Source organism: Enterobacter quasihormaechei (genome assembly GCF_004331385.1).
Taxonomy (GTDB): domain Bacteria; phylum Pseudomonadota; class Gammaproteobacteria; order Enterobacterales; family Enterobacteriaceae; genus Enterobacter; species Enterobacter quasihormaechei.
Map to the genome: position 1 here is coordinate 115,344 of NZ_SJON01000002.1, position 57,671 is coordinate 173,014.

Annotated in this window: 42 protein-coding genes and 3 tRNA genes (2 of these 45 cut by a window edge); 16 read left to right on the plus strand and 29 right to left on the minus strand. The window is 56.8% G+C overall.

Going from position 1 to position 57,671, the window contains the following annotated elements; translation table 11 throughout:
• Positions 1-1,768, minus strand: partial view of an NADPH-dependent assimilatory sulfite reductase flavoprotein subunit gene (gene cysJ, locus E0L16_RS03175; RefSeq protein WP_131636310.1) — the 5' portion only. It extends 38 nt beyond the left edge of the window; the window shows 1,768 of its 1,806 coding nt (coding positions 1-1,768); it begins with the start codon at positions 1,766-1,768; its stop codon lies off the left edge, out of view.
• Positions 1,769-2,071: 303 nt separating this feature from the next.
• Here cysJ and queD point away from each other — a divergent pair, with 303 nt between their 5' ends.
• Positions 2,072-2,437 (plus strand): 6-carboxytetrahydropterin synthase QueD, encoded by a 366-nt coding sequence (queD, locus tag E0L16_RS03180; RefSeq protein ID WP_006811776.1) that lies wholly within the window; start codon positions 2,072-2,074, stop codon positions 2,435-2,437.
• Here the strand turns inward: queD and E0L16_RS03185 are convergent.
• On the minus strand, positions 2,422-4,776 hold the full coding sequence (locus tag E0L16_RS03185; RefSeq protein ID WP_131636311.1) for a helix-turn-helix domain-containing protein: 2,355 nt from the start codon (positions 4,774-4,776) through the stop codon (positions 2,422-2,424). The genes queD and E0L16_RS03185 overlap by 16 nt on opposite strands.
• 171 nt (positions 4,777-4,947) lie before the next feature.
• Here E0L16_RS03185 and E0L16_RS03190 point away from each other — a divergent pair, with 171 nt between their 5' ends.
• Both E0L16_RS03190 and E0L16_RS03195 read left to right on the plus strand, forming a co-directional pair.
• Entirely contained in the window at positions 4,948-6,117 is a 1,170-nt protein-coding gene (locus E0L16_RS03190; protein WP_131636312.1) for a M20 aminoacylase family protein, read from the plus strand.
• Between the two features lie 26 nt (positions 6,118-6,143).
• Positions 6,144-7,541, plus strand: coding sequence for an MFS transporter (locus tag E0L16_RS03195; protein WP_131636313.1), 1,398 nt, complete (start codon positions 6,144-6,146; stop codon positions 7,539-7,541).
• Positions 7,542-7,558: 17 nt separating this feature from the next.
• On the opposite strand, the gene queE is transcribed toward E0L16_RS03195, so the two are convergent.
• From queE to E0L16_RS03210, 3 genes are read right to left on the minus strand one after another with little or no spacing between them, the layout of a single operon-like run.
• On the minus strand, positions 7,559-8,230 hold the full coding sequence (gene queE / locus E0L16_RS03200) for a 7-carboxy-7-deazaguanine synthase QueE (protein WP_006811780.1): 672 nt from the start codon (positions 8,228-8,230) through the stop codon (positions 7,559-7,561).
• A gap of 54 nt (positions 8,231-8,284) precedes the next feature.
• Positions 8,285-8,992, minus strand: coding sequence for an N-acetylmannosamine-6-phosphate 2-epimerase (locus tag E0L16_RS03205; protein WP_063869342.1), 708 nt, complete (start codon positions 8,990-8,992; stop codon positions 8,285-8,287).
• Entirely contained in the window at positions 8,992-10,551 is a 1,560-nt protein-coding gene (locus tag E0L16_RS03210) for a maltose/glucose-specific PTS transporter subunit IIC (RefSeq protein WP_131636314.1), read from the minus strand. The genes E0L16_RS03205 and E0L16_RS03210 overlap by 1 nt, the downstream gene beginning before the upstream one ends.
• 168 nt (positions 10,552-10,719) lie before the next feature.
• Here E0L16_RS03210 and E0L16_RS03215 point away from each other — a divergent pair, with 168 nt between their 5' ends.
• Entirely contained in the window at positions 10,720-11,544 is an 825-nt protein-coding gene (locus tag E0L16_RS03215; RefSeq protein ID WP_112792733.1) for a MurR/RpiR family transcriptional regulator, read from the plus strand.
• A gap of 52 nt (positions 11,545-11,596) precedes the next feature.
• Here E0L16_RS03215 and eno read toward each other — a convergent pair whose 3' ends face one another.
• The 5 genes from eno to rlmD form a co-directional block, all read right to left on the minus strand.
• Entirely contained in the window at positions 11,597-12,895 is a 1,299-nt protein-coding gene (gene eno, locus E0L16_RS03220) for a phosphopyruvate hydratase (RefSeq protein ID WP_013098515.1), read from the minus strand.
• An 82-nt stretch (positions 12,896-12,977) separates the two neighbouring features.
• Positions 12,978-14,615: a glutamine hydrolyzing CTP synthase gene (gene pyrG / locus E0L16_RS03225; protein ID WP_063451903.1), complete on the minus strand. Its 1,638-nt coding sequence runs from the start codon at positions 14,613-14,615 to the stop codon at positions 12,978-12,980.
• A gap of 223 nt (positions 14,616-14,838) precedes the next feature.
• Positions 14,839-15,630 (minus strand): nucleoside triphosphate pyrophosphohydrolase, encoded by a 792-nt coding sequence (gene mazG, locus E0L16_RS03230; protein ID WP_063869337.1) that lies wholly within the window; start codon positions 15,628-15,630, stop codon positions 14,839-14,841.
• Between the two features lie 66 nt (positions 15,631-15,696).
• Positions 15,697-17,928, minus strand: coding sequence for a GTP diphosphokinase (gene relA, locus E0L16_RS03235; protein WP_063451905.1), 2,232 nt, complete (start codon positions 17,926-17,928; stop codon positions 15,697-15,699).
• 51 nt (positions 17,929-17,979) lie between these two features.
• Positions 17,980-19,278, minus strand: coding sequence for a 23S rRNA (uracil(1939)-C(5))-methyltransferase RlmD (gene rlmD / locus E0L16_RS03240; RefSeq protein WP_131636315.1), 1,299 nt, complete (start codon positions 19,276-19,278; stop codon positions 17,980-17,982).
• A gap of 57 nt (positions 19,279-19,335) precedes the next feature.
• On the opposite strand from rlmD, the gene barA reads away from it, so the two are divergent.
• Positions 19,336-22,095, plus strand: coding sequence for a two-component sensor histidine kinase BarA (gene barA / locus E0L16_RS03245; protein ID WP_131636316.1), 2,760 nt, complete (start codon positions 19,336-19,338; stop codon positions 22,093-22,095).
• Positions 22,096-22,145: 50 nt separating this feature from the next.
• On the opposite strand, the gene E0L16_RS03250 is transcribed toward barA, so the two are convergent.
• From E0L16_RS03250 to syd, 8 genes are all read right to left on the minus strand, one after another.
• Entirely contained in the window at positions 22,146-23,291 is a 1,146-nt protein-coding gene (locus E0L16_RS03250) for a glycerate kinase (protein ID WP_063869331.1), read from the minus strand.
• A gap of 77 nt (positions 23,292-23,368) precedes the next feature.
• Positions 23,369-24,706 carry a glucarate dehydratase gene (gene gudD / locus E0L16_RS03255; protein WP_063869329.1) on the minus strand — a complete coding sequence of 446 codons (1,338 nt, stop codon included), beginning with the start codon at positions 24,704-24,706 and terminating at the stop codon, positions 23,369-23,371.
• A 15-nt stretch (positions 24,707-24,721) separates the two neighbouring features.
• Positions 24,722-26,062, minus strand: a complete 1,341-nt coding sequence (locus E0L16_RS03260) for an enolase C-terminal domain-like protein (RefSeq protein ID WP_131636453.1) — start codon at positions 26,060-26,062, stop codon at positions 24,722-24,724.
• A complete protein-coding gene (gene gudP, locus E0L16_RS03265; protein WP_063451910.1) occupies positions 26,062-27,417 on the minus strand; it encodes a galactarate/glucarate/glycerate transporter GudP in 1,356 nt (451 codons plus the stop codon). Before gudP ends, E0L16_RS03260 begins: the two co-directional genes overlap by 1 nt.
• A gap of 294 nt (positions 27,418-27,711) precedes the next feature.
• A complete protein-coding gene (locus E0L16_RS03275) occupies positions 27,712-28,161 on the minus strand; it encodes a flavodoxin (protein WP_063869327.1) in 450 nt (149 codons plus the stop codon).
• A gap of 15 nt (positions 28,162-28,176) precedes the next feature.
• Positions 28,177-28,962, minus strand: coding sequence for a tRNA pseudouridine(65) synthase TruC (truC, locus tag E0L16_RS03280; protein ID WP_107533630.1), 786 nt, complete (start codon positions 28,960-28,962; stop codon positions 28,177-28,179).
• The gene (locus E0L16_RS03285; protein WP_063869323.1) at positions 28,959-29,288 is read right to left on the minus strand and encodes a YqcC family protein; all 330 of its coding nucleotides are present in this window, start codon (positions 29,286-29,288) and stop codon (positions 28,959-28,961) included. Before E0L16_RS03285 ends, truC begins: the two co-directional genes overlap by 4 nt.
• A gap of 632 nt (positions 29,289-29,920) precedes the next feature.
• Entirely contained in the window at positions 29,921-30,466 is a 546-nt protein-coding gene (syd, locus tag E0L16_RS03290) for a SecY-interacting protein (RefSeq protein WP_131636317.1), read from the minus strand.
• 69 nt (positions 30,467-30,535) lie between these two features.
• On the opposite strand from syd, the gene queF reads away from it, so the two are divergent.
• From queF to xni, 5 genes are all read left to right on the plus strand, one after another.
• Positions 30,536-31,378, plus strand: coding sequence for an NADPH-dependent 7-cyano-7-deazaguanine reductase QueF (gene queF, locus E0L16_RS03295; protein WP_107533633.1), 843 nt, complete (start codon positions 30,536-30,538; stop codon positions 31,376-31,378).
• A 116-nt stretch (positions 31,379-31,494) separates the two neighbouring features.
• Entirely contained in the window at positions 31,495-32,859 is a 1,365-nt protein-coding gene (gene ppnN / locus E0L16_RS03300) for a nucleotide 5'-monophosphate nucleosidase PpnN (RefSeq protein WP_131636318.1), read from the plus strand.
• A gap of 504 nt (positions 32,860-33,363) precedes the next feature.
• Positions 33,364-34,653, plus strand: coding sequence for an HAAAP family serine/threonine permease SdaC (sdaC, locus tag E0L16_RS03305; protein ID WP_063869315.1), 1,290 nt, complete (start codon positions 33,364-33,366; stop codon positions 34,651-34,653).
• Between the two features lie 62 nt (positions 34,654-34,715).
• The gene (locus tag E0L16_RS03310) at positions 34,716-36,083 is read left to right on the plus strand and encodes an L-serine ammonia-lyase (RefSeq protein WP_131636319.1); all 1,368 of its coding nucleotides are present in this window, start codon (positions 34,716-34,718) and stop codon (positions 36,081-36,083) included.
• A 112-nt stretch (positions 36,084-36,195) separates the two neighbouring features.
• A complete protein-coding gene (gene xni / locus E0L16_RS03315) occupies positions 36,196-36,951 on the plus strand; it encodes a flap endonuclease Xni (protein ID WP_107533636.1) in 756 nt (251 codons plus the stop codon).
• A 56-nt stretch (positions 36,952-37,007) separates the two neighbouring features.
• On the opposite strand, the gene rlmM is transcribed toward xni, so the two are convergent.
• The 4 genes from rlmM to E0L16_RS03335 all read right to left on the minus strand — a co-directional run bounded on the left by rlmM (position 37,008) and on the right by E0L16_RS03335 (position 40,030).
• Positions 37,008-38,108 carry a 23S rRNA (cytidine(2498)-2'-O)-methyltransferase RlmM gene (gene rlmM, locus E0L16_RS03320; RefSeq protein WP_063451919.1) on the minus strand — a complete coding sequence of 367 codons (1,101 nt, stop codon included), beginning with the start codon at positions 38,106-38,108 and terminating at the stop codon, positions 37,008-37,010.
• Complete coding sequence (locus tag E0L16_RS03325; protein ID WP_003862756.1) at positions 38,101-38,496, minus strand: DUF423 domain-containing protein; 396 nt, start codon at positions 38,494-38,496, stop codon at positions 38,101-38,103. Before E0L16_RS03325 ends, rlmM begins: the two co-directional genes overlap by 8 nt.
• Before the next feature lie 39 nt (positions 38,497-38,535).
• Complete coding sequence (gcvA, locus tag E0L16_RS03330; RefSeq protein WP_063869307.1) at positions 38,536-39,453, minus strand: glycine cleavage system transcriptional regulator GcvA; 918 nt, start codon at positions 39,451-39,453, stop codon at positions 38,536-38,538.
• 349 nt (positions 39,454-39,802) lie between these two features.
• Positions 39,803-40,030, minus strand: coding sequence for a YgdI/YgdR family lipoprotein (locus E0L16_RS03335; protein WP_015571738.1), 228 nt, complete (start codon positions 40,028-40,030; stop codon positions 39,803-39,805).
• Positions 40,031-40,221: 191 nt separating this feature from the next.
• Here E0L16_RS03335 and csdA point away from each other — a divergent pair, with 191 nt between their 5' ends.
• Positions 40,222-41,427, plus strand: coding sequence for a cysteine desulfurase CsdA (csdA, locus tag E0L16_RS03340; RefSeq protein ID WP_131636320.1), 1,206 nt, complete (start codon positions 40,222-40,224; stop codon positions 41,425-41,427).
• The gene (csdE, locus tag E0L16_RS03345; RefSeq protein WP_131636321.1) at positions 41,427-41,873 is read left to right on the plus strand and encodes a cysteine desulfurase sulfur acceptor subunit CsdE; all 447 of its coding nucleotides are present in this window, start codon (positions 41,427-41,429) and stop codon (positions 41,871-41,873) included. Before csdA ends, csdE begins: the two co-directional genes overlap by 1 nt.
• On the opposite strand, the gene tcdA is transcribed toward csdE, so the two are convergent.
• Both tcdA and mltA read right to left on the minus strand, forming a co-directional pair.
• Entirely contained in the window at positions 41,864-42,670 is an 807-nt protein-coding gene (tcdA, locus tag E0L16_RS03350) for a tRNA cyclic N6-threonylcarbamoyladenosine(37) synthase TcdA (RefSeq protein WP_006811804.1), read from the minus strand. The two genes, csdE and tcdA, sit on opposite strands and share 10 nt — an antisense overlap.
• Positions 42,671-42,745: 75 nt before the next feature.
• A complete protein-coding gene (gene mltA, locus E0L16_RS03355; protein WP_063451923.1) occupies positions 42,746-43,843 on the minus strand; it encodes a murein transglycosylase A in 1,098 nt (365 codons plus the stop codon).
• Positions 43,844-44,051: 208 nt separating this feature from the next.
• On the opposite strand from mltA, the gene E0L16_RS03360 reads away from it, so the two are divergent.
• The 3 genes from E0L16_RS03360 (at position 44,052) to E0L16_RS03370 (ending at position 44,497) form a co-directional block, all read left to right on the plus strand.
• A tRNA-Met gene (locus tag E0L16_RS03360) sits at positions 44,052-44,128 on the plus strand.
• Positions 44,129-44,299: 171 nt separating this feature from the next.
• Positions 44,300-44,376: transfer RNA gene (locus tag E0L16_RS03365), tRNA-Met, on the plus strand.
• 44 nt (positions 44,377-44,420) lie between these two features.
• Positions 44,421-44,497: transfer RNA gene (locus tag E0L16_RS03370), tRNA-Met, on the plus strand.
• An 88-nt stretch (positions 44,498-44,585) separates the two neighbouring features.
• Here E0L16_RS03370 and amiC read toward each other — a convergent pair.
• Positions 44,586-45,839, minus strand: a complete 1,254-nt coding sequence (gene amiC, locus E0L16_RS03375) for an N-acetylmuramoyl-L-alanine amidase AmiC (RefSeq protein ID WP_064909848.1) — start codon at positions 45,837-45,839, stop codon at positions 44,586-44,588.
• Between the two features lie 227 nt (positions 45,840-46,066).
• Here amiC and argA point away from each other — a divergent pair, with 227 nt between their 5' ends.
• Positions 46,067-47,398: an amino-acid N-acetyltransferase gene (gene argA, locus E0L16_RS03380; protein ID WP_006811807.1), complete on the plus strand. Its 1,332-nt coding sequence runs from the start codon at positions 46,067-46,069 to the stop codon at positions 47,396-47,398.
• Between the two features lie 34 nt (positions 47,399-47,432).
• Here the strand turns inward: argA and recD are convergent, their stop codons facing one another.
• From recD to recC, 4 genes are all read right to left on the minus strand, one after another.
• Complete coding sequence (gene recD, locus E0L16_RS03385; RefSeq protein WP_131636322.1) at positions 47,433-49,253, minus strand: exodeoxyribonuclease V subunit alpha; 1,821 nt, start codon at positions 49,251-49,253, stop codon at positions 47,433-47,435.
• Positions 49,250-52,792 carry an exodeoxyribonuclease V subunit beta gene (gene recB / locus E0L16_RS03390; protein WP_131636323.1) on the minus strand — a complete coding sequence of 1,181 codons (3,543 nt, stop codon included), beginning with the start codon at positions 52,790-52,792 and terminating at the stop codon, positions 49,250-49,252. The genes recD and recB overlap by 4 nt, the downstream gene beginning before the upstream one ends.
• On the minus strand, positions 52,789-55,671 hold the full coding sequence (gene ptrA / locus E0L16_RS03395) for a pitrilysin (RefSeq protein WP_131636324.1): 2,883 nt from the start codon (positions 55,669-55,671) through the stop codon (positions 52,789-52,791). Before ptrA ends, recB begins: the two co-directional genes overlap by 4 nt.
• A 139-nt stretch (positions 55,672-55,810) precedes the next feature.
• On the minus strand, positions 55,811-57,671 hold the 3' portion of the coding sequence (recC, locus tag E0L16_RS03400; RefSeq protein ID WP_131636325.1) for an exodeoxyribonuclease V subunit gamma. 1,514 nt of this gene lie beyond the right edge of the window; only the last 1,861 of its 3,375 coding nucleotides appear in the window; its start codon lies beyond the right edge, outside the window — the gene reads right to left on this strand; the stop codon is at positions 55,811-55,813.

Below are 57,671 nucleotides of genomic sequence, written 5' to 3' on the forward strand. Positions count from 1 at the left end.
GCTCACTTAAAAATTCATCCGCCGTTTCGGCATCCATACCGCCGAATTCGGCAATCACTTCCAGCAGTGCCTGCTCAACGTCCTTCGCCATGCGATTGGCGTCGCCGCAGACATAAATGTGTGCACCGTCATTGATCCAGCGCCACAGCTCTGCGCCCTGTTCGCGCAGTTTGTCTTGTACGTAGACTTTTTCTTTCTGATCGCGGGACCAGGCCAGATCGATGCGGGTCAGCACGCCGTCTTTGACGTAGCGCTGCCACTCCACCTGGTAGAGGAAATCTTCGGTAAAGTGCGGGTTGCCGAAGAACAGCCAGTTTTTACCCGGCGCGCCGTCTGCCGCACGCTGCTGCATGAAGGCGCGGAACGGCGCAATGCCGGTGCCCGGACCAATCATGATCACCGGCGTTTCCGGGTTCGCCGGCAGGCGGAAGTTGTCGTTGTGCTCGATAAAGACGCGCACCTCGCCCTCTTCTTCAACGCGGTCGGCAAGGAAGCTCGACGCCCCGCCCGCCCGCGCACGACCTTCGATATCGTAACGCACCACGCCGACGGTGATGTGGACTTCGCTTTCCACTTCAGCCTGAGAGGAGGCGATGGAGTAAAGGCGCGGCGTCAGCGGACGCAGCAGGCCAATCAGCGCGTCGGCATCCAGCTGTGCCGGGGAGAAACGCACCATATCGACAATCGGGGTTGTCGCGGCGTAATGCTGTAACTTCGCCTTATCCCCCACCAGCGGCAGGAGGGACTCGCTGCGCGTTAAGGTGGCGTAGTTTTCCACGATGTTAGCGGTATTAACCGTCAGTTCGAAATGCCACTGGAGCGCCTCGGAAAGCGGTAGCGTTTTGCCTTCAACGGAGACCGGCTCGGTGCCTTTCAGCCACAGCAGCTCGACGAGCTCTTGCACCAGCGCCGGATCGTTCTGATACCAGACGCCCAGCGCGTCGCCGGGCTGATAGCGCACGCCGGCATCGCCAAGCTCGATCTCAATATGGCGCACGTCTTTTTCCGAATCGCGGCCGGTGATTTTCTGGTTCACCGACAGGCTCGCCGTCAGCGGACTCTCTTTGGTGTAAGGGCTGGTGTGGATCTCGTTGACGGTGCCCGCTGCGGTAACGGCAGCCTGCGCCGGCGTCTCTTTCGGGACGCAGGCTTTCAGCACCTCAACGATGCGCGCGCGCCATTCGGCGGCGGCGGCCTGGTATTCCACATCCGCGTCTACGCGATCCAGCAGGCGCTCGGCGCCCAGCTCCGCCAGCTTGCTGTCGAAGTCTTTACCGGACTGGCAGAAGAATTCATAGGACGTATCGCCGAGGCCGAACACGGCAAAAGCCGTGCCCTCCAGCTTTGGCGCTTTTTTCGAGAACAGGAACTTGTGCAGCGCGACGGCTTCTTCCGCAGGCTCACCTTCCCCCTGCGTTGAGGCGACAACCACCAGCAGCTTTTCTGACGCGATTTGTTTGAATTTATAATCCCCGGCGTTCACCAGGTTTACGTTCAGCTTCGCGGCGAGCAGGTCATCACGCAGCGCTTCGGCCACGCGACGGGCATTGCCCGTTTGCGAGGCAGAGATCAGCGTGATGGCAGGAATTTCAACGGCAGTTGGCGGTACGCCAGCCACGGCACCCGGCTGCTGGTTCAGCATTCCCCAGAAATAGCCGGAAACCCAGGCGAGCTGGGTGGGTGAAAAATCGGAAGTCGCGGCCTGTAGGCGCGCCAGTTGCTCCGGGTTGAGGGGAAGCAAATTTGAAGGTGGGGCCTGTGTTGTCATGCGTCGTTATGTTCCAGTAGCAAAGCGGACTTTAAGCGAATAAATCCAAACTGAAGATAAGGTTAACGGCGGGGATAATAACAATTAAAGAAGGGATGGAAATAATAAATAACCAAATGGACTAACCTGTTTTAGTTATCGTTCTTAACGATAAAAGCGATTAAATAAATAATTGAAATAAAAGAACTAAAGCCGATAAACGCCGGGAATACAAGGCGGTGACCGCTCAGAGCCGTTTTAGTTAATGATAAAAATTGTGCTTTCCGGTACTATGCGGCGGTTTTTTCCGCATTCCTGAGAGCTATGATGTCCACCACACTGTTTAAAGATTTCACCTTCGAAGCCGCACACCACCTTCCACACGTTCCTGCCGGGCACAAATGTGGCCGCCTGCACGGACATTCGTTTATGGTGCGTCTTGAAATCACCGGTGAAGTCGATCCCCATACGGGCTGGATCATGGACTTCGCCGAACTGAAAGCTGCGTTTAAGCCGACCTACGATCGTCTTGATCACTACTATCTGAATGATATTCCGGGCCTTGAAAACCCAACCAGCGAAGTGCTGGCGAAATGGATTTGGGATCAGATGAAGCCGCTGGTGCCACTGCTGAGCGCGGTCATGATCAAAGAGACCTGTACCGCAGGCTGCGTCTATCGCGGGGAGTGAATCTCTTCCGTTTCGCCCTCAAGAGGCACGAGTGGCGTAAACTCGTAGAGCACCAGCGCATTACTCTCCAGTGATTCCGTCATTTGCCAGCCGTCAAAAAGGCGTTCATCGCGTACAGAAAGCGTTGGACGCGCTTTATGGGCTATCCAGCGCCACATCTCTTCGTCAGGGCCGCTTTCGCTGCCGATACCTTCAAGCAACGGATAGAGCGCGCCGTTGTGCCGATCAAAAAGATGGCACTTGATTCGCCATTTCCCGCGCATTCCCTTCAGGTGTAAATGATACTGCTGGCGAAAGCGCTGGATGAAGGCTTCTTCACTGGAAAGGAGCGGATTAAAAACCACCACATTGCGCAGCAGCAGCTGGTAACCATTGTGATGGCGCGTGAGCAGAACACGCCCGTCGTTTACCAGCACCTCGCCCCGCAGGCGTTGCCAGAGCCAGAGTACCCAATAAACAGGACGCGGCAGACCATGGTTATACTGTAGCGCAAGGCTTGATGTATCAATGGTGTCGTTCGCGCGGGCTTCGCCCTGAAGACCCGAATCTAGCCAGAATCCCGCCAGCCATACCTGTTCCGAAAGTCCGATCAGGTTCTGCATCAGCAGCGCCCCCCGAAAAAACCAGCCGTTTGTCGCCCGCGTACTGCCGGTGAGGGTATTCCAGGAGAGAAGCCAGACCGGAAGCGAACATTTGCGCAGGCGAAGGGCGGCGAGGATCTGGCGGATCTTCAGTATCGGGTAATTTTCCGTGGAGGAGAGATCGGTTGGCTCCCCCTGCGCCGGATCGAGAAGTTCATTGGCATCGGCCGAACAGGCAAGAAAATCGGCCTGCCTCAGAATGGCTGAGCTGAACAGGGTATCGTCGCCCACGCCCGCGTTAACGGGTGAAAATCGGTGCCATAAACCAAACTTTGCCTGCGGAAGCCAGGTTCGTATTACCTTTTGCTGCGCCAGCCAGACCTGTTCCCGGGCCTCCTCACTCGCCTGGGCTGACCAGTGCATCACAAAGTGCCAGCCCGCGGTGACCTCTGGCGAAAAATGATTAACTGACCGGTGTAAAAAGCGGGTAAGAAGATCGCGACGGGTCGTTACGCCGGTGTGGAGCAGTACCGTCCACTGTTTTTTTGCCAGCCAGGTGAAGATCTGATGCAGATTGTACCAGCAGGCGTAGCCCGCCCGCTGCGCGTCATCCCACCCGGCGGCAAACAGACGGCTGCTCAGAAAAGGCTCGGCGATATCAATGCCCTCAATGGTCAGGGTCTCACCGATGGCCTCCAGATTATGACGAACGTCCTCACGCAGCAAATCGTCGAGCTCGCGCAGGGTAATAACCACCCGCATACGGCGCAGCGAGGCGGAGAGAGGGTTAAGCAGCTCCAGATCCAGACTCTGCTCCTGCTGCGGGTGAACGATGAGCGGCGAGGATACCCAGCCGCGCGCCTCCGGTTCATTGAGCAGGCTGAACAGCTTGTCCACGGGGACCGGATGGTGCTGCTCACGCCTGTCCGTACGAACGCGTGCGGCCTCCGGGTGCTGGCGTCGGGCCTTACGAAACTCACCCGGGGACATATTGTAAGCATGCCGAAACCGATCGCTCATCATGCGCGTGCTGGCGAACCCCTGCTCAAGCGCAATCTGGTGCAGCGGCCGATTGGTCAGGCGCAGAGCATCAGCCGCCTTTTCCAGCCGCAGGGCAGTGATGTACTGCATGAAACTGCTCCCCACCTCCTTTCGAAAGAGACGAGAAAGCCAGGCTTCAGAGACATATTCACTCGCGGCGATTTCCGCAAGCGTAATGCGGCGGGTATAACTGGCATTGATTCGCTCTATCACCCGGGCGATGCGTTTACTGTGCACAGAGGAAAGTTCACGGGGCAGCATACGGGCGGGCTGCTGAAACCGGCTGGTCAGCAACAGTAATATCTCGCTCAGCCAGCGGTACGCCTCCAGCCGGTAGCGGTGCGGATCGTTGATGAGCGTGACCACCAAGAGCTGGCGCAACAGATCGCGAAGCGCATCGCACTGCGGCCAGACGCCTCCGGCTTCTGCCGGTACGGCATAATCATGGGCAAAAAAATCCTTGCAGAGCTGGACGACCCAGCGCCCGGCAAGGGTTACGCGCAGGGTGACGTTGGCCGTTTCACTCGCGAACTGCCAGCGCCGATGACGGTTGATGATGGCAAGGCTATTGGCCTCCAGGATCTCACGCCCCACATCGGTGCTCAGCTCTGCCCGCCCTTCCAGCACCCAAAGCAACGTCAGCGTATCGCCTTCATCCTCCACACACTGGCGAATGTCCTGAATCTCTACCCGGAATTCATCTCCCCGCTGCTCCATCCTTTTCCTCACCAAAGACAAATAATGACCTGCTCTTTTTTGTCATAACTGAATTGTATGAAAAACAATCAAAACAAAACCGTCGATTTACAACAAAAAAGGGCATTTTCAGGCGGTACGATCGTCATAGACTCGAAATTATCACCGTTTGGCATAAAAGGGATAACAAAAATGACACATCCAATCATCGAAGCCCTACGCGGCAATGAAGCTCAGTTCACTGAACTACGCCGCTATTTTCATCAGCATCCTGAAATTGGTTTTGAAGAGCACAACACCAGCGATCGCGTGGCGGCGCTGCTCCAGGAATGGGGTTATGAGGTTCATCGCGGTCTGGCCAAAACCGGGGTGGTCGGCACGCTGAAGGTGGGTAACGGGCATAAACGCCTGGGCCTGCGCGCCGATATGGACGCACTGCCAATGCAGGAAAACAGCGGCAAGGCGTGGAGCAGCACCGTTGAAGGTAAGTTCCACGGCTGCGGTCATGACGGCCACACCACTACGCTCCTGTATGCAGCGGAGTACCTGGCGCGCACCCGCAATTTTAACGGCACGCTGCACCTTATTTTTCAGCCGGCGGAAGAGCTTCTGTATGGCGGACGCGTCATGCTGGAGGACGGCTTGTTTGACCTGTTCCCCTGCGACCATATTTTTGGCCTGCACAATATGCCGTCACAGCCCGTCGGAAAAATCGGTCTGCGCGATGGCGCCATGATGGCCTCTTCCGACACCCTTCATATTGAGGTTAACGGCGTGGGTGGTCACGGCGCGGTGCCAGAACATACCGTTGATGCCACTCTGGTTGCCTGCCATATCACTGTCGCTTTGCAGTCGATTGTTTCGCGCAACATCACCCCCTTCCAGCCTGCCGTCGTTACCGTTGGCAGCATTCAGGCCGGGCACGCGCCCAACATTATCAACGACAAGGTATTGATGAAACTGACCGTGCGCACGCTGGATGAACGCGTGCGGCAAACCGTGCTACAGCGCATCCATGATATTGCCGTTGCGCAGGCAGAAAGCTTCAATGCTACGGCCACCATCCGTCACATTAACGGCAGCCCGGTGCTGAAAAACAATCCGCAAGCCAACGAGATGGTGCGTAGCGTCGCCACCGATCTGTTCGGTCAGGATTCCGTCGCGGAGGTGAATGCGTTTATGGGCAGCGAGGACTTTGCATTCATGCTCGAGAAAAATCCCAATGGGTGCTATTTCACGCTTGGCGCCGGGGATGAGCCTGACCGCTGCATGGTGCATAACCCGGGCTACGACTTTAACGACAACATTCTCCTCACCGGCGCGGCGCTGTGGGCCGCACTGACCGAACACTATCTGCGCTGATTCGCACCTTCCCGGGAGGGCACATTATGAGTACCGTTTCCCTGACAGGCACCTCCGCCTACGCCGGTAACGATCGGCTGCTGGCGGGTATCGTCATGAGCGTTCTGACATTCTGGCTCTTTGCCCAGTCGGTTATCAACGTTGTTCCGGCCATTCAGAATAGCCTCGATATTGCCCTCGAAACCCTCACGCTCGCCGTCAGCCTGAGCGCGTTGTTCAGCGGCTGCTTCGTCGTTGCCTGCGGTGGGTTTGCCGATAAGTTTGGGCGCGTGCGCCTGACCATGATGGGCCTGTTCCTGAGCATTATCGGGAGCGGTCTGCTGTTCATTTCATGGGAGCCCGTCCTGTTTCTGTTGGGAAGGGCGATACAGGGGCTGTCAGCGGCCTGCATCATGCCCGCCACGCTGGCGCTGATTAAGACCTGGTATGACGGTAAAGCACGCCAGCGCGCCATCAGCTTTTGGGTTATCGGCTCCTGGGGCGGCAGTGGCCTGAGCTCGTTTGTGGGGGGTGCCATCGCCACCACGCTGGGCTGGCGCTGGATTTTTATTTTCTCCATGGTGGTGGCTCTGGCCGCGCTATTGCTTATCCGCGCCACCCCGGAAAGCCGCAGCCCTGATGCGTGTCGACACAAGCTGGATATCAGCGGCCTGGTGAGTTTTGTCCTTATGCTGGTGCTCTTTAATCTGTTTATCAGCAAAGGACACGGCTGGGGCTGGAGCAGCGGTGTATCGCTTATGGTGCTGTCTGGCGCAGTGATTGCACTGATGTGCTTTGTTATTACCGGGCGACGGAAAGGCGATGCGGCGCTGATTGACTTTGCCCTGTTTAAAAACCGGGCCTACACCGCCTCGGTATGCTCAAACTTCCTGCTCAACGGCTGCATTGGCACCATGATGATCGCCAGCATCTGGTTACAGCAAGGGCATCATCTGTCACCGCTACAGACCGGCATGATGACGCTGGGGTATCTGGTCACCGTACTGGCGATGATCCGGGTGGGTGAAAAACTGCTTCAGCGCTACGGCGCGAGGCTGCCGATGATGACCGGACCGCTGCTGACCGCAACGGGTATCACGTTAATTTCATGCACCTTTTTAAGCAAAGAGGTCTACATCGTCACCGTGTTTCTGAGCAACATTTTATTCGGGCTGGGGCTAGGATGTTACGCCACACCCTCAACGGACACGGCGGTGATGAATGCGCCTGAAAATAAGGTGGGCGTGGCTTCAGGGATCTATAAGATGGGCAGTTCCCTGGGCGGTGCTATGGGTATTGCGGTCACCGCTTCGCTGTACGCCCTATGGCTGCCGATGGGAGCGGCCAGCGCCGCGCAGTATGCCTTACTTTTCAACAGTGCGATTTGCCTTGGGTCGGCCGTCGTGACCTGGGCATTACTGCCAACGTCAAAAGCCCCGCGTTAAGCGGGGCCACGGAAACATCAGGCAATGTTCAAATATTTGTGCGTCTGCATCGACAGCCGCCAGTTGCGGGCGATACAGGTTTCAATGCACAGACGGGTCGCATCGTCTTTCTGGCTGATGGGCTGAAGCGCAATCACGCGCTGCTTTTCGTCCGTCAGCGTTGCCAGCAGTTCATCCAGCGCCTCGATGTCGCGCACGCGCCCTACCGGGTGCTTAATTTCATCCGCGCGCTCAAGCGCCTGCGACAGCACGTCGTAACCGCCGCGCATATTCACCTTTGGTGAAACCGTTACCCACGTTGAGTGGGAGCAGCGCACTTCATGGGTGCCGCTGGTTTCGATCTGGCAGCTATAGCCGTTCTTTTCGAGCAGCTCGGTGAGCGGCATCAGATCGTGAATGCAGGGTTCCCCGCCGGTGATGACGACGTGGCGCGCCGTCCAGCCCTGACGACCAATAATGGCCAGCAGATCTTCCGCACTGCCCGCCCCCCATTTATCGCTCTCTTTGGTTTTCGCCAGAATGCTGAACAGCGACACTTCCCGATCTGCGAGCTTATCCCACGTATGTTTGGTATCACACCAGGCGCAGCCAACCGGGCATCCCTGTAAACGAATAAAAATAGCGGGAACGCCGGTAAAGTAACCCTCGCCTTGCAGGGTCTGGAACATCTCGTTAATCGGGTACTGCATAATCTTCTCAGTTAAGGGGATAAACGATAAGTATCGCAGATCCCCGCCGGATGATCATGCTCCATCGGTGCTTTGCGCGCCTATCGCTGCCATAAAACGCCCGGTGATTTGCTGTGGCCGGGTGATTGCGCCCCCGACAACCACCGTATGCGCCCCCAGCGCCAGGCATTTTGCCGCACGCTCGGGGGTGTCCACGTTGCCTTCCGCAATCACCGGAACCGTAACGGCCGCCAGCACCGCTTTCAGAAACGCGCAGTCATTCTCCGGAAGCGAATGGCCCGCCGTTTCCGCCGTGTAGCCGTAGAGCGTGGTTCCGATGCAGTCAAAACCAAGCGCCTGCGCGGTCACGGCCTCCTGCACGGTGGAAATATCAGCCATCAGCAGCAGCGAGGGGTAACGGGCGCGGATCTGCCCGATCAGCGTCTCCAGAGTCTCCCCGCCGGGACGCTTACGGGCGGTCGCGTCCAGCGCGATGATGTCCGGCGCGACCGCCATCAGCTCATCCACCTCTTTCATCGTCGCGGTGATAAACACCTCGCTATCGGGATAGTCCCGCTTGATGATGCCGATAACCGGCAGCGAAACCAGCCCTTTGATCGCCTCAATGTCCACCACGCTGTTGGCGCGGATCGCAGCGGCCCCGCCCTGCGCCGCCGCCAGCGCCATTCGCGACATAATAAACGGGCTGTGTAAGGGTTCGTTTTCCAGCGCCTGACAGGAGACAACCAGCTTCCCCTTCAGGGTATTCAGTACAGTTTTCATTACGATAACATCTCTTCCACTTCGTTCCTGATGATGGTGACGTGCGGGCCATAGATGACCTGAACGCCGTTACCTCGTACGATGACGCCGCGCGCGCCAGTCGCTTTCAGGGCCGCTTCATTCACCCTGCTGCCCTCTTTTACCGTGACGCGAAGGCGCGTGGCGCAGCAGTCAACGTCTTCGAGATTGTCTTTGCCGCCCAGCCCGGCGATCACCGCTGCGGCGCGCTCGCTTTGCGGTAAGGCTTCGGCGTCGGCCACCGCTTCCCTTTCACGGCCCGGCGTGGCGAAATCAAAGCGGTTAATCAGATAGCGGAAGGTAACGTAGTAGAGGAAGAACCACGGCACACCCACCAGCGGGACGAACATCCAGTTGGTTTTCGCCTCCCCCTGCAAAATGCCAAACAGCACAAAGTCAATAAAGCCGCCGGAGAAGGTTTGCCCGATGGTGATATGCAGCATGTGCGCGAGCATAAACGCCAGCCCGTCAAACAGCGCATGAATGACGTACAGCACCGGCGCAATAAACAGGAATGAGAACTCGATGGGCTCGGTAATGCCCGTCAGGAAAGAGGTTAACGCCGCTGACAGCAGCAGCCCGGCTACGCGCTTTTTGTTCTCGGGTTTAGCCGTGTGGTACATCGCCAGGCAGGCGCCGAGCAGGCCAAACATCATCGTGATAAAGCGCCCGGACATGAAGCGCGACGTGCCCTCATAGAAGTGCTGGGTGTTCGGGTCGGCGAGCTGAGCGAAGAAGATCCGCTGCGTCCCCTCAACCAGGTGTCCGTTAACGATTTCACTTCCGCCGAGCGCGGTGGTCCAGAACGGCAGATAAAAGATGTGGTGCAGACCAAACGGGCCAAGCATGCGCAGGATAAAACCGTACAGCAGGGTGCCCAGATAGCCGGTGGCGTCCACCAGACCGCCGAGGCCAAAGATCAGCTTCTGGAAGTGCGGCCAGACAACGGTCATGAGCGCCCCGACGAGTATCGCCGCCAGCGAGCTGATAATCGGAACAAAGCGCGAGCCGCCAAAGAAGCCCAGGAACTGCGGAAGCGCGATTTTGTTAAACCGATGGTGCAGCGCGCAAGTCACCAGACCAATAACCACGCCGCCAAACACGCCGGTTTCCAGCGTCTGAATGCCCAGCGTCATACCCTGCCCTGCGGCACCCGGATTTTCAAGGGCCAGCTTTCCGGTCAGGATCAGCAGGGCGTTGATGGTGGCGTTCATCACCAGATACGCGAGCAGGGCCGCCAGCCCCGCCGTGCCTTTATCGTTTTTCGCTAACCCAACGGCAACCCCAACGGCGAACAGCACGGACAGGTTCGCAAACACAATCGAACCCGCACTGCTCATGATGGTGAAGATGGCCTGTAGCCAGCCCACGTTTAAAAATGGGTAGGCCGTAAGGGTATTGGGGTTCGACAGCGCACCACCGATCCCCAGTAATAGCCCCGCCGCCGGCAAAACGGCGATGGGCAGCATAAACGATTTGCCGAAGCGCTGCGCTTTTTCAAACCATCCGCCGGAAGAAGCGCCGCTGAACATGTGCATCATTTTTTTCATCCCCTGGTGTAATGATGAAAATTTTTATCACAATAAAAATTAAAAGTGAAAATAATCATCACAAATCCAGGAGGCGGATCATACTTTTTCGAAATCGCTGGCATCTCTCCCCCGCTTTCCGCCACACTAGTCGACAGAGAAACGCATTAAGGATCTAGCATGTCAGACCATGAAAACCTGCTGCTGAAGTTACGCCAGGAGGCTTCCGGGTACAGCCCGACGCAACAAAAGCTGGGGGAGTTTGTTCTCAACGATCCTGCGCGGGTGCTGTACCTGACGATCACCGAGCTGGCGCGCGAAAGTCACACCAGCGAAGCCAGCGTGACGCGCCTGTGCCGGACGCTGGGCTGTAAGGGATATAACGAATTCAAAATGGCGCTGGCGCTGGATATTCAGCAGGGCCAGCCCGCACGTCAGGCCGGGGATGAAATCGATAACGTCGTGGATGAATCCGTGCAGGCCCTACAGGATACCGCCAGGCTCCTCGACAGAGCGCTGCTGGAAAAGGCCGCGCAGGCGCTGCATCAGGCGCGGTCGGTGCAGATTTACGGGGTGGCCGCCAGCGCGATCCTCGGGGAATATCTGCATTACAAGCTCCTGCGGCTGGGCAAACCCGCGCAGCTGTTTAGCGATATGCATCGCGCGGCCATGAATGCGGCAACGCTGTCTGACGAGACGCTGGTGGTCGCTATCTCAAGTTCGGGATCGACCCGCGATTTACTCCACGTCGTGAAGCTAGCCCGCAAGCGCGGCGTGCAGGTGCTGGCGCTCAGCAATACGCCACGCAGCCCGCTGGCGTCCCTCAGCGATATGCAGCTGGTTGCGGCAAAGCCCGAGGGGCCGCTGAGCGCGGGTGCGCTGAATGCCAAAGTTGGCGTCATGCTGCTTATCGAGCTGCTTACCACTTCCCTTATCGCCATCGATGGCCGTTACGGCGAGGTGAGTCAGCAAACGGCCAGCGCAACGCTGCCGCTTCTGTTATAGAAAACAAAAAACCCGCCGAAGCGGGTTTTTTTATTGAAATGAAAGCTCGGGCTTATGCCTGACCTTTGATCTCTTTACGGCCGTTGTATGGTGCTTTTTCGCCCAGCGCTTCTTCGATACGAATCAGCTGGTTGTATTTAGCAACACGGTCAGAACGGCTCATAGAACCGGTTTTGATCTGGCCAGCAGCGGTACCCACAGCCAGGTCGGCAATGGTCGCGTCTTCAGTTTCGCCAGAACGGTGAGAGATAACAGCGGTGTAGCCAGCGTCTTTCGCCATTTTGATCGCTGCCAGCGTTTCGGTCAGAGAACCGATCTGGTTGAATTTGATCAGGATGGAGTTAACGATGCCTTTCTCGATGCCTTCTTTCAGGATCTTGGTGTTGGTTACGAACAGATCGTCACCAACCAGCTGGATTTTGTCGCCCAGTACTTTGGTCTGGTATGCGAAACCATCCCAGTCAGACTCGTCCAGACCGTCTTCGATAGACACGATTGGGTACTGTTTGGTCAGGTCTTCCAGGAAGTGAGTGAACTCTTCGGAGGTGAACGCTTTGTTGCCTTCGCCAGCCAGAACGTATTTACCGTCTTTGTAGAATTCAGATGCTGCACAGTCCATCGCCAGGGTGATGTCTTTGCCCAGCTCGTAGCCTGCTGCTTTAACCGCTTCAGCGATAACAGCCAGCGCTTCTGCGTTAGAACCCAGGTTTGGCGCGTAGCCGCCTTCGTCACCAACAGCAGTGTTCATACCTTTAGCTTTCAGAACTTTAGCCAGGTTGTGGAACACTTCAGAACCCATACGAACCGCTTCTTTCAGGGTTTTCGCGCCAACTGGCTGAATCATGAATTCCTGAATATCAACGTTGTTGTCTGCGTGCTCACCACCGTTGATGATGTTCATCATTGGTACAGGCATGGAGTATTTGCCTGGGGTGCCGTTCAGTTCAGCGATGTGCTCGAACAGTGGCATACCTTTAGCAGCCGCGGCTGCTTTGGCGTTCGCCAGGGAAACCGCCAGGATTGCGTTCGCACCGAAGTTAGATTTGTTTTCAGTACCGTCCAGATCGATCATGATCTTGTCGATGCCAGCCTGATCTTTGGCATCTTTGCCAATGATAGCCTGAGCAATAGGACCGTTAACAGCGCCAACCGCTTTCAGTACGCCTTTGCCCATGAAACGGGATTTGTCGCCATCACGCAGTTCCAGCGCTTCGCGGGAACCTGTAGAAGCACCTGATGGAGCAGCTGCCATACCGACGAAACCACCTTCCAGATGAACTTCGGCTTCAACGGTCGGGTTACCACGGGAGTCGATGATTTCACGACCGATGACTTTAACGATTTTGGACATTAGATTTTCCTCAGTACAAGTTAAACTAAAACTCCAGACAAACAACGCGTACCAGGGGTACGCGTTGCCGTTCTAACTTTTTTTACTTCGCCTGACGCTTCTGGTACTCGCTGGCGGCTTTCACGAAGCCGGCAAACAGCGGATGTCCGTCACGCGGCGTTGAAGTAAATTCCGGGTGGAACTGGCAAGCAACGAACCACGGATGGTTAGGCACTTCGATGATCTCGACTAACTGATCGTCCCCGGAGCGGCCCGCAACACGCAGGCCCGCAGCTTCAATTTGTTTCAACAACATGTTGTTGACTTCATAGCGGTGACGATGGCGCTCGGTGATGACCGGCTCGCCGTACAGCTGGCGAACTACGCTATCGTCGGACAGCTGGCAGGCCTGTGCGCCAAGACGCATGGTGCCACCCAGATCGCTCTTCTCGGTACGGACTTCGACGTTACCGTCTTCGTCGCGCCATTCCGTAATCAGCGCCACGACAGGGTACTTACAGTCTGGCACAAATTCCGTAGAGTTCGCGTTTTCCATTCCCGCTACGTTGCGCGCAAATTCGATCAGCGCAACCTGCATACCCAGGCAGATGCCGAGGTATGGAATATTGTTTTCACGCGCATAGCGTGCAGTGGCGATCTTGCCTTCAACACCGCGGTAGCCGAAGCCGCCAGGGATGAGGATAGCGTCCAGATCTTTCAGAATTTCGACGCCGCGCGTTTCAACATCCTGCGAATCAATCAGCTTGATGTTCACGGAGACGCGATTCTTCAGACCACCGTGCTTCAGCGCTTCGATAACTGACTTATAGGCGTCCGGCAGTTCAATGTACTTACCGACCATACCGATAGTCACTTCACCGCCCGGATTGGCTTCTTCGTAAATCACCTGCTCCCATTCAGACAGGTTAGCTTCCGGACAGTTCAAGCTGAATCGTTTACAAATATAATCGTCCAGACCCTGAGATTTCAACAGGCCCGGGATTTTATAAATGGAATCGACGTCTTTCATTGAAATAACGGCTTTTTCAGGCACGTTACAGAACAATGCAATTTTCGCACGTTCGTTCGCCGGAATCGCGCGATCGGAGCGGCAAACCAGGATGTCTGGCTGAATACCGATAGAGAGCAGCTCTTTAACGGAGTGCTGAGTCGGTTTGGTTTTCACTTCACCCGCGGCTGCCATGTATGGCACCAGCGTCAAGTGCATGAACAGCGCGTGTTCGCGCCCAATATCTACCGCCAGCTGACGAATCGCTTCGAGGAACGGCAGGGATTCGATATCCCCTACGGTACCGCCGATTTCAACCAGCACAACGTCGTGCCCTTCGCCACCGGCGAGGACGCGTTCTTTGATAGCGTTAGTGATGTGTGGGATAACCTGCACGGTTGCGCCCAGGTAGTCGCCACGGCGCTCTTTACGCAGCACGTCAGAGTAGATACGGCCAGTCGTAAAGTTGTTACGACGGGTCATTTTGGTACGGATGAAACGCTCGTAGTGACCAAGATCCAGATCGGTTTCAGCGCCGTCTTCAGTAACGAACACTTCCCCGTGTTGGGTTGGGCTCATGGTGCCAGGATCGACGTTGATGTACGGATCCAGTTTCATCATGGTCACATTGAGGCCACGGGCTTCAAGAATGGCTGCGAGGGAGGCTGCGGCAATGCCTTTACCCAGAGAGGATACGACCCCGCCGGTCACAAAAATATAGTTCGTTGTCATGCTGAACCTGAGAAGTTAGGGTGAAACGATGGAATAACCAGGACGGGAAAGTAGTATACCCGAACACGACGAGCGCCACAAACTTTCATTCTCCGTCTCCTTCCCAGGCCATGACAAACATAAGGAGTGAGAAAATAGCCCCTTTTGGGTAAATGTTTTTGACGCAAATCAAGCGCTTGTCATTTAAAAAATCACACAAATTGCGCTTGATCGCAAAATTTCGTTAGAGATCATGTTCCTGGCGTTTTACTTCCTGCCAGACTTCTTCCATCGCCTCGAGGTCAATGCCGCTCATTTCCAGGCCGCGCGAGGCCACAATCCTCTCCACTTCGCGAAAGCGTCGTTCGAATTTAATGTTCGCTTTTTGCAGCGCCGTTTCCGCTTTTACGCCGAGGTGGCGCGAAAGGTTGACGGTCGCAAACAGCAGATCGCCCATCTCCTCTTCCAGCTTTGCTTCATCCACAACGGCCTGCTGCGCTTCGTGCATCACTTCGTCGATCTCTTCGTGCACTTTTTCCAGCACCGGGCCAAGAGAGTGCCAGTCAAATCCTACCGCCGAGCAGCGCTTTTGAATTTTGTGGGCGCGCATCAGCGCAGGCAAGCTCAGGGGAATGTCGTCCAGCGCCGAGTGCTGAGATTTTTCAGCGCGTTCGGCGCTTTTAATCTGCTCCCAGCGCGCCAGCACTTCCGCACTGTTGCCTGCGGTGGCGTCGCCAAAGATATGCGGATGACGACGCTCCAGCTTGTCGCTGATAGCGGCGCAGATATCGTCAAAGTTAAAGCGCCCCTCTTCCTGCGCCATCTGGGCGTAGAACACCACCTGGAACAGCAGGTCACCCAGCTCGCCGCGCAGGTCGTCGAAATCTTCACGCGAAATCGCGTCCAGCACTTCGTAAGTCTCTTCCAGCGTGTAAGGCGCGATGGTGGCGAAAGTCTGCTCTTTGTCCCACGGGCAGCCGTTTTCCGGGTCGCGAAGACGCTTCATGATGCCGAGCAGGCGGTCGATTTGAGTCATAGTTCTGTCCTGATGTCAAAATGCCGGGTGGCGGCGTTGTCTTACCCGGCCTACAGAAAAGGATGGTTAGCCACCGTGCAGACGACGCGCGTCAATCACATCCGGCACCTGGTTCAGTTTGCCGAGCACGCGGCCCAGCACCTGAAGGTTGTAGATTTCGATGGTCATATCGATAGTGGCAAGCTGCTCGCGGGTATCGCTGCGGCTGGCAACACCCAGTACGTTGACCTTCTCGTTAGCGAGAATAGTGGTGATGTCGCGCAGCAGGCCGCTGCGGTCGTTGGCGGTAACGCGCACGACCAGCGAGTAGCCGGCCGAGTAGCTTTCCCCCCAGACGGCTTCCACGATACGTTCCGGCGCATGCGATTGCAGCTCTGCAAGCTGGTCACAGTCGGAGCGGTGAATCGAGATCCCGCGCCCCTGCGTGATGAAGCCGACAATATCGTCCCCCGGGATCGGCTGGCAGCAGCGGGCAATATGGTGCATCAGGTTACCCACCCCTTCGACCACCACGCGGCCATTGTCCTTGCTGCGCTGCTGCGGAGCGTAGGTTTTCTGCTGGAGCTGCTTCAGCGCTGCGGCATCCTGCTCTGCCGCGCTTGGCTTGTTGAACTGCGCTTGCAGGAAGTTCACCATCTGGTTCAGGCGAATATCACCGCCGCCAATGGCCGCCAGCAGCTCGTCCAGCTCGTTGAAGTTGTAGCGCGGCAGCAGGAATTTTTCCGCCTCTTTCAGGCTTATCCCGATATGCTCCAGCTCGTCGTCAAGGATCTGGCGACCGGCAAGGATATTCTTGTCCCGATCCTGCTTGCGGAACCAGGCGTGAATTTTAGAGCGCCCGCGGCTGGTGGTAACGTAACCGAGGTTCGGATTAAGCCAGTCGCGGCTTGGGTTTGGCTGCTTCTGGGTGATGATTTCAATCTGGTCACCCATCTGTAGCTGGTAGGTAAACGGTACGATGCGCCCGCCGATCTTCGCCCCGATGCAACGGTGCCCCACGTCGCTGTGAATGTGGTAGGCGAAATCGAGCGGCGTGGAGCCTGCCGGTAAATCCACCACATCCCCTTTCGGGGTAAAGACGTAGACGCGATCGTCGAAGACCTGGCTGCGCACTTCATCGAGCATTTCGCCAGAGTCGGCCATCTCTTCCTGCCACGCAATCAGCTTACGCAGCCAGGCGATACGATCCTCGTGACCGGAGCGACCGCCGCCGGAGGTGCCCTCTTTGTATTTCCAGTGCGCCGCCACGCCCAGCTCGGCGTCTTCGTGCATCTGTTTGGTACGGATCTGAATTTCCACGGTTTTGCCGCCAGGGCCGAGCACCACGGTGTGGATGGACTGATAGCCATTCGGTTTCGGGTTCGCGACATAGTCGTCGAACTCGTCCGGCAGATGACGGAAATGGGTGTGCACGATCCCCAGCGCGGCGTAGCAGTCCTGCAAACGTTCCGCCACGATACGTACGGCGCGCACGTCGAACAGCTCGTCAAAGGCGAGGTGTTTCTTCTGCATTTTGCGCCAGATGCTGTAGATGTGCTTCGGACGCCCGTAGACCTCGGCGCGCACATTCTCCTCTTTCATCGACTGGCGCAGCCCGCTGACAAATTCATCGATATAGTGCTCGCGGTCGATGCGGCGTTCGTGCAGCAGTTTTGCAATGCGTTTGTATTCCGCCGGATGCAGGTAGCGGAAGCAGTAATCTTCCAGCTCCCACTTCAGTTGCCCGATCCCCAGACGGTTCGCCAGCGGCGCATAGATATTCGTACACTCTTTGGCGGCGAGGACGCGCTCGTCTTCCGGCGCATCCTTCACTTCGCGCAGATGGGCTACCCGTTCCGCCAGCTTGATCACCACGCAGCGGAAATCATCCACCATCGCCAGCAGCATCCGGCGGACGTTATCCACCTGCTCGGAAGAGACAGAATCCGTTTGCGCGGCCTTCAGTTGACGGATGGCGGCCATATCGCGCACGCCGTGGATGAGCGCCACGACGGACTGGCCGACGCTTTCACGCAGCACGTCTTCCGTCACCACGTTCGCATCCGCCAGGGGGAACAGCAGTGCGGCCTGTAGCGTTTCGATATCCATGTTCAGCATGGACAGAATTTCGACCATCTCCACGCCGCGCCACAACAGCAGTTCAGCGTCCGGATGCCCCTGCGTTGTGCGTAAACAATAGGCCCAGGTTTCGGTTAAGCGTTCACACGACTGCTGGCTGGAAATCCCCAGACTTGCGATCCATTTTTGAGGGTCAAACTCACCAGCTTTATTTAAATGTGCACTTCTTACCGCAACCATCGTCCTCTCCTTTAGGGACAAGGGCCTGTCGAAGTCGACAAGCCAAACTCATTAGATGTGCTCGAACAACACCATCGATTCCAGATGTCCAGTGTGCGGGAACATGTCCAGCATTGCCAGACGCCGAATCTGGTAACCCCCGCTCAATAATGCTTCACTGTCACGGGCGAGCGTCGCCGGATTACAGGAAACATAGACCACGCGTTCAGGCGCGAGTTTAATTATATGTTGCATCACGCCCGGCGCACCCGCGCGCGCCGGATCGAGCAGGATCTTATCAAAGCCCTGCTTAGCCCACGGTTGCCGCGTGACATCATCCTCAAGATTTTGATGAAAGAATGTCACATTTTGCAAGCCGTTCTGCCGGGCGTTCTCCTGGCCTTTCGCCACCAGCGCCTCAACGCCCTCCACGCCGACCACGCTTGCTGCTTTGCGGGCCAGCGGCAGGGTAAAGTTCCCCATACCGCAGAACAGATCGAGCACCCGATCGGTGGGCTGGACGTCAAGCCATGCCAGCGCATTTGCCACCATCTGCTGGTTTACGCCGTCGTTGACCTGGATAAAATCCCGTGGGCTGAACGTTAAGCGTAGTCCGTCTGACGCATACCAGGGCGCTTCTCCGCTGACCTGCTCAAGTATCTCGCTTTGCGGCGCAAGGAAAAGCGCAAGCTCATGAGAATGCGAAAAGCGTTCCAGTTTTTCGCGATCTTCCGGTGAGAGCGGTGCGGTGTGGCGCAACACCATCAGCGGGCCGCTGTTGGCCAGCACCAGTTCGACATGCCCCAGCGAACGCACCCCGTCCAGCGATGCAAGACAGTGGTGCACAGCCGGGAGCAGCGCCTCAAGTTGGGGCGCCAAAACAGGGCACTGCGTGATGGAGACGATATCGCTGGAGCCAGCCTTGCGAAAACCCATCTCCAGCCGTTCGGTTTTTGGCTGATAGCTGAGGCTCAGGCGAGCGCGGCGACGGTAGCCCCACGGCTGGTCAGCCACAATGTCACTGACGTCATGTTTTAGCAGGTGGGCCAGTGCGCTGCTTTTACTTTTTTGCTGTAATTCTGGGCTGGCATGCTGTTGCTGACAGCCACCGCAGACGCCAAAATGGGGGCAACGAGGCGTGACGCGTTCCGGGCTATCGTTAAGACGGCGCTTAACCTGGCCGCGTGCATACTGGCGTTTGTCTTCCGTCAGCGTAATGTCTGCGCGCTCTCCCGGCAGCAAACCGGTGATAAACAGCGTCTTGCCGTTATGACGCGCCACCCCCTGACCGAAAGGATCGAGGTCCGTGGCTTCAACAGTTATGATCTGACGCGTCGTCACGCGTCGTTTTGCAGAGTAGAATTGCGCCATCGCCGAGATTGTTCTCAAATAAACATAATTAGCCTGATTGTCCCATAACGGAACTCCATGACCAACTACAGCCTGCGCGCACGCATGATGATTTTGATCCTCGCTCCTACCGTTCTCATCGGTTTGCTGCTGAGCATTTTCTTTGTGGTGCATCGCTATAACGATTTGCAGAGGCAGCTTGAAGATGCCGGGGCCAGCATTATCGAACCGCTGGCCGTCTCCAGCGAGTACGGCATGAACCTGCAAAACCGCGAATCCATTGGTCAGTTAATCAGCGTGCTGCACCGCCGACATTCAGAGATCGTGCGCGCCATTTCCGTTTACGACGAACATAACCGCCTGTTCGTTACCTCGAATTTTCATCTGGATCCCACGTCGCTGAAAATCCCGGAAGGTACGCCCTTCCCGCGTCATCTCACGGTCCTGCGGCGCGGCGATATCATGATCCTGCGCACGCCGATTATCTCGGAAAGCTATTCACCCGATGAATCAGCCCAGTCGGATGCGAAGTCCAGCAATAATATGCTGGGATACGTGGCGCTGGAGCTGGATCTCAAGTCGGTGCGGCTCCAGCAGTACAAAGAAATATTCATTTCCGGCGTGATGATGCTGTTCTGTATCGGCATTGCGCTAATCTTCGGCTGGCGACTGATGCGCGACGTCACGGGGCCAATTCGCAACATGGTGAATACCGTTGACCGGATCCGTCGGGGTCAGCTCGACAGCCGCGTGGAAGGCTTTATGCTCGGCGAGCTGGATATGCTAAAAAACGGCATCAACTCGATGGCGATGTCGCTGGCGGCCTATCACGAAGAGATGCAGCACAACGTTGACCAGGCAACCTCCGACCTGCGCGAAACGCTGGAGCAGATGGAGATCCAGAACGTGGAGCTGGATCTGGCGAAAAAACGCGCGCAGGAGGCGGCTCGTATTAAGTCTGAATTCCTGGCGAACATGTCGCACGAGCTGCGAACGCCGCTGAACGGGGTGATCGGCTTCACCCGCCTGACGCTCAAAAGCGAGCTGAATCCAACCCAGCGCGATCACCTGCATACCATAGAACGATCGGCCAACAACCTGCTGACCATCATTAACGACGTGCTGGACTTCTCGAAGCTGGAAGCGGGCAAGCTGATTCTGGAGAGTATTCCGTTCCCGCTGCGCAGCACCCTGGATGACGTGGTCACGCTGCTTGCCCACTCCTCGCATGATAAGGGGCTGGAGCTGACGCTCAATATTAAAAACGACGTGCCGGATAACGTCATTGGCGACCCGCTCCGCCTGCAACAGGTCATCACCAATCTGGTGGGCAACGCGATCAAATTCACCGAGAGCGGCAACATTGACATTCTGGTCGAAAAACGGGCGCTCAGTAATAACAAGGTCCAGATTGAGGTGCAGATCCGGGATACCGGCATCGGCATTCCGGAGCGCGATCAGTCGCGTCTGTTCCAGGCGTTCCGCCAGGCCGATGCGAGCATTTCCCGTCGTCACGGCGGAACGGGCCTGGGGCTGGTGATCACCCAAAAGCTGGTGAAAGAGATGGGAGGCGATATCTCCTTCCACAGCCAGCCTAACCGGGGCTCGACCTTCTGGTTCCATATCAATCTCGACCTTAATCCGAACGTGCAGACCGACGGTCCGGTCACCGACTGCCTGAAAGGGATGCGTCTGGCCTATGTGGAACCGAATGCCGCCGCGGCGCAGTGTACGCTGGATGTGTTAAGCACTACGCCGCTGGAGGTGGTTTACAGCCCGACCTTCTCCGCGCTCGCGAACGATCATTACGATATCCTTTTGATGGGTATTCCGGTGACGTTTACCGGAGAGCTCACCATGCAGCAGGAACGCCTGGCGAAGGCGGCCTCAATGACGGACTACCTGCTGCTGGCTCTGCCGTGCCACGCCCAGCTTAATGCTGAAGAGCTGAAAAACGACGGGGCGGCGGCGTGTCTGCTGAAACCCCTCACCGCCACACGGCTGTTACCCGCGTTGACCGAATATTGCCGTCTGACGAATCAGCCCCTGCTGCTGGCGAACGACGAACGTAAGCTCCCGATGACGGTGATGGCTGTGGACGATAACCCGGCCAACCTGAAGCTGATTGGCGTGCTGCTTGAGGATCAGGTTCAGCACGTTGAGCTGTGTACCAGCGGCGCCGAAGCCGTAGAGCAGGCCAAACAGATGCAGTTTGACCTGATCCTGATGGACATTCAGATGCCGGGCATGGATGGCATCCGCGCCTGCGAGCTGATTCGCCAGCTTCCGCACCAGCAGCAGACGCCGGTGATTGCCGTGACGGCGCACGCGATGGCGGGACAAAAAGAGAAGCTGCTGGGTGCGGGCATGAACGATTATCTGGCGAAACCGATCGACGAAGAGAAGCTGCACAGCCTGCTGCTGCGCTACAAGCCGGGTCACATTGGCGGGACATACACCATTTCAGCTGAATCGCCGGAAATCAGCGTCAACCAGAATGCCACGTTTGACTGGCAACTGGCGCTGCGGCAGGCGGCGGGCAAAGCCGATCTGGCGCGCGATATGCTGCAAATGCTGGTGGACTTCCTGCCTGAGATTCGAAATAAGGTAGAAGAACAGCTGGTGGGTGAAAATCCTGAAGGGCTGCTGGAGGCTATCCATAAGCTACACGGCAGCTGCGGCTACAGCGGCGTGCCGCGGCTGAAAAATCTCTGCCAGCTGCTTGAACAGCAGCTCCGCGCGGGTACGCCGGAATCAGATCTTGAACCGGAATTTCTGGAGCTGCTGGACGAGATGGACAACGTGACGCGGGAAGCGATGAAGGTGTTGGGGAACTAAGACAATAGCCCGGTGGCGCTTCGCTTACCGGGCCTACAGGAGCACGATCGTTAACGCGAAATCCCCTGCCCCACCTTTATGACCGCCGCAATATTCCTTGCGGCCATCTGCACGTTCTGTTGCGCATTTTCCAGCGCGTCCTCCAGGGAACAGATGGTGTAAATCACGCTGAATACGGCATCCAGCCCATGCTCGTGCACCACGCCAACGTCCGCCGTCAGGCTGCCGGCAATGCCGATAACCGGTTTGTTGTAGCGTTTCGCGACTCTCGCTACGCCAACGGGCACTTTGCCGTGGATCGTCTGGCTGTCGATACGCCCTTCGCCCGTGATCACCAGATCGGCGTTCGCGACCTGTTCATCAAGATGCAGCGCATCGGTGACAATCTCAATGCCCTGACGAAGCTGCGCGCCGCAAAAAGCGTACAGCGCCGCCCCCATCCCGCCAGCCGCACCGCCGCCCGCCAGGTTTAAAACGTCGATATCCAGATCCCGGGCGATAATTTTTGCGAAATGCGCAAGCGCGTCGTCCAGCGTCCTGACCATTTCCGGCGTCGCCCCTTTCTGCGGACCGAATACCGCAGACGCGCCAGCCTCGCCGATCAGAGGGTTGGTCACATCGCAGGCCACTTCGATTCGGCAGGTTGCCAGCCGCTTGTCCAGCCCGCTGAGATCGATATGGGCAAGGCTAGCCAGTTCACCGCCGCCCGGCCCAACGTGCTGCGCTTTAGCATCCAGCAGTTTTACCCCCAGCGCCTGCACCATGCCCGCGCCACCGTCATTGGTCGCGCTGCCCCCAATGCCGATAATGATATGCTTAACGCCCGCGTCCAGGGCATGACGGATGAGTTCCCCGGTTCCCCACGAGGTGGTGATTAACGGGTTACGCTTTGCCGGAGCAACAAGCTCCAGGCCGCTCGCGGCCGCCATTTCGATAAACGCGCTTTTCCCGTCTCCGGATAAACCGAAAAACCCTTCCACGCGTTCACCCAAAGGCCCGGTAACGGGAACATGGACAAGGCGCCCCTGCGTGGCGGCCACCATGGCCTCCACCGTTCCTTCGCCACCATCTGCAACCGGTAATTTGACGTATTCCGCTGAGGGGAAAATTTCGCGAAAACCGACCTCTATCGCTGTCGCCACCTCAAGCGCGCTCAAGCTTTCCTTATACGAGTCCGGAGCGATAACAATTTTCATAAGCCATCCTTACGCATGTTAGTTACGTTAAGCATACACCACGTAAGGGACCGCTAATGGGAGCGGTCCCAATGCGCTTATCGTACCATGCACGGACGTTTATTGTCGAATGACCACTCAGGGATCAGGTACTGCATCGCCAGCGCATCATCACGTGCGCCCAGGCCGTGTTTCTGGTACAGCTCGTGCGCTTTCATGACCTGATCCATATCCAGCTCAACGCCCAGACCCGGCGTGGCGGGAACCTGCACCATGCCTCCCTTGATCTCAAACGGTCGTTTGGTCAGGCGCTGGTTGCCCTCCTGCCAGATCCAGTGGGTGTCGATGGCGGTAATGTTGCCCGGCGCGGCGGCGGCCACGTGGGTGAACATCGCCAGCGAAATGTCGAAATGGTTGTTGGAGTGCGAGCCCCAGGTCAGGCCAAACTCGTGGCACATCTGCGCCACGCGAACCGAGCCCTGCATCGTCCAGAAGTGCGGATCTGCCAGCGGAATATCCACCGATTGCAGCGAGAGCGTGTGCCCCATCTGGCGCCAGTCGGTTGCGATCATGTTCGTGGCGGTTGGCAGCCCGGTGGCGCGACGGAACTCCGCCATCACTTCACGTCCGGAGAACCCCTGCTCTGCACCGCACGGATCTTCCGCGTAGGCCAGCACGCCCTTGAGCTGCTTGCCAATGCCGATCGCTTCATCAAGAGACCAGGCGCCGTTCGGATCCAGCGTGACGCGCGCCTGCGGGAAACGCTTCGCCAGCGCGGTAATCGCCTCTGCCTCTTGTTCACCGGCCAGCACGCCGCCCTTCAGCTTGAAGTCGTTGAAGCCATATTTTTCATACGCCGCTTCCGCCAGGCGCACCACCGCGTCCGGCGTCATCGCCTCATCGTGGCGCACGCGATACCAGTCGCATTTTTCGTCCGGCTGGCTCTGGTACGGCAGCGGGGTGAGGTTGCGGTTGCCGATAAAGAACAGGTAACCGAGCATTTCCACTTCGCTGCGCTGCTGGCCGTCCCCCAGCAGGGAGGCAACGTTGACGCCCAGATGCTGGCCTAAGAGATCCAGCATCGCGGCTTCAATGCCTGTGACCACGTGGATAGTGGTGCGAAGATCAAACGTTTGCAGGCCACGGCCACCCGCATCGCGATCGGCAAAAGTGTTACGCACGCTGGTCAACACATTTTTGTACTCGCCCAGCGCTTTACCCACCACCAGCGGAATGGCGTCCTCCAGCGTTTTACGGATCTTCTCCCCGCCCGGGATTTCACCCACACCGGTGTGTCCTGAGTTGTCCTTGATCACCACGATATTGCGGGTGAAGAACGGCGCGTGAGCGCCGCTCAGGTTCATCAACATGCTGTCATGTCCCGCGACGGGGATAATCTGCATGGAGGTGACTACAGGGGTAGAAAATGTGCTCATCGTTCGATCCTTTTTTCAGTGACGTCCAAAAACAGGGCGCTTACGGTCAAATGTCCAGCCGGGGATAAGGTACTGCATCGGGCCCGCGTCATTGCGCGCGCCGCCCGGCAATTTTTTATACGCTTCATGCGCCTTGTGGATCTGATCCCAGTCAAGCTCCACGCCCAGCCCCGGCGCATCCGGTACGGCAATGGTGCCGTTTTTGATTTCAAGTGGATTTTTGGTCAGGCGCGCTTCGCCCTCCTGCCAGATCCAGTGGGTGTCGATGGCGGTCGGGTTGCCCGGCGCCGCCGCGCCAACGTGGGTAAACATCGCCAGCGAAATGTCGAAATGGTTATTGGAGTGGCAGCCCCAGGTAAGCCCCCAGTCATCGCACAGCTGCGCCACGCGCACCGCGCCGGAAAGGGTCCAGAAGTGCGGGTCTGCCAGCGGAATGTCCACCGCATTCAGCATCACCGCGTGCCCCATTTCGCGCCAGTTGGTGGCGATCATGTTGGTTGCGACCGGCAGTCCGGTGGCGCGGCGGAACTCCGCCATCACCTCGCGGCCAGAGAAGCCCTGCTCCGCGCCGCACGGATCTTCCGCGTAGGTCAGCACGTCGCCCAGCCCTTTGCACAGCGCGATAGCTTCATCGAGCAGCCATGCGCCGTTCGGATCGACGGTGATGCGCGCCTCCGGGAAGCGTTTTTTCAACGCCCGTACGCTGTCAATCTCCTGCTCGCCCGGCAGGACGCCGCCTTTTAGCTTGAAGTCTTTGAAGCCGTAGCGATCCTGCGCCGCCTCTGCCAGGCGTACCACCGCCTCGGCGTTGAGCGCTTCCTGATGACGCAGGTGATACCACTCGTGGCTGCCTGGGGAGCGATCCAGATACGGCAGATCGGTTTTAGTCCGGTCGCCAATGTAGAACAGATAGCCCAGCACCGTTACCGCATCACGCTGTTTGCCAGGCCCCAGCAGCTCGCAGACGGGCACGTTCAGCACCTTGCCCAGTAAATCAAGGAGAGCCGCCTCCAGCGCCGCCACCGCGTTAACCCGCAGTTCAAATGTCCAGGCGCCTTTACCGAAGGTATCAAAATCCGCCGACTGGTTGCCCTTATGCACGCGCTGGACCACCTTGTTCAGGCGGGCGACCTCCTGCCCAACCACCTGCGGGATGGCGTCGACCAGCGTCTGGTAAATCACCTCTCCGCCGGGCGCTTCCCCGACGCCGGTATTTCCTGCACTGTCGGTCAGCACCACGATGTTGCGGGTAAACCAGGCGTTATGCGCGCCGCCAATGTTGAGCAGCATGCTGTCCTGCCCCGCCACCGGGATGACCTTCATCTCCGTTACGATAGGGCTTGATTGCGTTGTCATCATCCGCGCTCCCCAACAGGTTTCAGTTCGATACGTTTGATATCGCCCACCAGCACCAGATAACTGAGTACCGCCACCAGCGCATGGACGCCAACATAAATCAGCGCGCCGTTAAACGAGCCGGTGGTGCCGACGATGTACCCGATAGCGATTGGGGTGACAATGCCGGAAATGTTGCCAAACATGTTGAACAGACCGCCGCTCAGGCCGCTGATCTCTTTCGGCGCGGTGTCTGCCATTACAGCCCAGCCCAGCGCGCCAATGCCCTTACCGAAGAAGGCCATCGCCATAAAGCCGATGATCATCCACTCCGCGCTGACGTAGTTACAGAACACCATGGTCATGGAGAGCAGCATCCCGAGCACGATGGGCGTTTTACGCGCAATGTTCAGCGAACCGGTACGACGCATCAGCCAGTCGGAAATAACCCCGCCGAGGACCCCGCCCACAAAGCCACAGATGGCCGGTACGGAGGCGACAAACCCCGCCTTCAGAATCGACATGCCGCGCGCCTGCACCAGGTAAACCGGGAACCAGGTGATGAAGAAGTAGGTTAAGGCGTTAATGCAGTACTGGCCGAGATAGATGCCGATCATCATACGTGAGCCGACGAGCTGCTTGATCTGCGCCCATTTCTGGCTGAACGGGACCTTAGCCTTTTGGGTTTTCTGATCCATGTTGATCAGCGCCCCGCCTTCCGCAATATAGTCCAGCTCTTTCTTGTTCACGCCCGGGTGCTGGTTTGGTTCGTGGATCACCTTCAGCCAGATGAAGCTGATGACGATCCCCAGCCCGCCCATGAAGAAGAAGACGTGTGACCAGCCCACTTCATGCGTCAGCCAGCCCATGATGGGCGCGAAAATGACCGTTGCAAAGTATTGCGCCGAGTTAAAAATGGCTACCGCCGTTCCCCTCTCCTGCGCCGGGAACCAGGCGGCCACGATGCGGCTGTTACCGGGGAAAGACGGCGCTTCCGCTAAGCCCACCAGGAAGCGGAGGGTAAAGAGCGCAATGATGATGCCGAAGCCGCTGAAGATATCCACGAAGCCCTGCAACAGGGTGAACATCGACCAGATAAAGATGGACCAGAAGTAGACCCGTTTTGAGCCGAAGCGGTCAAGCAGCCAGCCGCCAGGGATTTGGCCGATAACGTAGGCCCATGAAAATGCGGAGAAAACATAACCCATACCAACCGGATCGAGCCCGATGTCTTTTGCCATCTCAGAGCCGGCAATGGACAACGTGGCGCGGTCGCCGTAGTTGAAAGACGTGACGATAAACAGCATCACCACTATCCAGTAGCGAGCGTTGGTGCGCTTCTCAGCGCTGCTCGCCGCGTGGCTTAATGTACTCATTGTTGCACTCCTGAAACATAGCTTTCGCCTGGTTCATTCTGTACAGCACCTGTAGGGTAATCAGAATGAGAGATTGGTGTTTGGTTTTGGTACGGCATCAAGCCGTTTTATAGTGACGAGAAAAGTATATGAAGGAGTGATGCGTTCTCTCACCGTGCAGGAACACAACATTGAAGCATGCAGGGAACGTGGTTTGGGGCATAAGCCCAAAGTGATGGAAGATACTTCACGGAATTGAGGATTTGGTGCGGCTTCGTTGCCGGGTGGCGGTTACGCCTTACCCGGCCTACGAAACTATTTAAGAAGCGTTGCCCAGTGTTCAACCCACGGGTTCGACACGCTTTCCGGTTCAGGGTGCTCACCGGCGTCGATCAGCAGCATCTCGCCGACGCGCTGCGCGCTCTGTTCCTGCAACAGCGCATCGAACTGCTTGCCGCCGCCGCAGAAGTTTGCATACGAGCTGTCACCCAGCGCGATGATGCCGTAATGTACGTCCGGCTGGTAGCCAAGCCGATCTTTAATCCCCTGGAAAAGCGGCATGATGCTGTCCGGCAAATCGCCCTGCCCCGTGGTCGAGGTCACGATAAGAATGTATTTATCGGCGTACTTTTCCCAGTCAGCCAGCTCCGGATCTTCATAGACCGTGGCTTTATGGCCCTGATTGACGAGGATTGCTTCCGCTTCCTCCGCCACCAGCAGCGAGTTGCCGTACATCGTGCCGACAAAAATACCTACTTCAGCCATGCTTTGCTCCCGTCATTATTGCGCTTGCTGTTCATCCTGAACGTTGCCTGCGGCAAACTCAACCCTTTCATTTTCGGGGAGTTGTCCCAGCCAGCCAAACTGTGACAGCGCCTGCATCCAGACCTCATCCAGCCCCGCACGAATAGTCAGCGGTTCGCCGGTAAACGGATGCGTCAGGCGCAGCTCGCTGGCGTGCAGCATCAGCCGGTTACAGCCAAAATGCTCTGCCGCACTGCGGTTCTGGCGCAGATCGCCGTGCTTGCTGTCGCCGATAATCGGGTGGCGCAGGTGCGCAAGGTGGCGGCGAAGCTGGTGCTTGCGCCCGGTTTTGGGCAAAAGCTCAACCAGCCCGTAGCGCGTGGTAGGAAATTTGCTGGTCGCCACCGGCAGTTCTGTGGTCGCCATACCGCGATACTCCGTCACCGCAGGCTGCGGGCCTTTATCCTCGCGGGCAAATTTATCGGCGATTTTATCCAGTTCCTCCACCAGCGGATAATCCAGCGTGGCGGAATCCGTCAGCCAGCCGCGCACAATGGCGTGGTAGCGCTTCTGGATCTGGTGCTGTTCAAACTGCTGCGACAGCAGACGCCCGGCCTCGCTGGAAAGTCCCATCAGCAGAACGCCAGAGGTTGGCCGATCCAGACGATGGGCAGTGAAGACGTGCTGACCAATTTGATCGCGCACGGTTTGCATCACCACCACTTTCTCATCGCGATCGAGCCAGCTTCTGTGTACCAGCCAGCCGGACGGTTTATTCACCGCCACCAGCCACTCATCCTGATACAGGATCTCAAGCGTCATGCATCGTCACCGGCGAAAAGCGTATCCAGCTTTTCCAGCTCAACCAGCATAACGTCGCGCGCGGGGTGGGTTGCCTCCAGCGCCATTTCGTAATAGGGAGAGACGGCAAACGCCTGGGGCAAGGCGTGTCCTCCTTCCAGCAGCGCGTGCATGCGCGGAATTAATACCCACTGGAGCCATTCAAACGGGGACAGCGTATCCAGACAAAACGGTTGGGTGCTGGCGAACGCTTCTGGCTGCGGCGCATTGTCCTGCCACAGCTGATGCTGGCGCATAAGGGCTTCGATGGCGTGCAATTGCGCACGAACGCTATCGTGATGCGTCATAGTAACCTCAACTGAAAAACGGAATGGCGCGAAGCATAGCATTGCGGAAGACAGAAATAAAAAAAGGGAGCACTGTAAAAACAGTGCTCCCGGTTCGTTTCGCAGCATTCCAGCTACAATACGTGCTCCCTGCTCATCCGTGACAACTTTTCCTGATGCCCGAAGGCCTGGTCATCCCTTTACCTTTTGCTTCCTGCTCACATCGTCCTGATGTGTAGGTTTCATCCTGAAACGTCCTGGCCATCCTGACCCACCGACCATCCTGACCGGCTCTCGTTCTCCTTCCTGGAGGTGTCCCTTACGCATCCTGCGTGATCCACTTTGCTTCATCCTGAAGCCTTCCTGCGGCGTCGTCCTGACGTGTCCCTGATAAGAAACGCCATCATCCTGATGTTCGTTTCTTGCGTCGGCATCCTGTCGACAGAGATAGAATCCGCTATTCTGCGTCGTCTTACAACCCACCTTGAGTGCAGTGTAAGCCAGGCGAAACGGGCGTTATCGATTAAGAAAATCGCTAACCTGTTGAAAGAAAAGTTAATATTAATCTTAAATCCATAAGACAATGCTAATTGTTTCGGCGATGTCTCACAGAGCGTGTAAGAGATCTCTCACACGCCCAGTAGCATCATGGATTACAGAAGCGGCTCAAGGCGGGTGAGGAAATCCGCAAGTGAAGGCGCGAGAACGTCGCGATTGCGGGTGCCGAGCGTCTCTTTAATCACCTCGCCAGAGAGGTTGCAGACAGAAATGACGTCCAGTTCACTGTCGAGCGTCGCAATAAAGAGAGTCGGAGAGAGCTTAAGGCGTTTTTGCGTGACCAGGTGACCAATGAGGTTTTCCTGAACGCGCTGAAGATCGTCTTCGCTCCAGGTTTGCAGCAGCGTCAGCGGCTGTCGTGCAAAGCATGCCGTCATATCCCCGGCAAACTGCGCGGTATAAAACGCATGAAGCGCAGGTTGTACCACAATGTCCATGGCGCGTTCAACCGCATTTACGTTCTGCTCGCCCGCGAACGGTTTCGGTTGCCAGAGTACGTAATCATCCTGCGAAGCGATAATGCACGGTGACGGCACGCCATATAATTCAGTGCTTTGCGGCCACGTCCCCCGCTTTTCATGCCAGGCATCGCAATAGCGGGTCGTGAAGCTCGTCAGGGCATTTGCAGTTTCGATATCCACCGATTTCTCTCTTCTTGTAAGACAGGATAAACTCAGCCCCTAAGTGTACCTGTAAAGTGGCTATGAAACATGTCTTACGAAAATCATCAGGCGTTAACGGGCTTAACGCTGGGTAAATCGACCGATTACCGCGACACCTACGACGCAAGCCTGCTTCAGGGCGTGCCGCGCAGCCTGAACCGCGATCCGCTTGGCCTTCACGCCGATGCGCTGCCGTTTGTTGGCGGCGATATCTGGACGCTGTATGAACTCTCCTGGCTGAACGCGCGCGGGCTGCCGCAGGTGGCCGTGGGCCACGTTGAGCTGGACTACGCCAGCGTGAACCTGGTCGAGTCCAAAAGCTTTAAGCTCTATCTCAACAGCTTCAACCAGACCCGATTCAACAGCTGGGACGAGGTTCAGCAAACGCTGGAGCGGGATTTAGCCGCCTGCGCGCAGGGGAACGTATCCGTCTCGTTATACCGTCTGCACGAGCTGGAAGGACAGCCCATTGCCCATTTCCACGGCACCTGCATCGACGACCAGGATATTGAGATAGAGAGCTACGAATTTAGCGCCGACTACCTCGAAAACGCGGCGAGCGGAAAGCGTGTGGACGAGACGCTGGTCAGCCACCTTCTCAAATCCAACTGCCTCATTACCCACCAGCCGGACTGGGGCTCCGTTCAGATTCAGTATCGCGGCCCGAAAATTGACCGGGAAAAGCTGCTGCGTTACCTGGTGTCGTTCCGCCACCACAACGAATTCCACGAGCAGTGCGTGGAACGCATCTTCAATGACATCCAGCGTTTCTGCCAGCCTGAAAAGCTGAGCGTTTATGCCCGCTATACCCGTCGTGGGGGTCTGGATATCAACCCGTGGCGCACCAATACCGATTTTGTGCCTGCCACCGGACGGCTGGTACGCCAGTAAGATAAATATTTTCACAATATGCGGGCGGTATTCCGCCCGAAGTGTTGTGAAACGTCATAAGCCAGGGCTATTGTAATCAACAGGGAAAGACGATAATCGTCCCATAAGGAGCTCACTTGATTACACATATTAGCCCGCTTGGCTCTATGGATATGTTGTCGCAGCTGGAAGTGGACATGCTTAAACGCACCGCCAGTAGCGACCTTTATCAACTGTTTCGTAACTGTTCACTTGCCGTACTGAACTCCGGAAGCCTGACCGACAACAGTAAAGAGCTGCTGTCCCGCTTCGAAAGTTTTGATATCAACGTGCTGCGCCGCGAGCGCGGCGTGAAGCTGGAAGTGATCAACCCGCCGGAGGACGCTTTTGTCGACGGGCGTATTATTCGCTCACTTCAGGCCAACCTGTTTGCCGTGCTGCGCGATATTCTGTTTGTTAACGGACAGATCAGCAACGCCGGTCGTTTCCAGCATCTTGATCTGGAAAGCTCCGTTCATATCACCAACCTGGTCTTTTCCATTCTGCGTAACGCCCGTGCCCTGCACGTGGGCGAGGCGCCGAACATGGTCGTCTGCTGGGGCGGTCACTCCATTAACGAAACCGAATACCTGTACGCCCGCCGCGTAGGGACTCAGCTCGGCCTGCGCGAGCTGAACATCTGTACCGGCTGCGGTCCTGGCGCGATGGAAGCGCCGATGAAAGGCGCGGCAGTAGGACACGCGCAGCAACGCTATAAAGATGGTCGCTTTATCGGCATGACCGAGCCGTCGATCATCGCCGCTGAGCCGCCTAACCCGCTGGTTAACGAACTGATTATTATGCCGGATATCGAAAAGCGTCTTGAGGCGTTTGTCCGTATCGCGCACGGCATCATCATCTTCCCGGGCGGCGTAGGCACGGCGGAAGAGCTGCTTTATCTGCTGGGGATCCTGATGAACCCGGCCAACAAAGACCAGGTTCTGCCGCTGATCCTGACCGGCCCGAAAGAGAGCGCCGACTACTTCCGCGTGCTGGACGAGTTTATCGTGCATACGCTGGGTGAAGACGCGCGCCGTCACTACCGCATCATCATTGACGATGCCGCAGAAGTGGCCCGCCAGATGAAAAAAGCGATGCCGCTGGTGAAAGAGAGCCGTCGTGATACCGGGGATGCCTACAGCTTTAACTGGTCCATTCGTATCGCACCGGATCTCCAGATCCCCTTCGAGCCGTCGCATGAGAACATGGCGAACCTGAAACTCTATCCGGATCAGCCGGTGGAAGTGCTGGCTGCCGACCTGCGTCGCGCCTTCTCCGGCATTGTGGCGGGGAACGTGAAAGAGGTGGGGATCCGCGCGATTGAAGAGTTCGGGCCGTATAAGATCCACGGTGACCCGGAGATGATGCGCCGTATGGATGACATGTTGCAGGGCTTTGTCGCCCAGCACCGCATGAAGCTTCCAGGCTCCGCCTATATTCCGTGTTACGAAATCATCAAGTAAAGCGTCATTTCCTTCCACTCAAGCCGGATCGTCATCCGGCTTTTTTATTAGTGATGCAATTCATAGCGCTCTTAAATGTTATTAGCAAATCTGACGCCCACGCAAACGATTACCTGGTTTCTGAAACCGTAAATAATCAGCCTTAATCAAAATTACCCGCCAGAAAATACTAAAATCCCATTTCTTTACAGCGAAAGACACCTATCTCGCGGGCCAGCCTTTTCTAAAACATGTTGTTAATGGTAGCCTTCGCGCCCGTAAATTCTCTTTGATGTTTTTTTAACAGATAATTGGTCTAAAGATGCCCACATCATAAGTGGATTATTGCATTTGGGATCGCGATCACTGATAGATTCATAACTAGAATGTATCTTTCCGCCCGCCAATAGTTACGGGCAAAAATTATTAAAAAACCGTCACTGAACGAATTTCATATTACCGTCAGGCACTTTTTCATCGGATTTGACTAAAAACCTGACAATTTGCTTCCTCCAGGAGATACAGATGGAAACCACTCAAACCAGCACCGTTGCTTCGATTGATTCCCGAAGCGGTTGGCGCAAAACGGATACCATGTGGATGCTTGGCCTTTACGGCACGGCAATCGGCGCTGGTGTACTGTTCCTTCCTATCAACGCGGGCGTCGGCGGTCTGATCCCGCTGATCATTATGGCAATCATCGCTTTCCCGATGACCTTCTTTGCACACCGCGGCCTGACCCGCTTCGTGCTGTCCGGTAAAAACCCGGGCGAAGACATCACTGAAGTCGTTGAAGAACACTTCGGCGTCGGCGCAGGTAAGCTGATTACCCTGCTCTACTTCTTCGCGATTTACCCGATTCTGCTGGTTTATAGCGTCGCTATCACCAACACCGTTGAAAGCTTTATGATGCATCAGCTTCAGATGACCCCGCCGCCGCGCGCGATCCTCTCCCTGATCCTGATCGTCGGTATGATGACCATCGTGCGCTTCGGCGAGCAGATGATTGTGAAAGCAATGAGCGTGCTGGTATTCCCGTTTGTTGCGGCCCTGATGGTGCTGGCGCTGTACCTGATCCCTCAGTGGAACGGTGCTGCCCTGGAAACCCTGTCTCTGAGCAGCGCATCCGCGACCGGTAACGGCCTGCTGCTGACCCTGTGGCTGGCAATCCCGGTAATGGTGTTCTCCTTCAACCACTCACCCATCATCTCCTCCTTCGCGGTAGCGAAGCGTGAAGAGTACGGCGACGGCGCAGAGAAGAAGTGCTCCAGCATCCTGGCTCGCGCGCACATCATGATGGTACTGACCGTAATGTTCTTCGTGTTCAGCTGCGTGCTGAGCCTCTCCCCGGCGGATCTGGCGGCGGCGAAAGAGCAGAACATCTCTATTCTGTCTTACCTGGCAAACCACTTTAACGCACCGCTGATTGCGTGGATGGCACCGATTATCGCGATTATCGCCATCACCAAATCCTTCCTGGGCCACTACCTGGGCGCACGTGAAGGCTTCAACGGTATGGTGATTAAATCTCTGCGCGGTAAGGGCAAGAGCATTGAAATCAACCGTCTGAACAAAATCACCGCGCTGTTCATGCTGGTGACCACCTGGGCGGTAGCCACCCTGAACCCAAGCATTCTGGGCATGATTGAAACCCTGGGCGGCCCGATTATCGCGATGATCCTGTTCCTGATGCCGATGTACGCGATTCAGAAAGTGCCTGCGATGCGCAAATACAGCGGCCATATCAGCAACGTCTTCGTTGTTGTGATGGGTCTGATTGCCATCTCCGCTATTTTCTACTCGCTGTTCAGCTAATACCTCCTGCGCCGTCTGCGGACGGCGCACTCCTCCCCTCTGACTGAAGCAATGGACGCATCATGATTAGCGTATTCGATATCTTCAAAATCGGTATTGGTCCTTCCAGCTCTCACACCGTCGGACCAATGAAAGCCGGTAAACAATTCACGGATGACTTGATTGCACGCGGCATTTTGCACGACATCACCCGCGTGGTTGTCGATGTATACGGTTCCCTTTCCCTGACCGGTAAAGGCCACCATACCGATATCGCCATTATCATGGGCCTGGCGGGTAACCTGCCGGATACCGTTGATATTGACTCCATTCCTGGCTTTATCCAGGACGTGAACACCCACGGTCGTTTGCTGCTGGCCAACGGCGAGCATGAGGTTGAATTCCCGGTTGACCATTGCATGAATTTCCATGCGGATAACCTGTCGCTGCACGAAAACGGCATGCGCATTACCGCGCTGGTCGGCGATAAAGCGGTTTACAGCCAGACGTATTACTCCATCGGCGGCGGGTTTATCGTCGACGAAGACCATTTTGGTCAAACCAACGGTTCCGCCGTTGAGGTGCCGTACCCGTACAAAAACGCGGCCGATTTACAGCGTCACTGCCAGGAGACGGGGCTCTCTCTCTCCGGCCTGATGATGAAAAACGAGCTGGCCCTGCACAGCAAAGCGGAGCTGGAACAGCACTTCGCTAACGTCTGGGAGGTGATGCGCAGCGGTATTGAGCGCGGGATCACCACCGAAGGCGTGCTGCCGGGTAAACTGCGCGTTCCGCGTCGTGCGGCTGCGCTGCGCCGCATGCTGGTCAGCACCGACAAAACCACCACCGACCCGATGGCCGTCGTCGACTGGATCAACATGTTCGCGCTGGCGGTGAACGAAGAGAACGCTGCGGGTGGCCGCGTGGTGACCGCGCCAACCAACGGCGCGTGCGGTATCGTTCCGGCGGTACTGGCGTATTACGACAAGTTTATCCGCGAAGTGAACGCAAACTCACTGGCGCGCTATATGCTGGTTGCCAGTGCGATTGGCTCTCTGTACAAGATGAACGCCTCCATTTCCGGTGCGGAAGTGGGCTGTCAGGGTGAAGTGGGCGTAGCCTGTTCTATGGCGGCGGCGGGTCTGGCTGAACTGCTGGGCGCAAGCCCTGCGCAGGTCTGTATTGCTGCGGAAATCGGCATGGAGCACAACCTGGGACTGACCTGCGACCCGGTCGGCGGACAGGTACAGGTACCGTGCATCGAGCGTAACGCCATTGCCTCCGTGAAGGCGGTGAACGCGGCACGTATGGCGCTGCGCCGCACCAGCGAACCGCGCGTCTGTCTCGATAAGGTTATCGAAACCATGTACGAAACCGGTAAAGACATGAACGCCAAATACCGCGAAACCTCCCGCGGTGGCCTGGCGATGAAGATCGTCACCTGCGATTAAGCCGGTCAGGAAGCCTCGTTTTGCGAGGCTTCTTCCTGTTTTCCCTCAAGCTATTCGTTTCCCCCTGCCGACAGTGATACCCTTTATCCATTAGCTTTAAGGGAGAATATCTGTGGCTGTTCATTTACTTATCGTCGACGCGCTCAACCTGATTCGCCGGATCCATGCGGTACAGGGCACACCCTGCAAGGACACCTGCCTGCACGCGCTGGAGCAGCTTATTCGCCACAGCGAGCCGACGCACGTCGTGGCCGTGTTTGACGACGAAGCGCGCAACAGCGGCTGGCGACATCAGCGTCTCCCTGACTACAAGGCCGGACGCGCGCCGATGCCGGACGATCTGCACGCCGAAATGCCCGTTATTCGCGCCGCCTTTGAACAGCGCGGCGTTCCCTGCTGGGGCGCGCATGGCAACGAGGCTGACGATCTGGCCGCAACGCTGGCGGTGAAAGTCGCGAGTGCCGGGCATCAGGCGACCATCGTTTCAACCGACAAAGGCTACTGCCAGCTGCTCTCTCCCACGATCCGCATCCGCGACTATTTCCAGAAACGCTGGCTGGACGCACCCTTTATTGCCGGGGAGTTTGGCGTCTCGCCGGAACAGCTGCCTGACTACTGGGGGCTGGCGGGAATTAGCAGCTCCAAAGTACCGGGCGTCGCCGGCATTGGACCAAAAAGTGCCGCACAGCTGCTGACGGAGTTTCAAAACCTGGAAGGCATTTACGCCCGGCTGGATGAGGTGCCGGAAAAGTGGCGCAAGAAGCTGGAGGCACACAAAGAGATGGCGTTTATCTGCCGCGAGGTGGCGACGCTACAGACGGATTTACAGCTGGACGGGAATTTACAGCAGTTAAGGTTAGAGCGTTAAAACGATTCACGGTTTTGTAGGCCCGGTAAGCGTAGCGCCACCGGGCATTACAGACGTTATCGCTCGTCGCGACGCCCGCCTACGGCCGCCCACCAGCGACGAATGTGCACCGTCACTTCTTCACGATCGTGATACAGCTGTCGTGCCTGGATTTCCGCGTTAATGCCATGTTCGTCCAGCTGCTGCTGAATATAGGCCAGGTTCTGCGACACCTCTTCGTAGCGCTTTTTCATCGGCAGCTTTAGGTTGAAAATCGTCTCACGACACCAGCCGTTTACCAGCCAGGAGGCCATCAGCGCCGCGACTTTCGCCGGTTTTTCTACCATGTCGCACACCATCCAGGAGATGTTGTTGCGGTTCGGGCGATAGCGGAAACCGTCCTCGCGCAGCCAGGTGACCTGCCCGGTATCCATCAGGCTTTGCGCCATTGGGCCGTTATCCACCGAGGACACCCACATGTTGCGTTTCACCAGCTGATAGGTCCAGCCGCCAGGGCACGCCCCGAGATCGACCGCATACATGCCGTTTGCCAGGCGTTCGTCCCACTCGTCGGCCGGGATAAAGACGTGGAACGCCTCTTCCAGCTTCAGGGTTGAACGGCTCGGCGCGTCCGCCGGGAAGCGCAGACGCGGGATCCCCATAAAGAACGGCGAGTTGTTGGTGGTATACGAGTAGCCTGCGTAGCAACACCCTGGCGCAATAAAGAAGATATGCACGACCGGACGCTTTGGCGTTTCGTAGTTTGTCAGCACACCCGCATCGCGCAGCGCCGCGCGCAGCGGCACGGTGAACTTGCGGCAGAACTTCATAAGCTCTTTGCTTTCGTTGGTGTCGGCCACTTCCACGCGTAAATCGCCGCCCTTCTCCACCACGCCTTGTAACATGCCCACAATCGGCGTGATGCGATCGTCCGGTGGGAGATCTTTCAGCAGTTCGCCCGCGACAAACATCTGGCGGGCAAAAATCAGCGAGCTGAACGGCAGCTCGCGCGCCAGCTTGTCGGCATCATCAGGCTGATAGCATTCAAATACCACATAGCCCGCGTTCTCTTTAACGCGAGCAAATCCGAAGACTTCACGCTTCCCCGCTTTATCGGTGATTTCCGCGGCGCACTCTTTCTCAAACCCCGGGCGACAATATAAAACAACCTTATTCATGAACAACGCCCTTGCGTTTCAGACGGATAGCTCCGATAAACATTAATACCCACCCCGCCAGGAAGCTGACGCCGCCGACAGGTGTAACAAACGCCCACAGGCGTAAATGCGACAGCGCCAGGCAGTAGAGGCTGCCGCTGAACAGTACGGTACCCAGCGCCAGAAAGACGCTGCTCCAGTAGAACCAGATGCTGATGCGGCGTTGCATCGCCACCGCCAGCCCAAATATTGCCAGCGTGTGGAACGCCTGATATTCAAGGCCGGTCTGGATCCAGCCCATCTCCACAACGCCCAGAGATTTGCTTAACACATGCGCGCCAAACGCGCCCAGAGCTACAAAAATAAAGCCACTTACTGCGGCGAAAATCAGCATGAATCGGCTGGTCATGTTTAAGTCCTGAATTAATGCGTGCCCGGCACACAAACGTTATTGTTCATACCTGAAGCGGAATTTTTCTTGCTCGCTTGCCGCTTTCGCCAGTATCCACTGCCGGAAAGCGGCTATTTTACCCAGTTCTGCCTGACTGTCATGACAAACCAGATAAAATGCATTCTTGCTGACCAGAACATCGTTAAACGGGCAAACCAGACGGCCTGCCTCAATTTCGGACTGCGCCATCACGTTGTTTGCCAACGCCACGCCCTGCCCGTGAATGGCAGCCTGTAGCACCATCGCGCTGTGGCTAAAAATAGGCCCCTGCTGCACGTTTATATGATTAAGACCTAACTGACGGGTATAAGTTTGCCAGTCGCGACGCGACGCATCGTGCAAAAGCGTATGTTTCGCCAGATCGGCGGGCGTTTTGAGCGCCTTGTCCCCCGTCAGCAGCAGCGGCGAACAGACCGGCAGCAGATATTCTGCGTATAATTTCTCTACACGCAAGCCCGGCCAGTTGCCGCGACCGTAAAAAATCGCCACGTCCACATCATCTGCCAGCTTGTCTTCCTGACGGTCAACGGCCTGGATTCGGACATCGATTCCCGGATAAGTTGAGTTAAAGCTTGAGAGTCGAGGCACCAGCCATTGAATGGCAAAACTGGGCAATAAACTGACCGTCAGGGCACCTTTTGCGCTTCGGGCCTGAAGCTTGCGGGTGGCTTCCGTCAGCTGGGAAAAAATCTCTTTAATATCCTGAAAATAGCTCTGCCCCTCTTCGGTCAACAGCAAGGAACGGTTGCGGCGACGGAACAGCTTAAGCCCCAGAAAATCCTCCAGAGACTTGATTTGATGACTTACTGCGGCCTGTGTCACAAAAAGCTCATCGGCTGCGCGGGTGAAGCTGAGGTGGCGTGCTGCTGCATCAAAAACACGTAATGCATTAAGGGGTGGCAATCGCTTGGACATGGTTATCTGGCTTAGATGTTAACGAGATTTAACATATAGGAAACAACGTTTAACCTATTAGTTTTTTTTATCTGAGCCATTATAATTTGTCCGTTGAGGAACTACCAGCAAATACCTATAGTGGCGGCACTTCCTGAGCCGGAACGAAAAGTTTTTTTGGAATGCGTGTTCTGAAGGGCTTTTGGCTTACGGTTGTGATGTTGTGTTGTTGTGTTTGCAATTGGTCTGCGATTCAGACCACGGTAGCAACGCTACCAATTTTTCACTTCCTGTACATTTACCCTGTCTGTCCATAGTGATTAATGTAGCACCGCCAACTTGCGGTGCTTTTTTTTCGCTTATCTCGCTATTAATGCTCGATTTCTTTCATCTCTTTCACGTCACTGCGGTTGATCTGCTGTTTGTTCCCGTTAGCATCTTTGTATGAAATCATCCCGGTATCATTATCGGTTGTCGGTTTCCCTTCAGAGACGATAGATCGACCATCGTTGGTATGCATGACATAGTTATTACCAGAACAGGCGCTCAGGGCAAAGGTCAACGCACAGGCAGAAATGATTGCAGCTGTCTTTTTCATGATTATCTCCTTTAGCAATTAATGCTATTCAAACCTCGATTTATAACAGGCTAAAACATCCGCCTAACACTATTTAGCATAACCTGCTTTTTCAGACTCGCCAGGATAAGCAGACAAATCTGATAGATATCAACTTCCTTGCCCTGTTGATAAATTTGCGCGACGATCGAAGAATCGATATGAGGAATTCCATGAATGCTTTCAGTCCTGCGCAGTTTCGCGCACAGTTTCCCGCGCTGGCCGATGCCGGTATTTATCTTGATAGCGCCGCCACGGCCCTTAAGCCGCAGGCGGTGATTGAGGCAACCCACCAGTTTTACAGCCTGAGCGCCGGGAACGTGCACCGCAGCCAGTATGCCGAAGCGCAGCGCCTGACGGCGCAATACGAAGCCGCACGGGATCAGGTCGCGCGCCTGATCAATGCCGACAGCGGTAAGAGCATCGTCTGGACGCGCGGTACCACCGAGGCCATTAACATGGTGGCGCAATGCTACGCGCGTCCGTTGTTGCAGGCCGGAGATGAAATCATCGTCAGCGAGGCAGAGCACCACGCCAACCTGGTGCCGTGGCTGATGGTGGCTGAACAAACCGGGGCGCGCGTTGTAAAGCTCCCGCTGGGTGCAGACCTTCTGCCGGACGTGGCGCGTCTGCCGGAGCTGATAACGCCGCGAAGCCGTATTCTGGCGCTGGGGCAGATGTCCAACGTCACCGGCGGCTGCCCGGATCTGGCGCGCGCCATTAAAATTGCCCATGCCAGCGGCGTGGTGGTGATGGTCGACGGCGCGCAGGGAGTGGTGCATTTCCCGGCTGACGTTCAGGCGCTGGATATCGATTTCTATGCGTTCTCCGGGCACAAGCTGTACGGGCCAACCGGTATCGGCGCGCTGTACGGCAAACCTGAACTGCTGGCCCGGATGACGCCGTGGCTCGGCGGCGGCAAGATGATTACCGAAGTGACCTTCGACGGCTTTAAAACTCAGGATGTACCTTACCGCCTGGAAGCCGGTACGCCGAACGTGGCCGGGGTTATCGGCCTGAGCGCGGCGCTCGAATGGCTCACAGAAACGGACGTGGTTCAGGCTGAAAGCTGGAGCCGGGGCCTGGCGACGCTGGCGGAAGAAGAGCTTAAAAAACGCCCGGGGTTTCGCTCGTTCCGCGTACAGGACTCCAGCCTGCTCGCCTTTGACTTCGCGGGCGTACACCATAGCGACATGGTGACGCTGCTTGCCGGGTACGGCATTGCGCTGCGTGCCGGACAGCACTGCGCCCAGCCGCTGCTGGCAGCCATGGGCGTGAGCGGCACCCTGCGCGCCTCGTTTGCACCGTACAACACAAAAAGCGACGTCTACGCGCTGGTTTCCGCCGTCGACCGCGCCCTGGAATTACTGGTGGATTAATGACACATTCAGCCTTAGCCGGGCACCCGTTCGGCACCGTTATCACTGAAGAGACGTTGAAACAGACCTTCGCCCCGCTCACGCAGTGGGAGGATAAATACCGTCAGCTGATCCTGCTGGGTAAACAGCTGCCCACCCTGTCAGACGATCTGAAGTCACAGGCGAAGGAGATCGCTGGCTGCGAGAACCGCGTCTGGCTTGGGTTTAGCGTATCCGGTGAGAAGCTGCATTTCTTCGGCGACAGCGAGGGACGCATCGTTCGCGGCCTGCTGGCGGTGCTGCTGACCGCCGTCGAAGGGAAACGCGCCGCAGATCTGCTGGCGCATTCTCCGCTGGCGCTGTTTGATGAGCTGGGACTTCGCGCGCAGCTTAGCGCCTCGCGCGGTCAGGGGTTGATCGCGCTCAACGACGCGGTGCTGGCTGCCGCACGTCAGGCTCAGGCCTGACGTTCTGCCTTCGCCATCATTTTCTTCAGGGCGTGAGAGACCGCCACAAAGCCGAAGGAGGCGGTCACCATGGTGGCCGCACCAAACCCAGAGGCGCAGTCCATCCGCTTTGGCCCTTCCGCCGTGCTTTTCATCGCACAGACCGAACCATCCGCCTGCGGATAAACCAGCGCTTCGGTGGAGAATACGCAGTCCACGCCCAGCTTGCCTTTGCTGTTCTTCACCACGTTGAAGTCGCTTTTTAGGCGCTCGCGCAGCTTAGCGGCCAGCGGATCCTGAATGGTTTTCGCCAGATCCGCCACCTGGATCTGAGTCGGATCGATTTGTCCGCCCGCCCCGCCGGTGGTCACCAGCGGCACCTTATAGCGACGGCAGTAGGCGATCAGCGCCGCTTTCGGGCGCACGCTGTCGATGGCGTCAATGACGTAGCTGTAGCCTTTGCTCATGTACTCCGCGACGTTATCTGCCGTCACAAAGTCGTCAATCACCGTTACGCGGCACTCCGGGTTGATCAGACGAATACGCTCCGCCATCACCTCAGACTTCGCCAGACCGACGTTATCACGCAGGGCGTGGATCTGACGGTTAGTGTTGGTGACGCAGACGTCATCCATATCAATCAACGTAATTGCGCCAATGCCGGTTCTGGCCAGCGCTTCTGCCGCCCACGAACCCACCCCCCCAATGCCCACCACGCAGACATGCGCATCCGCGAACAGTTGCAGGGCTTTTTCACCATATAACCGTGCCGTGCCGCCGAAACGCTGGCGCCAGGCATCGCTGATTACCACAGACATAAAACCTCAGATGTAAAAAGGGTGAGGTATTCCTCACCCTGAACCGTAATCCGTCTTGCGCTCAGAATACCACAATCAGCCGCTGAATACGTTTCCGGTACCCGGCGCAGTCTTCAGCACCCACACGCGTCCGTAGTGGTTATACCAGCCTGCACGGTGCCCGGCATCCGGGCCGATGCCCTGGTAAATATCGAAGTGCTGGCCTTTGATCGCCCCGCCCACGTCCAGCGCCACCATCAGGCGCAGCTCATACTTGCCGTTGAACTTGCCGTTATTGTCGAGGAGAGGCACTTCCGCCAGCAGCGTGGTGCCCGCCGGGATAATCGAACGATCCGAGGCCACCGAGGCGCGGCCAATCAGCGGTACGGCGCTCGCCCCTTTCACCGGCGCAAAGTTTTGCGGCTTGAAGAAAACAAACGATGGGTTCTGCTCAAGCAGTTCACGCACTTCCGCTTCGCTGTGCTTTTCGCCCCACTCGCGGATCGCCTGCATCGACATGTCTTCTCGTTTTACTTCACCACGGTCGATAAGCACCTTACCGATGCTGCGGTAGGCATGGCCGTTTTTCCCGGCGTAGCTAAAGAAGTTCAGCGGCGAACCGTCGCCAAAATCAATATAACCGCTGCCCTGCACGTCCATGATGAAGTTATCCATCAGCGAGTTGCTGTAGGCCAGCACGTAATTTTCGCTAAGCGCGCCGGCGTAGATCTCGGCGCGAGACGGCAGACGACCGCGTTTTGGCGGCATACGGTAAATCGGATACTGGAATTCGCCCTGACGCGTGTGTCGCGCCTGGACAACTGGCGTGTAGTAGCCGGTAAACTGGACGTTACCGTAGTTATCCGCCCCTTCCATCTGCCAGGCATCAATACCAAACTGGCGCATATTGCGCGTATCACCGCCCGCCTTCAGCCAGTCCTGCACGGCACTATAAACGTTGTTCTGTGCGCCATACAGGCGCGGCGACGCTTTGCGGATCTGGTACACCTGCTCGGAGAAATCCCCGGCATTGATTGGAGCACCCACGGCATCGGGCTGGTTAACTAAAGAGAAAGGCTGGGATAACTTCCCGTCTTTATACTGTTGACCGCGATCGGTCGGTTTGGAAGAGCAGGCCGCAAGAATCGCTACCATTGCGCCTGTCATCAGATACTTCGCCCAACGTCCTTTCATTATATCTCGTCTTTTAGTTGCCCATTTCCGCGTGATGAAGATAACAAACCCACCGTATGAATGAAATGCAATCGCCTTCCCTTTGGCAAATTCTGGACAAAAAATAGTCCAAAGTGGCTATTCCCGTTCATTTTGCATACAAAATAATGAATTATGCGAAAAAGGGGTTGCATCACAAACCTATCCGAGTATAGTGCGCTTCCACGGACGCGGGGTGGAGCAGCCTGGTAGCTCGTCGGGCTCATAACCCGAAGGTCGTCGGTTCAAATCCGGCCCCCGCAACCAATTAAAATTTGATGAAGTATCTTCTACGACTGTAGAAGTTTTTGCGAAGTAGTTCGAATCACAGCAAGGCGACGACGCAGTGAATCCTTAGGAACTTACTCCAGTAAGTGACTGAGGTGAACGAGGAAAGTCAACGCAGATGTGGTTTGAAATACGAAGCAAAAAGACGGACGCGGGGTGGAGCAGCCTGGTAGCTCGTCGGGCTCATAACCCGAAGGTCGTCGGTTCAAATCCGGCCCCCGCAACCAATCAAATTTGAAGAAGTAAGTTTCTACAAGTGTAGAAAGACGGACGCGGGGTGGAGCAGCCTGGTAGCTCGTCGGGCTCATAACCCGAAGGTCGTCGGTTCAAATCCGGCCCCCGCAACCAACACTTCTAAAACAATAAACACCCTTAAGGGTGTTTTTTTGTATCTGCCGTTTGTGAAAATGCCGGGCAAGATACCCGGCCTGATGCCCTACCCTCGCCGCGCCAGCGTTTCTCCGTCTGAGAAATAGGCCCGGATACCCGCCAGAATCGACTCCGCCACTTCCTGCTGGAATTTAGCCGTCTTGAGCTTGCGTTCCTCTTCCACGTTACTGATAAACGCGGTTTCGACCAGAATGGACGGAATATCCGGCGCTTTCAGTACCGCAAATCCGGCCTGCTCGACGCTGTTTTTGTGCAGCTTGTTGACCCGGCCCAGCTTGCCCAGCACCGCTTTACCAAACTTCAGGCTGTCGGTAATGGTCAGCGACTGCACCATATCGAACATCGTATGGTCGACGTAACGATCGCCGCTTTTGCTCACCCCACCGATTAAATCCGAGGCGTTCTGCGTATCCGCCAGGTATCTCGCGGCGGTACTGGTCGCCCCTTTTGTTGACAGGGCAAATACCGACGAGCCGCTCGGCTGGCGGCTGGTGAAGGCATCCGCGTGAATAGAGACAAACAGATCCGCGCGCTGCTTCTGCGCTTTCGCCACGCGGACCTTCAGCGGGATAAAGACATCTTCGTTGCGCGTCATGTAGGCGCGCATATTGCCCTCTTTGTCAATTAACGCCTTCAGACGACGGGCAATTTGCAGCACCACATCTTTTTCGCGGGTGCGATACTTCCCGACGGCGCCGGAATCTTCCCCACCGTGGCCAGGATCGAGCATGATCACAATCGGTCGGTCGCGCCCCGCCCTGCCCGGCTTCGGCCCGCTTTGCGCTGGTGGAACCTGCCGGTCGAGATCGCCTTTGTTGTAATCCTCAAGGAGTGCCAGGAGCGGATCCTGAATATCCGTGGCATTCGCCGGATAGAGATCCATCACCAGACGCTCTTTAAAGGCGGCAACAGGTGCAAGGGCAAAGAGCTGCGGCTTCACGTTCTGCTTCAGCTCAAACACCATGCGCACGGTTTGCGGATCGAACTGTCCGACGCGCGCCGATTTGATAAACGGATCGTCGCCGCGGATCTGAGCCGCCATGCCTTTCAGCACGGAGTTGAGGTTCACACCTTCGAGATCAACCACCACACGTTCAGGATTGCTGAGGGCGAATTGCTTATATTTCAGCACGCGGTTGGACTCAACCGTCACGCGCGTATAGGTCGACGACGGCCAGACGCGCACCGCGACTACCTGGCTTGTGGCGGCAAGACCCACCTGGCTGACGCTAAGCAACCACATCGCCCCGGCCCCTTTTAACAGGCGGCGGCGGCTTATTGCTGAATTGGATCCCGACATGCTTCTCCCGAGCAATAAAACTGATTAATGAATAAAACGTCTGAATTGACCGAAAACTTTAACGAATGACGCATAAACTGTCATCTATAAAAGGGTAAACAATCATACGCTAACGCACGGATTACTTATCATTTTCTGTGGGTCGCAGAAAATTTAGGCTTGCACGGACGGCCACAATCGAATAAAAATACAGAAATTACGAATAAACATTCATTAAGGGTTGTGTCATGGTTAAGGAACGCAGAACCGAACTGGTCCAGGGATTCCGCCATTCTGTTCCCTATATCAACACCCATCGGGGCAAAACGTTTGTCATCATGCTTGGCGGCGAAGCCATTGAGCATGAAAACTTTTCCAGCATCGTCAATGATATTGGCCTGCTGCACAGCCTCGGCATCCGTCTGGTGGTGGTGTATGGCGCACGTCCGCAAATCGAAGCCAATCTCGCCGCGCATCACCATGAGCCGATTTACCACAAACATACCCGCGTGACGGATGCGAAAACCCTCGAACTGGTCAAACAGGCGGCGGGCCTGTTGCAGCTCGATATTACCGCCCGCCTGTCGATGAGCCTGAATAATACGCCGTTGCAGGGCGCGCATATCAACGTGGTGAGCGGCAATTTTATCATTGCTCAGCCGCTCGGCGTGGACGATGGCGTGGACTACTGCCACAGCGGTCGCATCCGCCGTATTGATGAAGAAGCCATTCACCGTCAGTTAGACAATGGCGCGATCGTTCTGATGGGCCCTGTTGCCGTCTCCGTAACGGGTGAAAGTTTTAATCTGACCTCGGAAGAGATTGCCACCCAGCTGGCCATCAAGCTGAAAGCCGAGAAAATGATTGGGTTTTGCTCTTCACAGGGCGTCGTGAATGATGAGGGCGTAATTGTGCCAGAACTTTTTCCGAATGAAGCTCAGGCACGCGTCGAAGCGCTGGAAGCACAAGGCGATTACTATTCCGGTACGGTGCGTTTTCTGCGCGGTGCCGTCAAAGCGTGCCGCAGCGGCGTGCGCCGCAGCCACCTGATCAGCTATCAGGAAGACGGCGCGCTGTTGCAGGAGCTGTTCTCCCGGGACGGTATTGGTACGCAGATTGTGATGGAGAGCGCCGAGCAGATCCGCCGCGCCACCATCAACGACATCGGCGGCATTCTGGAGCTGATCCGGCCGCTGGAGCAGCAGGGCATTCTGGTTCGCCGCTCCCGCGAGCAGCTGGAGATGGAGATCGACAAGTTCACCATCATCCAGCGCGATAACCTGACCATTGCCTGTGCGGCGCTTTATCCGTTCCCGGAAGAGCAGATTGGAGAAATGGCGTGCGTTGCGGTGCACCCGGATTACCGTAGCTCCTCCCGGGGCGAACTGCTGCTTGAACGCGTAGCGGCACAGGCGCGCCAGATGGGTCTGAGCAAGCTGTTCGTGCTCACCACCCGCAGCATTCACTGGTTCCAGGAACGCGGCTTCACGCCGGTGGATATTGATTCACTGCCGGAAAGCAAGAAAGAGATGTACAACTATCAGCGCCGCTCGAAGGTATTAATGGCGGACCTGGGGTGACAGGTAGCCCTTTCCTGTTGGAAAGGGCGTTCATTCAGGCAGATTCAAATATCGCGCTTAATCCGCTCCTGCGCTCGGTGCGGGTGGCAATCGCCTGTCCCAGCACGCGTTCATCCGCATACAGCGACAGACGCTGGCGCGCACGGGTAATGGCGGTGTAGACCAGCTCACGGGTTACGACCGGTGAAAGCTGTGTCGGCAGGATCAGCGCCGCATGGTTGAACTCGGAGCCCTGAGATTTGTGTACCGTCATCGCCCATGCCGTTTCATGCTCCGGCAGGCGGCTGGGCTGAACGGACTTCACGCTGCCGTCCGGCAGCTGGAACCACACGCGCAGACCGTTGCCGCGATCGAGCGCAATGCCGATATCCCCGTTGAACAGCCCCAGCGCACTGTCGTTGCGGGAGATCATCACTGGCCTGCCCTCATACCATCGCGAATGCAGCTGACGGTTAATTCTGCGTTTCTGCACAAGCAGCTGCTCCAGCCTGTCGTTCAGACCCGCGACGCCAAATGGCCCTTCGCGCAGTGCGCACAGAAGCTGGTATTCGCCAAATGCGGCGATGGCCTGCTCGGGCTGACTGCGCTGCTGCACGCAGCTCAGAAAACGCTGGTAACCCTGGAGAGCCTCCTCAAGCATTGCCTGATACTCTTCCCCGCTTTGCAGCGATTTCTTTTCTATGTCAGTGAAGGAACCGTCAAACACCGTACGCGTGGCATGCCGATCCCCACGGTTTACCGCCGCCGCCAGCTGGCCGATGCCGGAGTCGCTGCCAAAGCGGTAGCTTTTTTGCAGCAGGCACAGGCTGTCGCGCAGCGCGCCCGCGACGGGTGAGCGATCGGGCTCAAGCGAGCAGCCGGTCAGGCGGGCAAGCTCCTGCGCCCGCGCGGCGGTATAACCATAGCTGGCGTAGGTACAGATATCTCCCAGTACCGCCCCGGCTTCAACGGAGGCGAGCTGGTCGCGATCGCCCAGGAAAACCACGCGCGCATGCGGCGGCAGAGCATCGATCAGGCGCGACATCATGGTCAGGTCGATCATAGAGGCTTCATCCACCACCAGCACGTCCAGATGCAGCGGATTGCCCGCATGGTAGCGCAGACGCTGGCTACCCGGCTGAGCGCCGAGCAGACGGTGCAGCGTACTTGCTTCACCCGGGAAAAGCGCAAGCTGCTCCTGCGTCAGCGGCAGCCGTTGCATCGCGCCGCCCAGAGATTCGGTCAGACGCGCCGCGGCCTTTCCGGTGGGCGCCGCCAGACGAATACGGCATCGCTGCTCGCCTGAAAGCTGGATCAGGGCGGCCAGCAGTTTTGCTACGGTCGTGGTTTTACCGGTCCCCGGGCCGCCGGAAATCACCGAAATCCGTCGCGTCAGGGCGACAGCCGCCGCCACTTTCTGCCAGTCAGTGGCTTCACCAGAGTCAAACAGACTGTCCAGTGTCTGGCGAAGCTGCGCTTCATCGCAGGGAAGCGGCGCGTTGGTCTCACTAAAGAAACGCGCTACCGTCAGCTCGTTTCTCCACAGGCGGTTCAGGTACAAGCGCTCACCCGAGAGGATCAGCGGTGCCTGGTTTTCTCCCGGCCCGACGGCCGATGATTCGCACAAAATTTTCGGCCAGTCCACCGTCTCACCCAGCAGCGCAAAGCAAGACTGGAGGACAGGCGGCATTTTTTCATCAATCACCAGACGCGAGAGCGGCAGACACACATGCCCCTCTCCGGCGTCTTTACTCAAAAGGGCAGCGGCCAGCATCACAGCGGGCTGGTCAGCGGCAATCATCATGGCAAACTGCACGTCCAGCTGACGCAGCACGCGTTGCTCTACCGCATCCAGCAATAAGTCCTGCATCGTCATGCCATTTCCTCCGCGTTTGCTGCAAACAGGTTATCCATTTTATCAATCAGTTCGGCGTCCGGACGGGTACTGAAGATCCCGGAGTGCGGATCGGCAGCGTCGACCCCGCGTAAGAACAGGTAGATGACGCCACCAAAATGGTCGTCGTAGCGATAATCCGCAATACGGTGGCGCAAATAGCGGTGTAGCGCCAGGCTATAGAGCTGATATTGCAGATCGTAGCGATGCATTTGCATGGCTGCCGCCATCGCCTGTTGGGTATAGGCTTCGCTGCTCTCGCCCAGCCAGTTGGATTTGTAGTCCAGCAGGTAGTAACGCCCTTCGTGACGGAAGACCAGGTCGATAAACCCTTTCAGCATGCCCTGTACCTGACGGAAGTTCAGCGGCGGGCAGCCGGCCGACAGCGGATCGTACTGACGGATGAGCGCATCGAGCGCATCGGCCTTAAGCGGACCTTCGACAGGCAGATAAAACTCCATCTCAACCTGCTTATTTTTGGCCGTTAACTGGCGAAGCGAGAAGCCCTGCTCCGTCAGCGGCGCCTGCAAAATGGCGTTGATCCAGTCTGTGAGAACGGGCTGCCAGTGCGCGTCATAGCCCCCGCTCTGTAGCATCCTCAGCACCCACTCCTCACTGACAGGCTGAGTAAAATCCAGTTCCTCAAAGAGGCTGTGTAAAAAGGTGCCCGGCGACGCGCCGCGCGGGAACTGATGTGGGGTTAACGTCGGCTCAACCGGCACCTCTCCCACTCCTGCGGCATCCACGTCCAGCTTCGGCATGAGATCCTGCGCAATACTTTGCCCGTGCTGTTGCAGGCCAGAATAGCTGGTGACTCGCCAGTCGTCGGCAAGCACCCGCGTGATCTGGCGCGCGTTAAGATCGGTGGCGGTCTCTTGCGCCATTTGCCAGCGGCTATTGTCTGGCAGAGTGGGGATATGTAGCGCGATATCGTCACCGCAAAGCGACGCAATGCAGTGGCGTAGCCCCGCCGCATCTTTCGGCTCGCCACGCTGAATAAGCCGCCCTAACGCGCTTAAATGGAAATCGCTCTCCCCCGTTTTTTCTCCGCGACGGCGAAATACGGGCGCGACGCCCAGGCTGCAATGCCAGACAGAACGGGTCAGCGCCACGTATAGCAGGCGCAAATCCTCCGCCAGACGCTCCGCTTCCGCCAGCTCAACGCTGGTTTCTGCTTTGCTGAGATCGAGCACCGCATCGAAAGTCTCGCGGTCATGGTAAAAGGCCTGATCCTGAACGCGGTAGTTCGCGATGAAGGGCAGCCAGACCAGCGGATACTCAAGACCTTTCGATTTGTGAATGGTGACGATTTGCACCAGATGCTTATCGCTCTCAAGACGCATCTGCTGGCTTGAGGCGTTACTGTTGGGATCCGCAATTTGCTGCGCCAGCCAGCGCACAAGGGCATGTTCACTTTCAAGCTGGGTACCCGCTTCCTGCAACAGTTCGCTGATGTGTAAAATATCGGTCAGACGCCTTTCACCGCCGGATGTCGCCAGCATATTTTCGGCAATCTGACGCCGCGTCATCAGCTCGCGAAGCATCGCCATGACGCCGCGTTTTTGCCAGCGCTCACGGTAATGGACAAACTCTTCCACTACCGTATCCCATGCGTTTTCGTCATGGTTAAGTACGTCGATATCCCGCGCGTTCAACCCCAGCATTGAACTGGCCAGCGCGCTTCGAAGCGTATTTTCGCGCTCCGGCGCCAGCACCGCCTGAAGCAGCCAGAGCATTTCCTGGGCTTCCAGCGTGTCGAACACGCTGTCGCGGTTAGAAAGATACACGGAGGGAATATCAAGCAGCGTAAGCGCATCGCGGATCAACGCCGCTTCCTGACGGCTGCGCACCAGCACGGTTATATCAGAGGCTTTAACAGGATTTGCCTGTTCCCCTTTCCACAGCAGCGCCTCGCCGCGCGCGCCTGCGCTCAGCCAGTCACGGATTTGCGCGGCGCAGTGCTGGGCCATCGCCGCCTGATAGTCGGCAACACCATAGCCTTCCCCCTCAAGCAGCCAGAAGGTCATGGCGGGTTGCACCGCACCGCTGACTTCAAAGCGTAAAGTCGCGTTATTTGGGGCAGATTTCACCGGCAGGAAAGGAATTTCATTGAACATGAACGCCGACTCCATGCGGCTGAACAGCGTATTGACGCTCTCAACCATCCCCGGCGCGGAGCGCCAGTTCGTGTCTAACGTGTAGTGCGCAACGACCTCGCTGCGGGCTTTCATATAGGTAAAGATATCGGCCCCGCGGAAGGCATAAATTGCTTGTTTAGGATCGCCTATCAACAGCAGGGCAGTGTCGGGCTGCTGTCGCCAGATGCGGCGAAAAATGCGGTACTGTTGGGGGTCGGTGTCCTGAAATTCGTCAATCATCGCCACCGGGAATCGGGTACGGATCGCGCTTGCGAGCGCTTCACCATTCTCGCTGGACAGCGCCTCGTCCAGGCGGCTCAGCATATCATCGAACCCCAGCTCGCCCCGGCGACGTTTTTCCCGCGCGACGGCCTGGCGGATCTCCGTCATGGCGCGGGTGATCATCAGATCGTTGAGCGTTAATGGTTCAGCAAGCAGCGCTTCAATCGCCACAAACAGGGGATGCTCGGGCACAATGCCGTCGGCTTTAGTCCGCTCGGTCAAAAAGCGCTGCGAAAATTTTTCCAGTGCGTCCGGAAGCTGGTAGCCCCGCGTCTCCTCCTGGGCCCAGGCGCTGATCTTTTCGATCCATTTCCCCTGATTACCACGGTTGAACTTGCGTCTGTCGATGCCTGAGTTTTCGATGATCGCATCAATTTCAACGACCGACTCATTCCACTTCTGCTTAAGCGCGGTAATTTTGGCGACAATCTTTTCATGGCGCGAGGCCAGCGTTTCATCGGCAGGCGGCGGGGATTTGATGACCGGCGCTTCGCCTTGCAGGTAACGGTCGATGGCGCGAAGAAGATCTTCCGGACCTTTCCACAGGGCGTGAACCGCTTCGGCAATGTCGCGCTGCAACGGATAACAGTGACGCCGCCAGAAATCCGCGCAGGCCTGATAGCGAAGCTCGGATTCATCTTCAATAAGCTGTTGCTCAAAGAGCATGCCGGATTCAAACGCATTCAGGCTCAGCATGCGCTGACAAAAACCGTGAATAGTGAAGACGGACGCCTCGTCCATTTGCCGTTCGGCCAGCAGCAGCCATTGCGCAGCCTGTTGCTTATCGGCGATCTCGTCCAGCAGGCTCGCGTAGAGGGGGTTATCCGTGGTCTGGCGCAGACAGGCGATGCGCAGTTCATGAATGTTACTGCGAATACGGCCACGCAGCTCGGCAGTGGCCGCTTCGGTGAAGGTGACCACCAGCAGCTCCTCCACGCTTAACGGGCGTGAAAAAGCGGCGCTGCCGCCGAGCCCTAACAGCAGACGCAGATAGAGCGCGGCGATGGTATAGGTTTTTCCCGTTCCCGCTGAGGCTTCAATCAATCGCTCGCCCTGTAGAGGTAAACTTAGGGGATCAAGCGGCTCAGCGGTATGGGTCATTCTTTTTTACTCCAGGGCATAGACTGCTGTAGTGCGCTGACGCTCTTCCAGACGGTCCACTCTTTCGATTTTACGTAGTCCGTTTTCCCGTTCTGGCTGCCAGAGACCTGAGACAGGATGGCCATACCCTGCGGTTTTACCACCGCCTGGTGGAAGAAATCGGCAACCTTTTGTGGTGTCAGCTGTTTTATTTCGGCCACTATTTTATCACGCGAATCAAATTTCATATTACCGCGATCGAAATCTTTGCTCAGCTGCGAGGCTTCTTCGCCCAGCGTCTGCGGCGGCTGCATCACCTGCGCGATAACGGCCTGCTGGATCTGGGCAAACTCCTCCGGCTTCATAGCCCGCAGTTTTGCTTCCGCCTGCGGGAAGAACGCCTGATAGCGCTGCCACAGGTAAGCGGGCTGCTTGTCGCTGCTTTGCAGAAGGAAGCCCAGCCCCCACTGGCGGCCCACGTTCATGGAGAAAGCGAACACCGCGTAGCCCAGTTGCTCCTCGGTGCGCAACTGGTTGTAGAACCATGGCTGAATAATTTGTCCAAGCACGGCGCTCTGGGCAGAGCTGGTAAATTCATCATAACCGGTAGGTACAAACACCGCGGCCAGCGCGGAATCGGTGCTGCTCCCCGCTTTTTCGAAGATCGCGTTTTGCTTTTTCTCTACCAGCACGTCCTGGTTACGGCACCACTCATCGCCTTTTGAACCCAGCTGCGTACGGACGTTTTGCGCCAGCGTTTTAGCCTGCTCTTCGCTCATATTGCCCACAACCAGGAACTCCGGACGGGTATTGGTTTTCAGCGCATCACGGTAAGCCAGAACCTCTTTTAAGGTCACAGAGGGCAGTAACGCGCGGCGATCTTCGCGCTGGAAATAAGGAATTTGCGACAGCATCTGCGCCGGCATAATCGCCTGATCGTAGGCTTTCCCCTTCTCCGCAGAATCCATCATCTGCGCATACCAGGACTTAGCCTGCTCAAGCTGTTCTTCCGTCGGCGTGTAGCTGAAATAGCCCTCCAGCAGCGCCTGGAACAGCTGCGGCAAACGCTGGGTATAGCCGTTGGCATTCACCATCAGGCCGTTATTGGCGTTGGTCGAGAAGCTGATGCCGCCAACGGCTGCCTGGTTGCTGAGCTGATCGAGGGCAATACCGGCCAGATAATCGTTCAGCGCAAACAGCACCTGGTTTCGGGCGCTATCCATTGCTTTCGGGTTACGCAGCACCACGCTGACATCCGCTTTTGGCTCGTCGGCGAAATAGCGGCTTGGGGTGTAGACCACCCGCAGCGTCGGCTCATCAACAATCAGCTCCGGGTGCGGATACGCCTTAGCGGGTTTGATCAGCGTGAAATCATCCGGGATGTAGGGGTTAAGCTCCGGCAACTTCAGCGCAATCTCACCCGCCTTTTTCTGCCAGCCCGCGAAGGTCTGTTCGCTGATTTTTTCAACCTGATACGGAGCATCCACGAAGTAGGCCATTTTGTTGTGCGGTTCGTTCGGGCTGATATACCAGACACGGGCATTCTGTGGGGTCATCATCGCCAGACGCGCCTTGAGCGCCCCGGCGTCATACTGGTCGGCAATATTTACCGCATCCAGCGTATGTTCCACGGGCACGCGGATCATGGTATCTGCCAGCCACTCAACGTAGTCCATGTCACGCGTGATAGAGGGATAACGGAAATCGAGATCCAGCACGTGCGCCAGCTCGTCAAAGTAGCGTTTATCGACGCCTTCCTCGCGCAGCAGAGAGAGATAGCTAAAAATGGCCGCAACGACATCGTCACGGTGAGCCAGCCCTTTATCGGTCAGCGTCGCGGAGATTGCCAGCACGCCGCTGTTACCGTTTACGACGGGATCGGAGTCAGCGCGAATACCTTCCACCAGCCCCTGCTTTTGCAGCCAGTCAGAGAGCGTGCCCGGGCTGCGGTTGCCGATAAGATAGGTCACCAGCTCGTCGGTTTTGCTGCGGAACTGCGCCGTGTTGTTATCAATACGGAATTCAACGCGTAAGACCTTGCGGGGCAAGGCCGGGACATAGTGAATAACGATGCCTTTTTGCGCGTCCGTGACAACCGGCACGTTAATCTGCGGCCGCTCGATATTTTTATTTGGCACCCTGCCATAGGTTTGCGCCGCCATATTTGCCAGCGCTGGCAACGGTTTATTACTGTAGATCACCGCTTTCATCAGGTTGGCGGAGTAGTATTTGTCGCGAAACGCATGCAGCGCATCGAGCACCGGGCTACCCGGTTTGTCGCTCAGCGTTTCAAGATTGCCGCCTGAGAAGCGCGAACCCGGGTGCGCCGGGTTGATGGTTTCTGCGCTGACCTGCGCCATGCGCATACCGTCTCGCGTGCGCGCCATGGTCAGTTCGGCGTTCACGGCGTTGCGTTCCCGGTCGGCATATTTTTTATCCAGCAGCGGTGCGGCGATGGCATCCGCCAGACGGTCGACCGCGCCATTAAGCGCATCATTTTCCACTTCCAGGTAAAACGCGGTGCGGTACGGCGCGGTACTGGCGTTGTGGCTGCCGCCATGCATTTTCAGAAATTCAGACAGGCTGTCCGGCTGCGGGTATTTTTTAGAGCCCATCAGCGTCATGTGCTCAAGGTAGTGCGCCAGTCCCGGATGGGCTTCAGGATCTTCCAGCGAACCCACCGGCACAACCAGCGCGGAGAGCGATTTCACCGCCTGAGGGTCGGAAACCAGCAGCACGGTCATCCCGTTATCAAGACGAATCGCCTGATACTGACGGGTGTCCTTTTCGCTCTTACGGATTGTTTCCTGGACGGGTTGCCAACCGGAATCGGCCTGAGTGACGGGAGCCCAAAGGGCGATAAACAAAACAAACGCTTTTAACAAGGTGCTGCCTGGCATTACGACCTCTTTATCACGGCTACATCATTAACAACGTGCGTGCTGGACACGCCAGCATCTCTTTCTCTGGGTACATCAGTCCGTGATAAGAGGTGCATCATAAATGAACACCTCATGCTGCGCAATTTTTATACAGCACTCAGGACTGATTAAATTTGTACAACGGTAACAGGTAGCGTTGCGCCTCTTCCGTGATAATGTCGAAGTATTCTGGCTCCAGCGTTCGCCATAAACGTTGATACCAGACATCGTCGCCCTCGCCACGTACCATCATGTTCCCTTCGTAGGCCTGCAAAAACTTGCTGCGCGCTTTCTGGAGCGAAGCCTCATCCGTTAACATGGCATCATTCTGCGCGTCGTAACAGGCTTTTATCCACGCCCCCCCACTTTCAGGCAGTAAAAGTAGTGGTTTGTTCATGCCCTGACGGTAGCCTTCAATATAAAGCGACAGATACGTCAACGCCTGATCGGGCTTCATGGGCGGGAAGCGCCACTCGCCGTCCTTACGTACAAACAACCGGCTTTCGCCTTCGTGACCATTCGCACAGTAGACAAGATGTTCGAGCCAGAGTTGCAGGCCATGTGAAACGCTGAGCATGGAGGGGCGCCAGCGCAGCAGCCCGTCAGACTGCACGTGCGTGAGCCAGCCGCTGAGGTGGATACCGTTACAATCGAGATCGATTTCAATGCTGCTCGCTGGCTGCCGACACGCGATAACCCGGTCAGCAAGCGCTTGCATCTCTTCGCACTGGGCATCCCAGACGATTTCGCCGAACGCGCCATACGGAAGTAATCCCGACGCCCTGAAACGTCTGAACAGTTTGCTGGCATCTTCTTCGTCAACCAGCGCATTCAGAAGCTGGGAATTAAGCTTAAACCGCTCCAGCCCATCAAGAATAAACGGTTCCGCATCGGGGATTTCGCTCTCTTCCGAACGGAAGTTCACCTGCAAGCGTTGCTGGAAAAAAGCCCGAACCGGATGCGCCCAAAAGCGCTGTAGCTGCTCAAACGTGAGGGTGTTTATGGCGAGCGGTTCGAGCGCCTGAATAAAATCGGTTTGCGGTGTTCCCTCGTTCTTCGCGGCAGGAAGCCACTCGCGGGCGTAGCTTTGCAGTTCATCAGGAACGTAATTGACAGGATCAAACGGCATTCGGCTATGGTGACAGGTGATATGCGCTTTCACCCGACGTTCGCTTTCGTCGCAGTTACAGGCTTCATCGCCCGGCAGATAGTGACTCTGTCCGATGTAGTCCACCAGCTCCTGCACCAGCACCGACGGGAAACGCTCGCTGTTATCCTGAATTGAACGCCCGATATAGCTGATATAGAGCCTGCTTTGCGCGGACATCAGCGCCTCAAGGAAAAGATAACGGTCATCATCGCGGCGGCTGCGGTCGCCCCGCTTCGGCTGTGCGCTCATGAGATCAAAGCCCAGGGGAGGCAGCGCGCGAGGATAAATACCGTCGTTCATGCCAAGCAGACAAACCACTTTGAACGGGATTGAACGCATCGGCATCAGGGTGCAGATATTCACCGGCCCTGCAAGGAAGCGCTGGCTGATGCGCTCCTGGTCAAGGCGTTGCGTCAGCTCATCACGCAGAAGCGAAAGGGGAACCGCCTCGTGATAGTGCGAATTTACCCCCTCATCCACGATGGCCTGCCACTGCTTCTCGATAAGCGCCATGGCGGCCTCTGTTTCGCTGTCCGGCAGGAAGAAATCATTCAGCATGTCGCGGCAAACCGGCAGCCACTCTTCAAGCGGGCGGGGCTGCATCAGCGCGCGGCGCCAGCGGTTGAGCTGCATCAGCAGCGAGGCCAGGTGACCTACCAGTTCCGCGATTAACCCGCTGGACTCATCGTACGGCAGCACGTCATTCCATTCGCCGTGGATGCTCTCCATCGCATACCCCAGCAGCATGCGGGTAAGGCCAAACTGCCAGGTGTGCTGGCCGGTTGGTGGAAGCTCGAACTCCTGAACGTTGTCATCGTCAATTCCCCAG

Coding starts and splice junctions, on each gene's coding strand:
- ptrA (WP_131636324.1), bottom strand. CDS start 55,671: ATGCCAGGCAGCACCTTGTTAAAAGCGTTTGTTTTGTTTATCGCCCTT.
- argA (WP_006811807.1), top strand. CDS start 46,067: ATGGTTAAGGAACGCAGAACCGAACTGGTCCAGGGATTCCGCCATTCT.
- recB (WP_131636323.1), bottom strand. CDS start 52,792: ATGACCCATACCGCTGAGCCGCTTGATCCCCTAAGTTTACCTCTACAG.
- tcdA (WP_006811804.1), bottom strand. CDS start 42,670: ATGTCTGTGGTAATCAGCGATGCCTGGCGCCAGCGTTTCGGCGGCACG.
- E0L16_RS03195 (WP_131636313.1), top strand. CDS start 6,144: ATGAGTACCGTTTCCCTGACAGGCACCTCCGCCTACGCCGGTAACGAT.
- E0L16_RS03205 (WP_063869342.1), bottom strand. CDS start 8,992: ATGAAAACTGTACTGAATACCCTGAAGGGGAAGCTGGTTGTCTCCTGT.
- barA (WP_131636316.1), top strand. CDS start 19,336: ATGACCAACTACAGCCTGCGCGCACGCATGATGATTTTGATCCTCGCT.
- queF (WP_107533633.1), top strand. CDS start 30,536: ATGTCTTACGAAAATCATCAGGCGTTAACGGGCTTAACGCTGGGTAAA.
- pyrG (WP_063451903.1), bottom strand. CDS start 14,615: ATGACAACGAACTATATTTTTGTGACCGGCGGGGTCGTATCCTCTCTG.
- mazG (WP_063869337.1), bottom strand. CDS start 15,630: ATGACTCAAATCGACCGCCTGCTCGGCATCATGAAGCGTCTTCGCGAC.
- E0L16_RS03310 (WP_131636319.1), top strand. CDS start 34,716: ATGATTAGCGTATTCGATATCTTCAAAATCGGTATTGGTCCTTCCAGC.
- E0L16_RS03335 (WP_015571738.1), bottom strand. CDS start 40,030: ATGAAAAAGACAGCTGCAATCATTTCTGCCTGTGCGTTGACCTTTGCC.
- amiC (WP_064909848.1), bottom strand. CDS start 45,839: ATGTCGGGATCCAATTCAGCAATAAGCCGCCGCCGCCTGTTAAAAGGG.
- csdA (WP_131636320.1), top strand. CDS start 40,222: ATGAATGCTTTCAGTCCTGCGCAGTTTCGCGCACAGTTTCCCGCGCTG.
- E0L16_RS03190 (WP_131636312.1), top strand. CDS start 4,948: ATGACACATCCAATCATCGAAGCCCTACGCGGCAATGAAGCTCAGTTC.
- E0L16_RS03285 (WP_063869323.1), bottom strand. CDS start 29,288: ATGACGCATCACGATAGCGTTCGTGCGCAATTGCACGCCATCGAAGCC.
- E0L16_RS03250 (WP_063869331.1), bottom strand. CDS start 23,291: ATGAAAATTGTTATCGCTCCGGACTCGTATAAGGAAAGCTTGAGCGCG.
- E0L16_RS03275 (WP_063869327.1), bottom strand. CDS start 28,161: ATGGCTGAAGTAGGTATTTTTGTCGGCACGATGTACGGCAACTCGCTG.
- E0L16_RS03260 (WP_131636453.1), bottom strand. CDS start 26,062: ATGACAACGCAATCAAGCCCTATCGTAACGGAGATGAAGGTCATCCCG.
- recD (WP_131636322.1), bottom strand. CDS start 49,253: ATGACGATGCAGGACTTATTGCTGGATGCGGTAGAGCAACGCGTGCTG.
- csdE (WP_131636321.1), top strand. CDS start 41,427: ATGACACATTCAGCCTTAGCCGGGCACCCGTTCGGCACCGTTATCACT.
- rlmD (WP_131636315.1), bottom strand. CDS start 19,278: ATGGCGCAATTCTACTCTGCAAAACGACGCGTGACGACGCGTCAGATC.
- E0L16_RS03210 (WP_131636314.1), bottom strand. CDS start 10,551: ATGATGCACATGTTCAGCGGCGCTTCTTCCGGCGGATGGTTTGAAAAA.
- gudP (WP_063451910.1), bottom strand. CDS start 27,417: ATGAGTACATTAAGCCACGCGGCGAGCAGCGCTGAGAAGCGCACCAAC.
- E0L16_RS03325 (WP_003862756.1), bottom strand. CDS start 38,496: ATGACCAGCCGATTCATGCTGATTTTCGCCGCAGTAAGTGGCTTTATT.
- queD (WP_006811776.1), top strand. CDS start 2,072: ATGATGTCCACCACACTGTTTAAAGATTTCACCTTCGAAGCCGCACAC.
- eno (WP_013098515.1), bottom strand. CDS start 12,895: ATGTCCAAAATCGTTAAAGTCATCGGTCGTGAAATCATCGACTCCCGT.
- mltA (WP_063451923.1), bottom strand. CDS start 43,843: ATGAAAGGACGTTGGGCGAAGTATCTGATGACAGGCGCAATGGTAGCG.
- gudD (WP_063869329.1), bottom strand. CDS start 24,706: ATGAGCACATTTTCTACCCCTGTAGTCACCTCCATGCAGATTATCCCC.
- gcvA (WP_063869307.1), bottom strand. CDS start 39,453: ATGTCCAAGCGATTGCCACCCCTTAATGCATTACGTGTTTTTGATGCA.
- relA (WP_063451905.1), bottom strand. CDS start 17,928: ATGGTTGCGGTAAGAAGTGCACATTTAAATAAAGCTGGTGAGTTTGAC.
- E0L16_RS03185 (WP_131636311.1), bottom strand. CDS start 4,776: ATGGAGCAGCGGGGAGATGAATTCCGGGTAGAGATTCAGGACATTCGC.
- sdaC (WP_063869315.1), top strand. CDS start 33,364: ATGGAAACCACTCAAACCAGCACCGTTGCTTCGATTGATTCCCGAAGC.
- truC (WP_107533630.1), bottom strand. CDS start 28,962: ATGACGCTTGAGATCCTGTATCAGGATGAGTGGCTGGTGGCGGTGAAT.
- rlmM (WP_063451919.1), bottom strand. CDS start 38,108: ATGAATAAGGTTGTTTTATATTGTCGCCCGGGGTTTGAGAAAGAGTGC.
- E0L16_RS03215 (WP_112792733.1), top strand. CDS start 10,720: ATGTCAGACCATGAAAACCTGCTGCTGAAGTTACGCCAGGAGGCTTCC.
- queE (WP_006811780.1), bottom strand. CDS start 8,230: ATGCAGTACCCGATTAACGAGATGTTCCAGACCCTGCAAGGCGAGGGT.